General features: G+C 50.6%; 58 protein-coding genes, 1 tRNA gene and 2 pseudogenes (1 of these 61 only partly in view). 27 read left to right on the forward strand and 34 right to left on the reverse strand.

Annotated features, from left to right (window positions below; translation table 11 throughout):
- Positions 1-321 precede the first annotated feature (321 nt).
- Complete coding sequence (locus JUE67_RS04055) at positions 322-867, forward strand: helix-turn-helix domain-containing protein (protein WP_125572179.1); 546 nt, start codon at positions 322-324, stop codon at positions 865-867.
- A 171-nt stretch (positions 868-1,038) separates the two neighbouring features.
- Here the strand turns inward: JUE67_RS04055 and JUE67_RS04060 are convergent, their stop codons facing one another.
- Positions 1,039-1,917 (reverse strand): AraC family transcriptional regulator, encoded by an 879-nt coding sequence (locus JUE67_RS04060; protein WP_125572180.1) that lies wholly within the window; start codon positions 1,915-1,917, stop codon positions 1,039-1,041.
- 136 nt (positions 1,918-2,053) lie between these two features.
- On the opposite strand from JUE67_RS04060, the gene JUE67_RS12890 reads away from it, so the two are divergent.
- Together JUE67_RS12890 and JUE67_RS04070 are read left to right on the forward strand one after the other, a co-directional pair.
- Positions 2,054-2,188 (forward strand): HAD hydrolase family protein, encoded by a 135-nt coding sequence (locus JUE67_RS12890; protein WP_225419261.1) that lies wholly within the window; start codon positions 2,054-2,056, stop codon positions 2,186-2,188.
- A gap of 299 nt (positions 2,189-2,487) precedes the next feature.
- A complete protein-coding gene (locus tag JUE67_RS04070; RefSeq protein ID WP_125572182.1) occupies positions 2,488-3,717 on the forward strand; it encodes an IS110 family RNA-guided transposase in 1,230 nt (409 codons plus the stop codon).
- Positions 3,718-3,913: 196 nt separating this feature from the next.
- On the opposite strand, the gene JUE67_RS04075 is transcribed toward JUE67_RS04070, so the two are convergent.
- On the reverse strand, positions 3,914-4,237 hold the full coding sequence (locus JUE67_RS04075) for an ArsR/SmtB family transcription factor (protein WP_125572183.1): 324 nt from the start codon (positions 4,235-4,237) through the stop codon (positions 3,914-3,916).
- A 296-nt stretch (positions 4,238-4,533) separates the two neighbouring features.
- On the opposite strand from JUE67_RS04075, the gene JUE67_RS04080 reads away from it, so the two are divergent.
- On the forward strand, positions 4,534-5,688 hold the full coding sequence (locus JUE67_RS04080; protein WP_125604775.1) for a cation:proton antiporter: 1,155 nt from the start codon (positions 4,534-4,536) through the stop codon (positions 5,686-5,688).
- Positions 5,689-6,463: 775 nt separating this feature from the next.
- A complete protein-coding gene (locus JUE67_RS04085) occupies positions 6,464-7,021 on the forward strand; it encodes a helix-turn-helix transcriptional regulator (RefSeq protein WP_203626811.1) in 558 nt (185 codons plus the stop codon).
- A gap of 57 nt (positions 7,022-7,078) precedes the next feature.
- Here JUE67_RS04085 and nagB read toward each other — a convergent pair whose 3' ends face one another.
- The 3 genes from nagB to JUE67_RS04100 form a co-directional block, all read right to left on the reverse strand.
- Positions 7,079-7,786 (reverse strand): glucosamine-6-phosphate deaminase, encoded by a 708-nt coding sequence (gene nagB, locus JUE67_RS04090; protein WP_203626819.1) that lies wholly within the window; start codon positions 7,784-7,786, stop codon positions 7,079-7,081.
- A 235-nt stretch (positions 7,787-8,021) separates the two neighbouring features.
- Positions 8,022-8,966: an alpha/beta hydrolase gene (locus tag JUE67_RS04095; RefSeq protein WP_203626810.1), complete on the reverse strand. Its 945-nt coding sequence runs from the start codon at positions 8,964-8,966 to the stop codon at positions 8,022-8,024.
- A complete protein-coding gene (locus JUE67_RS04100; protein WP_203626809.1) occupies positions 8,966-9,751 on the reverse strand; it encodes a tyrosine-protein phosphatase in 786 nt (261 codons plus the stop codon). Before JUE67_RS04100 ends, JUE67_RS04095 begins: the two co-directional genes overlap by 1 nt.
- 405 nt (positions 9,752-10,156) lie before the next feature.
- Between JUE67_RS04100 and JUE67_RS04105 the strand changes: the two genes are divergently transcribed.
- The 5 genes from JUE67_RS04105 to JUE67_RS04125 all read left to right on the forward strand — a co-directional run bounded on the left by JUE67_RS04105 (position 10,157) and on the right by JUE67_RS04125 (position 12,410).
- Positions 10,157-11,089 (forward strand): ribose-phosphate diphosphokinase, encoded by a 933-nt coding sequence (locus JUE67_RS04105; protein ID WP_203626808.1) that lies wholly within the window; start codon positions 10,157-10,159, stop codon positions 11,087-11,089.
- 125 nt (positions 11,090-11,214) lie between these two features.
- Positions 11,215-11,287, forward strand: a tRNA-Lys gene (locus JUE67_RS04110).
- Positions 11,288-11,529: 242 nt separating this feature from the next.
- Positions 11,530-11,898 carry a large-conductance mechanosensitive channel protein MscL gene (mscL, locus tag JUE67_RS04115; RefSeq protein ID WP_125580450.1) on the forward strand — a complete coding sequence of 123 codons (369 nt, stop codon included), beginning with the start codon at positions 11,530-11,532 and terminating at the stop codon, positions 11,896-11,898.
- Positions 11,899-12,006: 108 nt separating this feature from the next.
- On the forward strand, positions 12,007-12,255 hold the full coding sequence (locus JUE67_RS04120; RefSeq protein WP_125580448.1) for a GlsB/YeaQ/YmgE family stress response membrane protein: 249 nt from the start codon (positions 12,007-12,009) through the stop codon (positions 12,253-12,255).
- Between the two features lie 14 nt (positions 12,256-12,269).
- Positions 12,270-12,410: a hypothetical protein gene (locus JUE67_RS04125; RefSeq protein WP_125580446.1), complete on the forward strand. Its 141-nt coding sequence runs from the start codon at positions 12,270-12,272 to the stop codon at positions 12,408-12,410.
- 496 nt (positions 12,411-12,906) lie between these two features.
- On the opposite strand, the gene JUE67_RS04130 is transcribed toward JUE67_RS04125, so the two are convergent.
- From JUE67_RS04130 to JUE67_RS04210, 18 genes are all read right to left on the reverse strand, one after another.
- Positions 12,907-13,200: a head-tail connector protein gene (locus tag JUE67_RS04130; protein WP_054662777.1), complete on the reverse strand. Its 294-nt coding sequence runs from the start codon at positions 13,198-13,200 to the stop codon at positions 12,907-12,909.
- Between the two features lie 58 nt (positions 13,201-13,258).
- Positions 13,259-14,800: a phage major capsid protein gene (locus JUE67_RS04135; protein WP_203626807.1), complete on the reverse strand. Its 1,542-nt coding sequence runs from the start codon at positions 14,798-14,800 to the stop codon at positions 13,259-13,261.
- Positions 14,790-15,968 carry a phage portal protein gene (locus JUE67_RS04140; protein ID WP_203626806.1) on the reverse strand — a complete coding sequence of 393 codons (1,179 nt, stop codon included), beginning with the start codon at positions 15,966-15,968 and terminating at the stop codon, positions 14,790-14,792. The genes JUE67_RS04135 and JUE67_RS04140 overlap by 11 nt, the downstream gene beginning before the upstream one ends.
- Positions 15,969-15,972: 4 nt before the next feature.
- Complete coding sequence (locus JUE67_RS04145; RefSeq protein ID WP_125580438.1) at positions 15,973-16,152, reverse strand: hypothetical protein; 180 nt, start codon at positions 16,150-16,152, stop codon at positions 15,973-15,975.
- A complete protein-coding gene (locus JUE67_RS04150) occupies positions 16,118-17,821 on the reverse strand; it encodes a terminase large subunit (RefSeq protein WP_203626805.1) in 1,704 nt (567 codons plus the stop codon). The genes JUE67_RS04145 and JUE67_RS04150 overlap by 35 nt, the downstream gene beginning before the upstream one ends.
- Positions 17,818-18,288, reverse strand: coding sequence for a phage terminase small subunit P27 family (locus JUE67_RS04155; protein ID WP_054662768.1), 471 nt, complete (start codon positions 18,286-18,288; stop codon positions 17,818-17,820). The genes JUE67_RS04150 and JUE67_RS04155 overlap by 4 nt, the downstream gene beginning before the upstream one ends.
- 101 nt (positions 18,289-18,389) lie before the next feature.
- Positions 18,390-18,827 carry a DUF8602 domain-containing protein gene (locus tag JUE67_RS04160; protein WP_203626804.1) on the reverse strand — a complete coding sequence of 146 codons (438 nt, stop codon included), beginning with the start codon at positions 18,825-18,827 and terminating at the stop codon, positions 18,390-18,392.
- Positions 18,824-19,021 carry a hypothetical protein gene (locus JUE67_RS04165; RefSeq protein ID WP_203626803.1) on the reverse strand — a complete coding sequence of 66 codons (198 nt, stop codon included), beginning with the start codon at positions 19,019-19,021 and terminating at the stop codon, positions 18,824-18,826. Before JUE67_RS04165 ends, JUE67_RS04160 begins: the two co-directional genes overlap by 4 nt.
- 4 nt (positions 19,022-19,025) lie before the next feature.
- Positions 19,026-19,361: a phage head closure protein gene (locus tag JUE67_RS04170; protein ID WP_203626802.1), complete on the reverse strand. Its 336-nt coding sequence runs from the start codon at positions 19,359-19,361 to the stop codon at positions 19,026-19,028.
- Position 19,362: 1 nt separating this feature from the next.
- Positions 19,363-19,527, reverse strand: a complete 165-nt coding sequence (locus JUE67_RS04175; protein WP_203626801.1) for a hypothetical protein — start codon at positions 19,525-19,527, stop codon at positions 19,363-19,365.
- A gap of 313 nt (positions 19,528-19,840) precedes the next feature.
- The gene (locus JUE67_RS04180; RefSeq protein ID WP_203626800.1) at positions 19,841-21,436 is read right to left on the reverse strand and encodes a DNA primase family protein; all 1,596 of its coding nucleotides are present in this window, start codon (positions 21,434-21,436) and stop codon (positions 19,841-19,843) included.
- Between the two features lie 3 nt (positions 21,437-21,439).
- Positions 21,440-22,252, reverse strand: coding sequence for a bifunctional DNA primase/polymerase (locus JUE67_RS04185; RefSeq protein ID WP_203626799.1), 813 nt, complete (start codon positions 22,250-22,252; stop codon positions 21,440-21,442).
- Positions 22,236-22,424 carry a hypothetical protein gene (locus JUE67_RS04190; protein WP_203626798.1) on the reverse strand — a complete coding sequence of 63 codons (189 nt, stop codon included), beginning with the start codon at positions 22,422-22,424 and terminating at the stop codon, positions 22,236-22,238. The genes JUE67_RS04185 and JUE67_RS04190 overlap by 17 nt, the downstream gene beginning before the upstream one ends.
- Positions 22,421-22,714 (reverse strand): hypothetical protein, encoded by a 294-nt coding sequence (locus tag JUE67_RS04195; protein ID WP_203626818.1) that lies wholly within the window; start codon positions 22,712-22,714, stop codon positions 22,421-22,423. The genes JUE67_RS04190 and JUE67_RS04195 overlap by 4 nt, the downstream gene beginning before the upstream one ends.
- A gap of 48 nt (positions 22,715-22,762) precedes the next feature.
- Positions 22,763-22,954 carry a hypothetical protein gene (locus tag JUE67_RS04200; protein WP_203626797.1) on the reverse strand — a complete coding sequence of 64 codons (192 nt, stop codon included), beginning with the start codon at positions 22,952-22,954 and terminating at the stop codon, positions 22,763-22,765.
- Positions 22,938-23,072, reverse strand: coding sequence for a hypothetical protein (locus tag JUE67_RS12810; protein ID WP_255559903.1), 135 nt, complete (start codon positions 23,070-23,072; stop codon positions 22,938-22,940). The genes JUE67_RS04200 and JUE67_RS12810 overlap by 17 nt, the downstream gene beginning before the upstream one ends.
- Positions 23,065-23,286, reverse strand: coding sequence for a hypothetical protein (locus tag JUE67_RS04205; RefSeq protein ID WP_203626796.1), 222 nt, complete (start codon positions 23,284-23,286; stop codon positions 23,065-23,067). The genes JUE67_RS12810 and JUE67_RS04205 overlap by 8 nt, the downstream gene beginning before the upstream one ends.
- Before the next feature lie 65 nt (positions 23,287-23,351).
- Positions 23,352-23,630, reverse strand: a complete 279-nt coding sequence (locus JUE67_RS04210; RefSeq protein WP_203626795.1) for a helix-turn-helix domain-containing protein — start codon at positions 23,628-23,630, stop codon at positions 23,352-23,354.
- Between the two features lie 164 nt (positions 23,631-23,794).
- On the opposite strand from JUE67_RS04210, the gene JUE67_RS04215 reads away from it, so the two are divergent.
- Complete coding sequence (locus JUE67_RS04215; protein WP_203626794.1) at positions 23,795-24,415, forward strand: helix-turn-helix domain-containing protein; 621 nt, start codon at positions 23,795-23,797, stop codon at positions 24,413-24,415.
- A gap of 224 nt (positions 24,416-24,639) precedes the next feature.
- A complete protein-coding gene (locus tag JUE67_RS04220; RefSeq protein WP_203626793.1) occupies positions 24,640-25,797 on the forward strand; it encodes a site-specific integrase in 1,158 nt (385 codons plus the stop codon).
- 273 nt (positions 25,798-26,070) lie between these two features.
- On the opposite strand, the gene JUE67_RS04225 is transcribed toward JUE67_RS04220, so the two are convergent.
- From JUE67_RS04225 to JUE67_RS04240, 4 genes are all read right to left on the reverse strand, one after another.
- Positions 26,071-27,843, reverse strand: a complete 1,773-nt coding sequence (locus JUE67_RS04225) for an ATP-binding protein (protein WP_203626792.1) — start codon at positions 27,841-27,843, stop codon at positions 26,071-26,073.
- Positions 27,833-29,089 carry an SIR2 family protein gene (locus tag JUE67_RS04230; protein ID WP_203626791.1) on the reverse strand — a complete coding sequence of 419 codons (1,257 nt, stop codon included), beginning with the start codon at positions 29,087-29,089 and terminating at the stop codon, positions 27,833-27,835. The genes JUE67_RS04225 and JUE67_RS04230 overlap by 11 nt, the downstream gene beginning before the upstream one ends.
- Before the next feature lie 434 nt (positions 29,090-29,523).
- Positions 29,524-32,289: a DNA methyltransferase gene (locus JUE67_RS04235; RefSeq protein ID WP_179396181.1), complete on the reverse strand. Its 2,766-nt coding sequence runs from the start codon at positions 32,287-32,289 to the stop codon at positions 29,524-29,526.
- A gap of 4 nt (positions 32,290-32,293) precedes the next feature.
- Positions 32,294-32,860, reverse strand: coding sequence for a helix-turn-helix domain-containing protein (locus JUE67_RS04240; RefSeq protein ID WP_203626790.1), 567 nt, complete (start codon positions 32,858-32,860; stop codon positions 32,294-32,296).
- Between the two features lie 233 nt (positions 32,861-33,093).
- Here JUE67_RS04240 and JUE67_RS04245 point away from each other — a divergent pair, with 233 nt between their 5' ends.
- The 3 genes from JUE67_RS04245 to JUE67_RS04255 all read left to right on the forward strand — a co-directional run bounded on the left by JUE67_RS04245 (position 33,094) and on the right by JUE67_RS04255 (position 36,219).
- Positions 33,094-33,351: a DUF3173 family protein gene (locus JUE67_RS04245; RefSeq protein WP_203626789.1), complete on the forward strand. Its 258-nt coding sequence runs from the start codon at positions 33,094-33,096 to the stop codon at positions 33,349-33,351.
- The gene (locus JUE67_RS04250) at positions 33,344-34,462 is read left to right on the forward strand and encodes a site-specific integrase (RefSeq protein ID WP_203626788.1); all 1,119 of its coding nucleotides are present in this window, start codon (positions 33,344-33,346) and stop codon (positions 34,460-34,462) included. Before JUE67_RS04245 ends, JUE67_RS04250 begins: the two co-directional genes overlap by 8 nt.
- 371 nt (positions 34,463-34,833) lie before the next feature.
- Positions 34,834-36,219, forward strand: a complete 1,386-nt coding sequence (locus tag JUE67_RS04255; RefSeq protein ID WP_225877908.1) for a subtype B tannase — start codon at positions 34,834-34,836, stop codon at positions 36,217-36,219.
- 260 nt (positions 36,220-36,479) lie between these two features.
- Here JUE67_RS04255 and JUE67_RS04260 read toward each other — a convergent pair whose 3' ends face one another.
- Positions 36,480-37,205 carry a DUF554 domain-containing protein gene (locus tag JUE67_RS04260; RefSeq protein ID WP_203626787.1) on the reverse strand — a complete coding sequence of 242 codons (726 nt, stop codon included), beginning with the start codon at positions 37,203-37,205 and terminating at the stop codon, positions 36,480-36,482.
- A gap of 111 nt (positions 37,206-37,316) precedes the next feature.
- On the opposite strand from JUE67_RS04260, the gene JUE67_RS04265 reads away from it, so the two are divergent.
- The 11 genes and pseudogenes from JUE67_RS04265 (at position 37,317) to JUE67_RS04315 (ending at position 47,793) form a co-directional block, all read left to right on the forward strand.
- Entirely contained in the window at positions 37,317-38,231 is a 915-nt protein-coding gene (locus JUE67_RS04265) for a LysR family transcriptional regulator (protein ID WP_203626786.1), read from the forward strand.
- A gap of 81 nt (positions 38,232-38,312) precedes the next feature.
- The gene (locus JUE67_RS04270; RefSeq protein ID WP_203626785.1) at positions 38,313-39,788 is read left to right on the forward strand and encodes a UbiD family decarboxylase; all 1,476 of its coding nucleotides are present in this window, start codon (positions 38,313-38,315) and stop codon (positions 39,786-39,788) included.
- A gap of 69 nt (positions 39,789-39,857) precedes the next feature.
- Positions 39,858-40,418: pseudogene (locus tag JUE67_RS04275) on the forward strand (UbiX family flavin prenyltransferase); the annotation flags it as partial.
- Between the two features lie 151 nt (positions 40,419-40,569).
- A complete protein-coding gene (gene lpdD / locus JUE67_RS04280) occupies positions 40,570-41,007 on the forward strand; it encodes a prenylated flavin chaperone LpdD (RefSeq protein ID WP_203626783.1) in 438 nt (145 codons plus the stop codon).
- Between the two features lie 305 nt (positions 41,008-41,312).
- Complete coding sequence (locus tag JUE67_RS04285) at positions 41,313-42,344, forward strand: acyltransferase (RefSeq protein WP_203626782.1); 1,032 nt, start codon at positions 41,313-41,315, stop codon at positions 42,342-42,344.
- Positions 42,345-42,363: 19 nt separating this feature from the next.
- Entirely contained in the window at positions 42,364-43,515 is a 1,152-nt protein-coding gene (locus JUE67_RS04290; protein ID WP_225877907.1) for a VanZ family protein, read from the forward strand.
- A gap of 14 nt (positions 43,516-43,529) precedes the next feature.
- Positions 43,530-44,486, forward strand: coding sequence for a hypothetical protein (locus JUE67_RS04295; RefSeq protein WP_203626781.1), 957 nt, complete (start codon positions 43,530-43,532; stop codon positions 44,484-44,486).
- Positions 44,487-44,581: 95 nt separating this feature from the next.
- Positions 44,582-45,289 (forward strand): signal peptidase I, encoded by a 708-nt coding sequence (lepB, locus tag JUE67_RS04300; protein ID WP_203626780.1) that lies wholly within the window; start codon positions 44,582-44,584, stop codon positions 45,287-45,289.
- A gap of 89 nt (positions 45,290-45,378) precedes the next feature.
- Positions 45,379-46,314 (forward strand): ABC transporter ATP-binding protein, encoded by a 936-nt coding sequence (locus JUE67_RS04305; protein WP_203626779.1) that lies wholly within the window; start codon positions 45,379-45,381, stop codon positions 46,312-46,314.
- Positions 46,311-47,087 carry an ABC transporter permease gene (locus JUE67_RS04310; RefSeq protein ID WP_203626778.1) on the forward strand — a complete coding sequence of 259 codons (777 nt, stop codon included), beginning with the start codon at positions 46,311-46,313 and terminating at the stop codon, positions 47,085-47,087. The genes JUE67_RS04305 and JUE67_RS04310 overlap by 4 nt, the downstream gene beginning before the upstream one ends.
- Positions 47,088-47,445: 358 nt before the next feature.
- Complete coding sequence (locus JUE67_RS04315; protein WP_203626777.1) at positions 47,446-47,793, forward strand: RNA polymerase sigma factor; 348 nt, start codon at positions 47,446-47,448, stop codon at positions 47,791-47,793.
- Between the two features lie 47 nt (positions 47,794-47,840).
- On the opposite strand, the gene JUE67_RS04320 is transcribed toward JUE67_RS04315, so the two are convergent.
- From JUE67_RS04320 to JUE67_RS04345, 6 genes and pseudogenes are all read right to left on the reverse strand, one after another.
- Complete coding sequence (locus tag JUE67_RS04320; RefSeq protein WP_203626776.1) at positions 47,841-48,380, reverse strand: GNAT family N-acetyltransferase; 540 nt, start codon at positions 48,378-48,380, stop codon at positions 47,841-47,843.
- A 47-nt stretch (positions 48,381-48,427) separates the two neighbouring features.
- A complete protein-coding gene (locus JUE67_RS04325; RefSeq protein WP_203626775.1) occupies positions 48,428-49,171 on the reverse strand; it encodes an alpha/beta hydrolase in 744 nt (247 codons plus the stop codon).
- A 33-nt stretch (positions 49,172-49,204) separates the two neighbouring features.
- The gene (locus JUE67_RS04330; RefSeq protein ID WP_203626774.1) at positions 49,205-49,738 is read right to left on the reverse strand and encodes a GNAT family N-acetyltransferase; all 534 of its coding nucleotides are present in this window, start codon (positions 49,736-49,738) and stop codon (positions 49,205-49,207) included.
- Positions 49,735-51,165: pseudogene (locus JUE67_RS04335) on the reverse strand (glycoside hydrolase family 1 protein). Before JUE67_RS04335 ends, JUE67_RS04330 begins: the two are co-directional and overlap by 4 nt.
- Positions 51,166-51,276: 111 nt before the next feature.
- The gene (locus tag JUE67_RS04340) at positions 51,277-51,915 is read right to left on the reverse strand and encodes a potassium channel family protein (RefSeq protein ID WP_203626773.1); all 639 of its coding nucleotides are present in this window, start codon (positions 51,913-51,915) and stop codon (positions 51,277-51,279) included.
- 11 nt (positions 51,916-51,926) lie between these two features.
- The gene (locus JUE67_RS04345) at positions 51,927-53,312 is read right to left on the reverse strand and encodes a TrkH family potassium uptake protein (RefSeq protein ID WP_203626772.1); all 1,386 of its coding nucleotides are present in this window, start codon (positions 53,310-53,312) and stop codon (positions 51,927-51,929) included.
- Positions 53,313-53,635: 323 nt separating this feature from the next.
- Between JUE67_RS04345 and JUE67_RS04350 the strand changes: the two genes are divergently transcribed.
- Positions 53,636-55,950 carry the 5' portion of an HAD-IC family P-type ATPase gene (locus JUE67_RS04350; protein ID WP_203626771.1) on the forward strand. Its footprint extends 391 nt past the window's final position, so the window shows 2,315 of its 2,706 coding nt (coding positions 1-2,315); it begins with the start codon at positions 53,636-53,638; its stop codon lies beyond the right edge, outside the window.

Below are 55,950 nucleotides of genomic sequence, written 5' to 3' on the forward strand. Positions count from 1 at the left end.
CCGTGCCACAGGCGCTTTATGCCTACCGTCGGATTTCTTGTTACTTGTATTTGCCCCCCTATTAGACACTGGGGGCTACAGCGGCCGGCTAACGCCGACCGCCGCCGCTCGCGCTAGCGGCTTTCGCGCTGCACGCCGCGCACGGCGGCGAGGGTTCCTCCTTTCATCACTAATCGTATTGACAAGCTATACGTTAACGCAATGATATCAAGACTTTCAACAGATTTCCTTAGCTTTTTCATAGCTACATAACTTTCAAATATAGTTGTGCAACTTGGTATAGGTATTGCTGTTTGGTAATCTGATAACGAGGTGATTAATATGACAAAAGTGCACTATTTTGGCCCAAATCTAAAACGGCTCCGTATTCAAAGCGGGTTATCCCAAGCAGAACTTGGAGCTGCTTTGGATACTCCGGTTAACGGACAAGCTATTTCTAACTGGGAACGTGAGAATAACCACCCAACCTACGAGAACTTGATCGGCATTGCTAAATTTTTCAATGTTATGCCTTCAGAACTTTTGAGAACAGAAAAAGAGACCGCAGTTGGAGAAACTACGGCCATTCTTGATCGAATTGACGAATATATGCCAAAGGTGACGGAAATACGTCGGGTTATGCATATGATGAAGGATTTCTCACCGCGACAATTAGATGGATTATCGGAACAGCTTGATCAAATCATGCAATACTTTCGCCCGTACACACCTGTTGATGAAGACGGTGAACCGGAAACGGATCAGAATGGTCGAAAAATCACGAAACAATCCAAGTATCGAGATATACCTATTAAGGAAATTCATCAAGTTTACCAGGAGCTTAAGGCCATACAATCATACCGGGATGATCAGCAGAAACGGGATTGACTGATAACAATAAGGGACTAGATACAATTCGATTTTTCCAAGCAAAGTAACAACTGGATTATCACCGCCGGCATCTAAAAAAGCCTGGCATACATGCCCACTGCAATCCACGGGTATGTATGCCAGGCCTTTATGCTTTCCAGAAACCCAACAGAATTCTATTGCCAATTTCTATTTTTTGTTTGAGATACTCTCTCGATATTCCAACGGAGTACAACCAAAAAGTCTTTTGAAAGTTGCGCAATAATAGCTGACCGACTGGAATCCAGAATTAGAACTAATTTCCTTTACTGACATATCTGTCTTTGCAAGTAACTTTAGACTGATGTCGAGGCGGTATCGTGTGAGATATTCGGTTGGGGTCTGTGCCAAATAATTACGAAAAATATTAAAACATCGAGTTCGAGAAACTTTGCCAGCATCGGCAATATTATCGATCTGAACTGTCTCAAAATAATGGCGATGTATATAGTCAACCATTTTCCAAATTTCCTGATTATTTACAGTATGTTCAGTATTTCGCGTTGAGTGACCCATAAATTTGATGCACCTACTCATGGCTTTCATACATTCTACCTGAACATCTATCATATTCGGCTTGGGGGTACTCATTAACCCATGAATTATCCGCGCAGCGGAAGCAAGCTCTTGTGCTGCCTCGCTTTTACAATCAAACAACAGGTAATCTTCTGATGACCGTCCAAATGAATTATCTATCTGCTTTTGAATAGAGCTACAGCTACTATCGAAAAGGCTTGGTTCGACAATCATGTCAATGAACGTGCACTCATCTTTGGTGTCGGAAAATCCGTAGTGCATTCTCTTACTGTTAACAAGGAGAATACTTTTTGGTAAGAGTGTAACAATTTGACCATTTATAAAAAAATCCATAGTTCCATCAAGAATAGAAACAATTTCGACCCCACTATGCCAGTGACACGCGCCCCAATATCCAAACTGGGAAAGTTTATTGATTCGCACATAGAGTGGAAAGTCGTTGATGTTATACTGCATTTCTTCAGAAAAATCTGAGAATACCTTTATTTCCATTTTGTCGCCTCTGTACGATTTTTATATTCATCCGCGCAATATTAACATTCTACCGCTAATTTCGCGCCTTATAATGGAACTATACTGATACTAGGAGTGAAGTTCAATGAGATCCGTAAAACTTATCGCTACAGATATGGACGAAACTTTATTAACATCAGACAAACACGTTCCAGAAGAATTTTATAAACTTGTAAGTCAGTTAGATCATGTCGGCGTTGTCACAGCGATTGCCAGTGGACGGCCACTGTACGGCCACTGTACACACTGAAAGCTCAATTTCCAGATTTGCCTTTGGCTTTCATTGCAGACAACGGTGGCGTTGTTGAATTTCACGGAGAATTGATTCATCAAGCAAGGTTAAAAACAGAAGATTATCAGAAGATGATCAGCTTTACACTTCAACAAACAGCTGGAATTCCAATTCTGTGCGGCCTGAACTCAGCGTATATTCCAAAGATTTTTGAAGCCTCACTTAATCACCTCGAGTATTTTTATTCCCTCGGTTTAAAATCGAAGTGCAACACCTGATAAAGCAGACCAATTTGCAAAGAAAGGAGGTCCAGTCTTATGAACTTGAATGTTGGTATTGATGTTTCAAAAGCTAAGCTTGATTTTTGTGGTATGGATAGTGATCAGAAGGTCATCTTTCAGGACTCTGTCTTGAATCGACCAGCTGGCACAAATGCCATCAAGCAATGCATCTTAGATGCCAATGAGAAGCACGACTATGAACGTACTATCATTGGCCTTGAAGCAACTTCTGTTTACAACGTTCTGCCTTCTCGTGCCTTAGAAGAGGACGATGAGCTTCAGGCTCTCGGTCTTGAAGTCGTTACCTTGAATCCCAAGATGACGCATCGCTTCAGCCAAGTGTACGATCAGGATAAAACGGATAAGGTTGATGCCCGTAACATCGCCGACTTTCTTCGAGTAGGCCGTTATCAAGTGCCAGTGCCTCGCGATGAGCGTCACATCGCGCTTCAACGGCTAACCCGTGAAAGGTTTCATCTGACCAAGGAAATGACTTGGTGTAAGAACCACTTCCTCAATAACTTGTACTTTAAGATGAACACGATCGACGCAGAGCTACCGACTTCAGTCTTTGGCGCCACCATGATGACCGTTTTGACCGATGAGCGGTACTCATTGGACGAGCTTGCGGAGATACCGCTAGAACAGCTCACCGATGATCTCAACAAACTTGGTCGTGGCCGCTTCGGCGATCCCGAAGCAGTCGCCCAGGCGCTCAAGCGTTCAGCACGTGACTCATACCGACTCGATAAGCAAGTGATGGATTCTGTGAATCTTGTCTTGGGCATGTATGCCAACGAGATCCGCATGTTTGCCAAACAGCTTAAAGAGCTGGATAAGAGCATCACCGCCTTATGCGACGCCACACCTGAAGCGAAGTGCCTCCGCAGTATTCCTGGCATTGGACCAGTATACGCGGCGGGTATTGTCGCCGAGGTGGCACAACCAGAGCGTTTCAAGAATGAAGCAAGTTTAGCCAAATACGCCGGCCTAGTCTGGCAAAGAAGTCAGTCAGGCAACACGGAGCGTCAAGCGACGCCACGTGTTCACAGCGGAGATCAGTACCTGCGTTATTACTTAGTTGAAGCTGCCAACAAAGTAAGAACGTACGATCCCACATTTGCCCGCTACTACGACAAGAAATATCGGGAGGTTCCAAAGTATCAACATCGTCGCGCCTGTCTATTGACCGCTCGCAAGCTTGTACGCTTAGTTCTCACTTTGATGAAGAACCATGAATTGTACCAACCTGCGAAAATGGTCTAGCGTGACTGGCGAAGTTTAACGGACGCTTCCCCGCAACCGAAAAATAAGAAAGTTGTGGGCTGGGGGAAGTGTACGCTCAACTTTCAAAAATAGATCTTAGAATCTTGCCTCAACTCCTTGACTCTTTACCACAAGACTATTTTTTAACGTTTAGACATTTAAACGTATAGGCCTTAAAAATGGTCGTCCAAAACGACTATTTTTTGCCTGCGACATCTGCCTCAAGCGCGGTGACCAGTTGTTTGAGTAGTCCGAGTGCGTCTGCCATGTTGGTGCGGTAGTAGCGCTCTGTTCCGACTTGGTTGACCGCTAATATTCCAGCATCACGCATCAACTTGAGATGATGCGAGACTGCTGGGCGTGACAGCGATAATCGATCTGTGATTTCACTGACGGTAAGTTGATCGGTTTGGCAAAGCATCAGCAAAATCCGCTGTCGGTTCTCATCGAGTAAGATAGATAATACCGGAGCGCTTTTTTGAAAAATCGCCAGCGTTTCCTCTGAATTATGTTTAGTCATCGATATCTCCCGTATAATAGTTCTAACGTTTAACATCTTAAACACTAAAACTTATTCTGTAGTCTTTGTCAAGTACAATTTAGAGGACATAAACATAGAGAATCAGCTTTTTTTCAAGAACCGTAACCCAGGCTCGATGTGTGCTTCGCTTGAAAATGACGGCACGGTTTGCTAAAATTTAAAAGATGTTATTAAAACTTAAATAGATCAATCGGTTGACGTAAGCTCAAGGTTTTCTCTTTCAGGGGTGTGAAAGAGGTACTTGGCTTACGTTTTTTGTATGAGGAGGTTTTGGTTTGGAATTTTTAGGCGCACTTGTCATCATTTTGATTGCTACCAGTTTAATCGGCCACTTGGCAGCGCGGATTGGTATTCCGGCAGTGATCGGTCAGTTGCTCGTTGGTATCGTGCTTGGCCCAGCATTGTTGAATTGGGTGCATCCCAATGAGTTTATCCATATTTTTTCAGAAATCGGGGTCATTATCTTGATGTTCATTGCCGGATTAGAGAGTGACCTTACGTTGTTGAAAAAATACTTACGTCCTAGTGTGATTGTTGCATTGTTGGGCGTCTTGGTCCCGATGGCGCTGATTTATCCAGTCGGGCTTTGGTTCGGACTGACCCAGTTTGAAAGCCTATTTTTAAGTGTCATCTTTGCCGCCACATCTGTTTCAATTTCGGTGGCCGTGATGAAGGAGTTGAACTTACTTGATAGCAAAAGTGGTTCGACGGTTCTTGGCGCGGCGGTGGTCGATGATGTGTTGGCGGTCGTTTTACTCAGCATTATGGTCAGTGTAATGGGTACGACGACGGGTTCGACCACGCAAATCCCACTGGCCCTGACTTTTTTGGAGCAGTTGATCTACTTTGTCGCGATTTATTTCGTCGTGCGCTTCATCGCCCCGATTCTCGCCAAGCTCGGGACCAAATTACTGATTCCAGTCGGACCGACGTTGATGGCTATGATCTTATGTTTTGGCATGGCGTATATCGCGGATCTGATCGGGCTGAGTGCAGTTATCGGGGCCTTCTTTGCCGGGATTGCGATTGCCCAGACGCATGTCGCTCATGAAGTCGATCAAAGTATTGAACCGATCGGCTACGCGATTTTCATTCCCGTGTTCTTCGTTTCGATTGGGCTGAACATGTCGTTAGCCGGAATCGAACACGACTTATTATTGATCGTCGTCTTGACCGTTGTCGCTACGCTGACTAAGCTTTTGGGTGCAGGTAGCGGCGCCAAATTTTCCGGGTTTGCTTTAGATGAATCATACTTAGTCGGTGCAGGTATGGTTTCACGCGGAGAAATGGCCTTGATTATTGCGCAGATCGGCTATCAAGCCAAGCTGATCAGCGGGGATTACTATTCAGCAATCATCACCGCAGTCATCTTAACAACGTTATTGGCACCGTTTCTGCTCAAACATGCTGCGCGTCGCATTAACGCCTAGATACAAAGATACGGTCAATCCTTAAATCACGGATTAGCGGTATTTGTTTGCCTACCCTTGCGGATCAGTCACGCGGTATTGTAGCCACAGCGTATCTTCGTCTAATACCGTGGCGGTTTGTAACCTGAAACCGATTTGACGCGTATGCTAATCGTGATTGCGCCAGAACTAAGCCATCGCAACGATCAGAGGCAACGTCGCATTGATCCGCTCCAATCCATTATGAGATCGCCAGCTGGGATTGGTGAGGAATTTACTGATTTCTATGTTCAATGACACGGCGGCCACCACAATACGTTGGCTCAGCACGGCTCATCCAGCAACTCGGCGATCATAAATTTCGCGCTTTCATTTGAGCGTATTCTTAGGAAAGACCTTAGTTTGGACCTATAATGCAAGGAAGAAGTGTTTGTAGCACTTAATCTCAACAAAAAGAGCCTACTGAAAATCAGTAGACTCTATACTTGAGATGGCACATTAGTGGCACATTCCAATAGCGTTTTAAATAATGTTGGGACAACAATACGCTCTAAAAAGCGTGTTATACTGCGATTATTAGATTTAAGCATTCGAGAATATTATTTCCCGGGACATATCGGGTCCGTTCTGAGAAAATAGGCATGACGATCGAGCAAAACGGTCGAATCGGGATAACTTTTCGCCGGATTTTTTCCCCGCCGCACCTGATTTTCCCAGGTGTGGCGGGGATGGAACAGGTTTGTTGCTTGCCGGTGTGGGTGCTGATGGGCATGCTGAGGACATGGAGGTGAGCAAGATGATCAACGAGGTACTGCAAGTCGCGCGCAAGAATGCGGGGATGACGCAAGAGGCCGTTGCCGGCAAATTATATGTGACGCGCCAGACGATCTCGCGCTGGGAACAAGGAAAGACGCTCCCGAATATCTATGCGCTGAAGGACTTGGCCGCCCTTTATCAGGTGTCGCTCGATGATCTGATTGCCGCCACCAAAACTGAAGCAAAGGCGGAAGGCACTATGTCAAAAATCAATTGGGCGTCCTTATTTGGTCTCTTCTGGTTCAATCTAATTGTGACCCTCAGCGTTGTGTTACTGGTCGCGGGACTACTGGTCGGCGCATGGGCGAGTGTGATCGCGTTTATCCTCTCCCCTGTGCTTGCGGCAGGACAGCTGGTCGCAAGTCACTGGTTTGTCATCGATTCGGGTATCTTGCCATTGTGGGGGCAGATCGGTGGCGCATTGTTGCTTTGCGCGGGCGGCCTGCTGCTCTGGCCGCGGCTGTTACAGCTCACCCGGTATCTGTGGCGGCGGTTCAAGCAGTATCTGCGGTACAACGTGCGGGCGGTTTATCATTAAAAAAACGACCCCGGCTTGCCGATTCGGCAGGTTAGGGTCGTTTTGTTGTCTATCAGATTACTTGCTCAGCTTGGAAGCGGCTGCTTCGTCGATGATGATGATCGCATCATCATGGTTCTGCAACACGGAAGCTGGGACGTGGCTCGTGACGGGGCCTTCAACGGTGGCCTTGATGGCATCCGCTTTGTCTTCGCCGTATGCCAGCAAGATGATCTTCTTGCCCTGCATGATCGAGCCAATGCCCATCGAGATCGCGTAACGCGGTACGTCTTCTTCGCGTTCGAAGAAGCGCTTGTTGGCTTCGATGGTGCTTTCGGTCAGTTGAACCTTGTGGGTCCGTCCTTCAAGATCGGAACCCGGTTCGTTGAAGCCGATGTGGCCATTACGACCGATGCCCAAGATCTGCACGTCGATCGGGTTAGCCGCGATGATCTTTTCGTAGTCTTCCGCAGCCTGCTCGATATCCTCAGCCATCCCATCAGGCACATAGGAATGCGCAAATGGCTTCTTATTGAACAGATTGTCTTTCATGAACTGGTGATAGCTCTGTGGGTTGTCGAATGGCATGCCGACATACTCGTCCAGATTGATCGAGGTCATGTTTGAGAAGTCCAGATCGCTTGCGATCATGGCTTGGTAAAGCGTGATCGGGGTGCTCCCAGTCGCGAGGCCCAAGACCTTCGCGCCATTGGTGATGTCTTCCTTGATAATGTCAAACGCGAGCTGGCCGCCTGCAACTTTGTCCTTAACGATTTTTACGTCCATCATGAACCCTCCTTGTTTGGTCTAGTCCAATGTACAACGATGCAGTTGCTTTGTCAACTTTCTGATCCGCTTTTTTGGGGCGTGGCACGCAGCCGATGGATACCCGCAAACACATTGATAGATGGGCATTTGCGGCGGCGTGCGCTGGTCCGTGCTGGCAGCTGAAAAGGTCTGTACCATTTCACGGACAACGACGATGTTAGCCTGTCTTGTAAGCACTTGGGTCAAAACCAATTTAGGCGTTCGCCACCGGAGAAAAATATGGCGCGATGAATTTTTCAATATGAGCACGGTAGGCGGCCGGGTCGATCCAGTAACTTTCGGCGTGTTGCGCATGCGGGACCAACCACAACGCTTTGGGTCCCTGGCTGGCCCGGTAGTTGACCGGCCCCATCCAGGTCGGCACATACACATCTTCGGCGCCGTGAATGACGAGCAATGGCCGCGTATTTTTCCGTAAGGCGGCGGCGACATCGACCTGTTCAATGCGAAAGCCCAACCGACGATAATTGATGAAGCTGGCAAGTGGCACTAATGGTTCGCGCGGCAAGCGAAAAAGCCGGCGCATCAGGTAGGTCAGCTCGCCATCAAGACTGGAATAGCCGCAATCCTCAACGATTGCCCGAACTTGATGCGGCAGGGTGCTTTCCCCGGCCACCAGGCAGACTGTGGCGCCGCCCATGCTGGTGCCAAACAGTAGGAGCTCGCAATCAGGGCCAAGCGCCTCGACCATGCGGTGCAGCCAATCGAGATAATCGCGGCGATCCAGCCACCCGAAGCTGATGTAATCGCCATCGGACACGCCATGGCCGCGATCGTCAGGCATCAGCACGGAAAAGCCCATGTCGTAAAAAAGATGGGCGTAATTGCTCATGGTGATGCCGGTGCCCTTATACCCGTGGCCGATGATAACAGCGCGCTTGCTGCCGGGATGTTCGAGCCACAGCGCAGAGACCCGGTGGCCATCAAAGGTGTCGAGGTGCCAGACGACTGGGCGCTGGTTTTGCACCCAATCCACTTCGCTGTAATAGCGGTCCGCATACTGTGCCATTTCGCCGGTCGCAGCGGGAATATAATTGATACGCTTGAAGGCGTAGCGGTAGATCATTTCCGCGAGGCCCATGGTGCCGGCGGTCATGATCATCGGTAGGGTGAGTCCGATCAAGGTCCGTTTTTTCATTAGAGATCCTCCAGATAAAGTCGATCTAGGTCAGCCAGGTCTTGGCGGGAAAGCCCCACCGCCTTTTCCACATACTCGCGCCAACTTCCGAAACGGCGCTGGACCAAATCATGCACCGCTTGGTAATTGGTGGTCTCTGCCTGGTAGCGATTCATTTCGTTGACAAGGGCGGAGCCGCCGTGGCGCAGTTCGTCGTTCGTCACCGCGTTTTGACGGGCCAGCACCAAGTTCGTCAGTAGGTAGTCCTCGCGCAGAATCGGTTCAGGCACGCCCAATGCGCCTTCGATCATCAGCGCCGCCATGCCGGTGCGGTCTTTTCCGGCCATGCAATGAAAAAGCACGGCCTGATCTGGCTGCGTATTTGCCAGCAGGGCGGCAAAGACGGCGCGGAATGCGGCAATTGCGTGACTATCGGTAAGCATTTTCAAATAGGTCTCGAGCATCAGATCATATGGGGCCACAAATTTGGCCTTGACCCGGCGTGCGAGCTTCGCCCAGGGGCTTGGTTGATCCGTGAATGGGTAAACGGCCGCTTGCTGAAATGCGATCTGGCGAGGGAGGCGGTCCGGCATTGCCGTGGTCTCACTATCAGAGCGCAGATCGATCACTTTGACCACGCCATAATCGACTAGCAGCTGGCCATCCGCTGGGGTCAGATCAAATAAGGTGCCGGAGCGAAGCACCTTGCGCCATCTGATCTGTTGGCCATTTTCGGTGGGATAGCCCCCTAGCTCCCGCAAATTGACGGCATGTGGCACTGCCAGTAAGCGTTCAGATGCGATCATGATGCCCATCTCCTTTTCCTTCTATTATATAACAGTGACGCCGGAAGCGGTCGATCTGGCTTTGACCGGGATGGGGCGCCGTTTTATAGTCGGGCTCCGGTCCGCATGGCGGAAGCATCTAACTGGCTCGTGTGCTCGAGGCGAAGTGCGCCTCAATCACACGAGCCAAATTAGCTGTTCCACCATCCCGCGGACCTTCACACCCTGCAGTTGGGTTCCGCGCGGCAGGGCTAAGGCATCTAGTCGACCCGGTCACGTATGGCCAAGAACGCCATACGCGCCCAGGCCGTCCTAGCCGCTCAGCCCTAAGCGCCGTGCTGCACACCCTTCAGTCGTGGCGTAATAGGAAGAAATCGCGTATAATGAAGCGTGTCGCATCATATGTCAAATGAAGAGGGAGTCACTATGGCTGGACTGAAATTATTCACCTTGAACGGGAACCTGCCACTGGCAAAAAAGGTCGCAGAAGAGGTTGGCTTACCGCTGTCGCCGGCTTCGGTCAAACACTTCGCAGATGGTGAGATTCAGATCGACCTGGATGATAGTGTCCGCGGGGCGGATGTCTTTGTGATCCAGCCGGTCTCTGCCCCGGTCAACGAGAACTTGATGGAGCTGCTCATCATGATCGATGCGCTGCGCCGCGCAAGTGCCCACCGCATCAATGTCGTGGTGCCGTATTATGGCTACGCGCGTGCCGATCGCAAAGCGCGCTCGCGTGAGCCGATCACCGCGAAGCTGATCGCCAACTTGCTGGAAATGGATGGCATCGACCGCTTTGTGGCTGTTGATCTGCATGCCGATCAGCTGCAAGGCTTTTTCGACATTCCCGTCGACCACTTGAAGGCGAAAAATCTGTTTGCGGATTATTTTGCCAGCAAGCATTTTGGCGACAATGTCGTTGTCGTCGCGCCAGATCATTCCGGAACCAAGCGCGCGCGGAGTCTTGCGGAGTTGTTGCACGCGCCGATCGCGATCATCGACAAGCGTGAGGAAGATACGATCGGCGTGATCGGGGATGTCAAAGGCAAGCACGCGATCATCATCGACGACATCATCGATACCGGCAATAGCGTCGTTGAAGCCTATGGTGCTCTGAAAGCGGCCGGCGTTCTGGATATCTATGCGGCCGCCACGCACCCCGTCTTTTCAAAAGGCGCGGCAGCCCGGCTGGCCACACTTGACCTGCAGGAGATCGTGGTCACGGATACTATTGAGGTCGCCCCTGAAAATCATCTGCCAAATCTGGTCACCTTGTCCGTTGGTAAGATGCTGGGGCAGGCGATTCACCTGATTTCCACCAATCAGTCCATCCACTCGCTGTTTGAACGCAAGGACTGAGCAAGGCAAAAATTGCGATCCTACGTTTTGACGCTAGATAAGCCGCAATTTTTTGGCAAAAAGTGCTTGCACCGCCTAGGGCTGCATGATAATATAGTTAAGTCGTTAAGGCGGCAAGCACAAATGGGTGGTTAGCTCAGCTGGCAGAGCAACGGACTCTTAATCCGTGGGTCCAGGGTTCGATCCCCTGACCACCCAGAATAGCGTTATCAACCAGTAGCAAACGTTGTCAAAACAGCGTCGTTACTGGTTTTTATTTTTTCTTGAGTGTCACTGGTTGTTATAGATTATCAATAAAAGAAAACCACGAGAAAACCACGAGATTCATTCTGCTAGGCAGGCGGTGGCCACTTCAATATGAGGTGGCTATTTTTTGCTTTCAGAAAATCGGGCTGTCTGCTATAATATGGTGCGTTTCACACTTTATGGAGGCGAACAAAATGATTAAAGAGTTTCGTGACTTTATTATGCGTGGTAATGTTCTGGATCTGGCTGTTGGTGTCATTATTGGCGGCGCGTTCACCGCTGTTGTTACTTCCCTTACCAAAAACTTAATCAACCCAATTATTTCTATGTTTGTAGGTAAGGCCGACTTAAGTAAGCTATATTTCACAATTTTGAACGCAAAATTTACGTATGGTAGCTTTCTCAACGACGTCATTAACTTCTTGATTACTGCTTTTGTTGTCTTTCTTATCGTCAAGGCGGTAAACAAAATTATGCCACCAAAGAAGTCCGATTTGCCTGTTGTGTCAAAAGAGGAACTTTTGCTCACTCAAATTCGCGACTTGTTACGTGAACAGCATTAGTCCGGGCGGCTGGTCTGATGCGGCTGAGGTTTTTTTCTTTTGTTTTTTTCATTGAACCTGTACACTTATAATTAGTAACATAGTCTATCTTTTATAGGAGGGATTTATATGCACTTCATTTGGTCACTAATTGTTGGCGCAATAATCGGCGCTATTGCAGGTGCGATTACAAGCAAGGGCAAGTCTATGGGCTGGATTGCAAATATTGTTGCTGGCCTTGTCGGTTCCTCTTTAGGGGAAGCACTCCTTGGGCACTGGGGTCCTCAGTTGGCCGGAATGGCCATAATTCCATCGATAGTCGGAGCAGTTATTATTGTCGCTGTTGTATCTTTCTTTGTTGGCAGATCTAAAGACTGACGGGAGGTCGGACTATGGACGCATTAAAATCGGTTTTTAAGTTCATGGTAGCAAGCACTTTTCTTGTTGGTGGTGTCTTGGTAGCTGGTACAATTTGGGCAGCTAAGGGGATCGACAAGGCTGGAGATAAATTGCAAGATTCGATTCACGATTGATAGGTGTTCTGGCCGTCCATCATGGACGGCTATTTTTGTGCCAGTAACTGGTTCTGATATTCGTTGTCTAGTGCAGCCACGACCGTACCTCAAGGAACAGTCGTTGAAATTGTGTCAGAACGCGTCTGTCAGCGCCGTATTCAAAGTGGATTTGAGCCACTTAGGACTTTTCCAGAACTCCATTGTTCCAGGTCAATTAGATTGACCTTAAATCCTGATGGCTCTTGCCCATAACGGATTATCAGCACACAAAAAAAACGGGCATTTCTGCCCGCTAGATGAAAACGGCAAGTCACGTAGTCAGCTTCCAAAGCAGAACGATCTGCCGGTGAAGTTGTCTATTTTTGTGGCTACGGAGTACAAACGCTTCGCGATGATGAGCCACGGTCTGTAAAATGCGCCACCGGTTAGCTATGCCGTGCGTCGGTTAAAACGGATCTACCCGCTTATCGCCTAGGACTGTCTTAATTATATCATAATCTATTGGTTATTGATACTATACGTCTGCTGCGAACAAGCCACGTAGCTGCTGGATCATGCTGACCACTGAATACGGTGGTTCTTGACTCGCCGTGCTGACCTCACCCCGGTTTTGATACCAGAATTCGGTCATCATCGCCACGGCGACGTCGAACTGTGAATATTCTTCCAGCTTGGCAATGTCTGCGGTGCTGTCTACCGCATTGTGGACGTAGTCTTGAGCGGCTGTAATGTAGTTTTGAATGAGTGTGTCATCAGTATCAGTCTGCACACGCAGGCTATTTTTAATGTTATCAGTAGTGACAGTCATGTGCTCATCTCCTATATAAAAATAGGGCGTACCCCAAGGTACACCCCAGACTGTTTCATTAAGCTGCTGGCTTGGTTACCGGTGTGATGTCAACAATTCGAGCAGCGTCTGGATCAACCACTTCATAGTCGTTGCGAATGACCACGGCCAGCCCTTGGCTGTAGCTGTCGAACCGTTCCCACTGGGTGTTGACCTCGTTCTTCTGGGCTAAGAAAATTGCTTGAGAAAAGTCTCCGATGATGATCCGATAGGTGCCCGCCTTATCAGTCGGCAATACTTTGTTAGCAATCACGATCACCGGTGCACCGAACAGCTGCTTGCCAGATGGTGCCGTGATAGAGGGTTGAAGCAGGTAGCGACCTTCGCTGTCCTTGAGGGTGTCAAGGTAGTTGTAGGCGTCCTGATTAACGATCACAGACAGGGACAGCGCCGGGTCCAGTTCGATGTTGAACGTCTGCTTGATGTCGTCTAAGCCGGTACCGGTGATGTGCTTGAAGTTATCGTTGGTGCCCGTCTTGCCAGTCAGAACGCTGATAATGTTGCTATTGTCCGTGTTTTGTACCAGCTTCTTGAGTTGATTCTTAACCTCGGCAACAATATCAACTTCACTGTCTTCTACCAGTTCATTAGACAGATAGATCTTGCCAGCACGGGTCGCGACTTTGTAATCGACACCGCGGAACAGGGTTGCACCGATCTCTGGCACGTCGGCGAGTTCTTCCTTGGTGGCCAGTACGCCGTTGTTGGTGAGGGCAATCGGGTAGGTGCCGACTGGGGTACCAACTTGCTTTACCGTCACGTATTTAGCCAAGTCATAGTCGGATTCCTTGAGGTTCCAGACGTCTTCGATGACTTCTTTAGGAACGACTGTACCAGCAGTGGTTGTCGTTAATCCGTCACGTTGTTCGCCCATGCTACGGATGTAATCTTCATACGCGCGGGACTCGGTGTGTTCTTCATTATCAATAATGGTTTTTTCAGTCATGGTTTTATCTCCTTTTTCTGGTTGTTCAGTATTAGTTTTCAGCCACTCGGTGTAGCTGCGTTTGTCCACTTGGACGTTGGTATCGTCATACGCTGGAATAGCTACCAGTGAGACGTCAAACAGGCTCTTGACTTGCTTGATGGTACGGATCACTTGGCCACTGTCGTCCTTAGTGAACGTGTCACCATCGGGTGCTGCGTTGAAAGTGAAGCTCATGGCTGACAGGTTTCCAGCTTGGACGTTCGTGTACGCATCGTTGGCGGTGGTGGTGTCGGGGAGAGTAGCTTCAAAGTGAAGTCCCTTGTCGTCTACGTCAAGTTGTAGGGTGCCGGCTTTAGTGCTGGCGAGGACCTTGCTAAAATCGTGATCAGATACCAGATAGACGTCTGACAGATCCACGCCATCGAAGGCACTAGGATCGACGACTTCCTTAAAGCCACCTAGATCCTTGCTTGGACTATTGAAGACTACGGCATAGCCGGTGAGCTTCTTGGGTGTATCATTTGGTGCGGTGCTTGGATCCTTTTGGTCTTGGCTGTCGTCTGCTGTGGTAGGATCAGCGGCAGTTAGATCAGCGTCAGGATTCAGGCGCTTTTCTACGTCATCATTGTTCATTTGACGCACTTCCTTTCTGTTTATCTTGATAAGTGACAAGGTTGCTTAGCGGCGTATAGTTCAGGCTGGCCATGATCTCATCACCACCTGGAATTGGGGGTAAGTTTAACTTAGCACGTGCTTCATTGGTGGTCAGCAGTCCGCCTTGCAGCCCCTTAATGGCTAGTTCTTGCATCGTCGTGGGGTCAGCACTGAACAGCTTGTCTGTGTTGAAACTGAATCGATTATCGCCAGTTGAAAGCTTAGCGTCCATCTCACTTGTGAAGCAGGTAAAATACTGAATCAACGTGTTTTGCAGATAGACTAGGTTTGATTGCACGGCGTTAGAGTGCTCGCTCTCAATACCTAATCGATCTAGTGGTAAGCCGAACGCTTTGGCAATCTGTTTCGTTGTCCAATCGCTAGAATTGACTAGATTCAGCACGTCAGTATTAACTTCGAGTTGCTTGTAGTCCATATCATTGTCGAGAATGATGGTCTTGAGGGCATTGTCACCGCTGTTAGCAGCCTCAAACTTCGATCGGATATTCTCCTTGGCCTTGGCATCGAGCTGTGACTTGTTCACCTTGAGTATGCCAGTCCCTTGGACACCGGTATCGAAGAAGCCTTTGAGCAGCTTGTGCCCCGCATGTTGCACCCGAACTTCATCATGCAAGCTGTAAAGAGGCGATAGGCCCTTGTATCCGTCTTGTGTGAAGCACTTGAAGTGCAATACCTCGCTGGCGCTTAAACGCTGTGAGCGGCCATTCTGGGGCGTATACGTGTAGCTGATAATGCCGGTCGTATCGTCTTGCTTGACCACCATTTGGCTGTTTGGAACAAACTCGAAGCCGGTGACTTGTCCGCTTGGGTTCTTAGTAACGCGTGCGAAGCTATTGCCATTCAGTAGCATGTTGGCCACTAGGGCAAACTTGAACGACCATGCTGTCATGTGATCGTTAGGGGCCTTGTTGAGTAACCCGCTGATACGCTTGTCATTGTATTCAATCGGGTTAGTCGCGAGGTCGCTGGCAATCACGCGCACCGCCGTAAATACGTCCGAGTTCCGCAAAGCATGGACGCCCACATAAACGCCGCTGTCGTTGCTCGTCATGCTGACAAGGGCATCTAGGAACGGTTCGCTGTTGTCATCGCGAGGTTGTGTTGTGTCATTCGTGAAAAAGCTCATTGTTTCACCTCCCTTTGTTGAAGTTGATGATGACTGCGATGGAGATCAGGGCTGCGCCGATTGCTACCATGCCAACGCCACACCCGAACAGCCACCAGATACCAGTGACGATACAGATCAGTCCTAGCAGTAATAGCACGGTCTGTGCGTTAAAAGCTGAAGTCATCGCCCGAATAAAAGTCATTGTCCGCTACCTCGCTTTCTTTGTTTTGGTCCATGGCAATGGTGTAAGCATTCATCAAAGCCGCTATGGGATCGATCCGTGTCGCATTGTGCGCCTTGTCGATGATCGGGTTGTTGTTGGCGTCATACTTTAGAATGGCGTTGTTCACCGCATAGGCTAGTAGTTGGTTGCCGGCATGCTTGAGTAGGCCGTTAAAGAGATCATCACGGAACCGCACAGTCGGTATTGACAGTGTGCGCTGGCCTTGGCGTACCTCAACCATTGGTAAGTCTCGTTTCTCAAATTCTGGCAGTAGGTAGCCGAACGACCACGGATCGTAACAGATGGCGCGCACACTCCAGTGGTTCCGCTCGATCATGTCGAGAATGAAGCGTAGCACCTCGTCATAGTCGATCATGCCGCTGTCGAGTTTGGTAATGCTACACTCGCCGCGACTGGCGCCACTGATGTAATCGAACCCGTCACGTTTGATTTTCTCTTCCAGTCCGTACTTCGTCCCCACGAATGAATGGCTGTCAGCATACAGGTAGCCATCTTCTGGAACTAGCCATGAGATGCTGGTCAGGTCGCTAGACTTGGAAAGGTCCAGCCCGATATACACGTCTTTTCCTTTGGTGTCTGGCGGCTCGATAGTAGCTTTCTCCCAGTCGTCCAGACTGATGTAGCTGTCTGCTCTAGCTGATTGCCACATGTTGAAATTCTTGACGAGGATCGGTCGCAATGTTCCTTGCTTGGCTGACAGGTCCACGTCTGCTTGCAGGCTAGGCCGCATTGTCCTTGCTCTTTCAGCATTAGCCAGTAGTGGATTGGACTTCTCCCAAGTCTCTGGTGAAAAGGCTTCGTCTTTGCTATCCTGCTCAAAAATGGCAATAAAATACCGATCAGCTTGTTCGCGACCGGTTAAGATTTTGGAAACGAATTTGTATTCCTTATACATAGGGCCATTCAGGTCTGGCCCCGTGGTCGAGATGACGGCTAGTAAACTGTTATCACTGTTGATCTGGCCAGATTTGAGTGTTCGTAGAATCTCATCGGTACGAGCTAAGGCGAATTCATCAATAATAGCCAAGTCACTTTGATAGCCATCTAGGCTGTGCAGATCAGACGCAAGCGGCACGGCTCGGCTGTTGCTCGGCAAGTCGATGATCTCGTTGCGGTTGATCTTCAAACGTTCTCTCACAGAGGTAGAAACTTTCCAAACTTGACGTAAGCCGCTAGACAACATATCGAATGCTAAGTGTGCTTGGGCGTTGCTGTTGGCCGTATAAACGATTTCTCGGTTCATGGCGGGCTTGTTCTCCATGAGGAGATACAACGCACCTAGATCAGCCATCAGGAAGCTCTTACCATTCTTGCGTGCCATGCTAATGTAGGCTCGATCATACCGGCGGTTGCCAGTTTCCTTATCACGCCAGCCGAACAGCTCTGAAATCAACCACTTCTGAAACAGCTCTAACTTGAGTGGTGACCCATCACGTGCCGGCATCAGTTCGATGAATTCAATGGCTTTGTTGGCAAAGTCCTCATCGAAGTAATACGGCCATGGGTTCTTCTTGCGCTTGCTGGCTTTTAGGTCTCGCCGATAACGTCTTGCAGCTTGCTTGATTTTCTTTCCGGCCACAATGTCGCCGCTTATTACCTTGTCGGTATATTCAGTCGCATAGTTCATTGGGCTATCAACTCCGCGAACGGGTCGTCAGGCTTCTTCTTAGTCTCGCTCTTCACTGCTAACTTAGCCCGGCTGTAGACGGATAGACCCAGCAAGTCATCGATGCGGATCATCTGGTTCGTGGCATCTAGCTTCATCTTCACGGCCGGATTGGCTTTCACGCTATCAGTGGTTTCAACCGTCATGCCTTGCTCTTTTACAAGCTCGGCAGCTTTCTGAATGTCAGAATAGGCTTGGCAGTGACTGGCAATCAGGGCAGCGTCCAGTTCGCTCACTGGAATGTCTTTCTTGAGTAACGGCACAATACGTTGCCACTCGGTCACGGCATAGTCATCAAGCCATGCAGGGGGCTGCTCAACTAATTCTTGATAGGTAAATAATGATTCTTCCATGTCGCGCCGATCGGCGAGCTTCTTCTTGCTCATCGTGCCACGCATTTGGGTAATGGATTTAAGCGGTGCGCCCATTGCTATCGCGTCCTTTCTTTATAATTTGGATCAGACTTATCTAATCTAATTATAACACGAATTTTCTAGTTTACATAATTAATTACGGTAATCACTGATTTTCAATGGTTAATCTGGGATGCTTGGTCCCCGTGATTACATGACCTAGCCCCCATAACTAGATGGGGATAGTGTGCGGCGTCTTCGACTTTCGTCTTCACGCCATGGCAAGTGTTGCACAAGCTTTGTAGGTTGCTCTCGTCGAAGCGTCGGCTCCAGTCTACACGTATCGGTACAATATGATCTACGACGTCAGCTTGCACGTATAAGCCGTTGGCCTTGCATCGTTCACACAGCGGATGTGCTAGGCGATAGGAATACGACAGCTTGCGCCATGACTTGGACTTGTAGAATTGGAAGTAGCGACCACCGATCTCTTTGCGGTGTGCATAGCGTTCGTTGTCGGACGCTCGCGGTTCTGGCTGGTGCTTGTCACAGTACCGTTGATTGAACGGCACCATGGTGTTGCACCCAGCGTGGTTACATAGCTTCATGATCATGCCAATACGCCTGCTTGTTGCTGGTCGACATAGTAGACGCTGACTACTAGCTTGTGGTGTTCCATTTCTAGAAGTTTATTTGCTGGCTCCTGATATACCTGAATGCTTTTGACCTCTACCGAATGAATCGCAAAGAATGCTGTCAGCATGCGGTTGACCTCTTTCTCTGTTCCTGCTGCTTCAAGTTCTTTCATAGTTCTAAGCTCCTTTGGTTGTCTTCTTGAGCGTCACAATATCAAACGCGTTCGGATCATCGTCATAGGCAATAGACTTAATTGTGTACAGTGTGCTGTTCAGCTTTATCATCATGCTGTCGTCTAGCGCGTCAGTGTGACGTACCACGATGGCGATGGTGTCCTCTAAGTCTGTGCCAGTGATCTGGTAGGTCTGTGTCACAGTGCGGTTATATGAGCCATAGAACAGGGTTCCAGTCGGCTCAAATGTAGAGATGTTAATACCTGCACCAGTCCTGCGACTAACTGTCTTACCAATTTCAGCCACCTTATTCAGGCGGGCAATTGAGTAGTTCTTCATGCTAATCCTCCTTGTCGAGTTCGCCCAATACCGTAACCACCCACTCATTATTGAGGTACTGAACACTAACATGTGTTGCGTGATATGGCGTTGGCATGTCCTGATGTGCATCGTCAACTAACTGCTTCAAGCTCTGACCGTGAAATACTTCCCATACTGTGTCCATATTGTTTTCTTCCTTTCGTGTTCCAGATTTTCTGGAACGGTGTTCCAAGTTTGTTCCAGAAAATTATTGCTGTATCCCTTGTGGCTCTAGTGTTGTTCCAGATGTTCCAGAAAATAATCGATTTTCTGAGATTTATTTTCCTAGAGGTCTATTCTTTGATACAAACCTCCAGTGTTTTAAATTAAGAAAAATCGCAAAATTTCTGGAACTTCTGGAACAAGGGCTTCTTATCCGCGCAGCTAAGGCATTTGTGTGTTCCAAAAACGATTTATTTTCTGGAACAGTGTTCCAAAAAAACTGGAACAATGGCCGACTACTCGTTAAATTGGTCATTTATAAGCGAGCCCGTTAGACGCAAGCCAATGAATCGCTGAACATTTCCACCGTCGTTGTTATAGCCTCTTCGACTCCGATCTTTATAAACATTGTAAGTAGCAAGTTTTTTCACGATGGCTTGTGTGCTCGTTTTATCAGTGTAGTTGTTCATTTGACAAAAGCGCTTATATTCAGCTGTTACAACAGTGGTTGCTTCACCGCGATCATCTTTTGTATCGATAGTGGCGTATTCGTCTAGGAACTCTTTGAAGTGGTCGTTTGCGTCCAGCCACTCTTGGCTTGCGTTTACTACCGAATCAGGTTTTGTCAGGCCACCGCTTTTAAGCGCCTTGGCAAACATGTGCATGCACTTCATGGCAAAACGTGGTGTTTCTTCGTTCATTTTGGTGTCGTCGAACTGATCCCACCAGTGTGTGTGCCGGGTGTCGCCGTTGATCATCTTGATAACGATGACACGATCAGCGAACCCGGTGCTGTGGTCGCTGAATGCTGGCATCTCGTTAGCGCTGAATAGTAGCTTGGCATAGTTCATAAACTTAAAGTTCTGAATGCCTTTGAACTCGGCCGGTATATAGTCGCCACCAGTTAGGGACTTGATCGCGGCTGTACTCTTGAGGTAGTCTGTGCCAACGTCGGCCACGATGTTTGCTTCTTTGCCGTATAGATTGGCTGTTTCAAAACGACGGTCACCATTGGCAAGGTCTGCTGGTTTTGATGCTGACACATTGTCACGCCCGATGAGGTTAGTAATTCTGCGAATAAGTGTGCTTTTGCCTTCACCGCCGGTACCATACAACCATAGGAATGCTTGGAATGGACGGTAAGACCGGTAGAACATATAACCGATGAATTCCTCAAAGGTGACGGCGGCATCGCCCATCATAGCTGCAAGCAGTCGTTCAGTCTCTGGACAATCGTCCCTATCTGGATCGACCGCGTACTCATGGGCGTTCAGCATGTAATTGTCAGCACTACTTTCCTGCATCTTATTGGTCAGTATGCTATATGTGCCATTGGCGAACGCAACCAGTTCTGGATGTGGGTTCTCATCAAATGGTGATCGCTTACCATAGTCCTCGTTGTAGCTGATGCGTTGCAAGAATCGTCTGGCGCCTGTAATATCACTCTCACGATACAGCCCCCATTTGAGCATCTCTTTAGTGGTTCTGCTCTCGGTGGTCTTAGTGAACTCACCCTTGCCAAATGTGCGCCACGTCCCTTTGCTAGGCTCATATATCGCACCCTCGCTCAACCCGGGGAAACTCTCTACTCGTGTTTTATCCATGAAGTGGTAGCCGTAGGTGAGAAAGTCCACCTTGATATTCCGATGAATGGTTACGTTTTGGGGATCGTCTTCATCGCGCTGCTCGGCTTGAAACCAAACTCTTAACCAGTTCGGTAACTTGGCAGCAAGCTGTTTGTTATATGCCCGAATACCTTTCTCGGTCTTATCTTGAGGCTCTGGATACTTGTTCACGTCAAATGGTTCTAATGAGCTTTTAGAGATCACCTTGAGCCGGTTAAACTCTGGCGACTTGTTTAGTTCTTCCTTTAAGCTGTCCGTATGCTTCACCCCCTAACTGCGGCGCGCAATTTCGCGCTTACTAATTGACTTGATGATCTTAACTAGCTCGCCATTAGGCAAGGGAGGGCGAACATAGCGCTGGTTGATAGTTTGAACTAGATCCGCGCAGCTATCAGGGTCAGCGCCCGACCGAAAGACTGAACCGGCAATGCTGGCCAACCACTGATTTCGGTTTCCTTCGTCTGAACCATCTACAAGTCGATTGATGAAGTTGCCAAACCATGAATCAGGATCAGTGCGGTATGATCCGACAACGGGTCCTCTATATCGGTTAATCTCGTCTAGCAGCCACTGTGGAGCAGGGGCAACCGTGGTCAGCTTGTGGCCTTTTAGTGGTTTATACATGCCGCTGTCTCGCATGCTGGGATAGACGGGCACGCCCAGCGCCGTGTAATCGAGACCGGTTTTCTCTCCGGACTTGGAGAACAGATCGGCCCGACTGGTTAGCTTCAATTCCTTGGGATAGGTGAAGAACATATGAAGTCCACCGTTTGGGGTAGTTTCAATATAGGTAGACGGTATCTGGCTAGCGCGCCCATCAGCGCTTAGTCTTTTCAGCGATTCATTGCCATCAGCGGCACTCTTGTGTCCCATGTCAATGTCGAATACCAGCATGCCGTCAAGTCTTAGGCCGATATTGTAGTCAGGGTGTTCACCCCACCATGCCTCGGCTTGCTTAGGGTCTTTGGTAGCGTCCTTATACCCGTGTGAGCCTTTGAGCGGCGTTCTGGTGCCTGGTGCTAGAGGATAGACGGCAAAGCCGTGTTGCTGGTACGAGAGGGCCATCTCAAGCATTGTCGGCATCGGGATCACCGCCTTCCATCAAAATGCGCCGGGCATCGATGACTTTATTGGCGGTGGCATCGGTCAATGCTTCTAACGGCTTGTCTTCAAGCTCTCTTCCTAGAATGATGAGTAGATAACTAGCCTCTCTAAGCAAGTCTTGAGCTGCTTCAATGTCTGGTTGCGTCATCATGCGTTCGCCTCCTCATCAGCTTCTGGAGGGTCAATAGCGGTAATCTGGTCGGTAATAATATCTCGAGCACAAAAGATTAGATATTTCCACGTGTCAAAGTCACGCGAAGCAGCACAAGCTACCCATACTGCATTGTCGTGCGAGTGATCGTCATCGAACCGGCAAACCAAGTTGCCGAACTCATCTAGCTCATCGCAAAGGGCGAGCAAGGATCCTTTTGCCTTGCGCAATTCATACAACGTATCGCTCAAATCTAACGGATTCTTAACAGCAGTTGAAACATTCTTCATCATAATTGCCTCCATTTTTCTTGACAAAAGCATCTAACTAGAGGCAAGCTAAAAGTCGATATAGATCTTTTCGCTTGTCTTCTTCTCGCCTTGAGCTGCAACTCTTGGCGATTTTTTTGTGGCTTCAATCAGTGAGCGCTTTTCGGCTTTTTGCGCTTGCCAGTACCGATCACACTCGGCATCGGCTTGCACGTAGTCTCGCCACTGAAATCCGAACCTTGTGCTAACCATTTTTGGCATGACGATCGTCCTCCGAGAATTGAACGTAAGCACCGCAGACGGCCCCGATCAGGAACGCCATGCAGAGTGCTGGGACGGTGAGCGGGTGGCTTAGTAGCCACGCAATGATATTAATCATCAGCGTCCTCCTCGTTTTCATACAGCTTTAGGATCTCCGATACCCGCAGCAGCTCTTTTGCAGCCGTGATTGCCAGCTCACTGTTGAAAATGTCCTTGCCATCAACCGTGACAGTACTGCCTTCTGTAATGGCCAGAATGTTGAGGTTAATGTCGTCCATCAAGTCTCCGAGTTCGCGGTCTAGTGCCATCTCTTCTTTACTGAATAGCTTCATGATGTTGTGCCTTTCTGACGCTATGCGCCTGTCATGAGTTGCTTACATGCCCGCCTGCCCAGCGGTTAAACGGTCTTGCTTTCCATGAACTTCTCCAAGTCCACACGCTTAATGCGCTTGGCTGTGCCAATAAGGTTCACATGAATCATGCCTTCCTTGATATACTTGGCCAGCGTCCCGCGGCTCACGTTCAAATAATTGGCGCTGTCGCCAAGATTTAAATAATCGGGAACTCGCGGGGTAGCTTGTTGGCTTTGGATCATACCGGCAACTTCCTCATGAACCATGTTGCGAAGCTCTGATTTAAGTTCCGGCGTCATGGTCAAATTTGCTTGCACTTGCATTACTGCCACTTCCTTTCACGGTTTAAATGCCCAACGCTTTAAAATATTCAGCTTTCAATGTGCATTTAACAATTAGGATTATACCACGTCTGTTAACAAGCGCAAGGGCTGTTGACGATTTTAGTGTGTAAATGTAAACTGTTGTTAAACACAGGAGGCTCGATATGCTTGCAAACCGGCTTAATATATTACTAGCAGAACGCGACTTAAACGTTAAAACTGTCAGCCATGATACTGGCCTATCAAGAAACACAATTTCAAATCTTATTAATAATCCTGAAGGAAATATTTCCACAGAAACAACTGATATACTATGCAATTACCTATCAGTTACACCAACAGATTTTTTTGATTACGCGCCTGTTCGCTTAGCAATTAATGGCGCTTCACCCGATGACAGCGACGAGGTTGCTGTTGTGATCTCGGCTAAATCAGGCCGCCGCTTGCAAACTTACTCGTATAGTTTATGGATTGAGTCGGCAAGTGAAATTGATAAAAGTGAAGACTATCGTTCTGAGCCGGTTGACTTGTTTGCGTTGTTGCTTACTGCCACCGAATTTAAGACACAAATATTTGACCTACTATCAATTAGTTTTCAAAATCGCATCGTGAATCGAATGAAGGATATAGGCGAATCGCATCTGTTATCTGTGTTACCCTCACATGTTGAAAAATTTTTGAATACGCAACCGGTAGTAATTGCTTTTTCAATTGGTATAGATGATGCAACCAGATATGACTACACTCTTAGGTACGATCCCCAGCGCCAAATTCTCGAAGACTAGTTTTCACTGCCGACTTTTCAGCTACGACAAAAAGAGGTGTACCCAAAATTGGGCATACCCATTCATTACATAGCGTCGCGTTGAACGGCGTCTTATGGGTCTGCGAGGTTTTGCGCGCACCCTGTCTTATGCCCCACGTCAGGGGCGCCAACTACCGCGGAATTTTCCGCTGTACTCTCCAATCTAACACCGCCTGCCCAGCGTGACGGATAGGAGAAAACGATATGGCATCAATTAAAAAGTACGCAACGAAAGACGGCAAAGAGTTCTGGCGCGTTCAGGTCTTTGCTGGTAATGATCCACAGACTGGCCACAAGAAGTACAAGGTGCGGCGAGGGTTCAAGACAAAAAGAGAAGCCACTGTTGCAGCAGCTAGACTTGAACTAGCAATCAGCAACGGTGACTTAGAAGAAGAAAAACCAACACCCGTGTTCTTTCGGGATGTATATGAGGAGTGGTATGGAAACTATATTAATACGGTAAGAGAATCTACGTGGGCCCGAACGGCTGGCATGTTTGACAACCATATTCTACCAGCCTTTGGCGATAAGCGGATCGCCACTATAACCACTAAGGACGTTCAGAAGGCTGTCAAACAGTGGTTCGAGTTCACGTCAGCGAACTACAAGCGTTGGTATAACTATGCTTCATCGGTTATGGACTATGCAGTTCGACAAGGGTACATGGACAAGAATCCAGCCAAGGCCGTTGTTCTACCGCACCATGATGATCTGGCGGGTGATGAGCCTGAGAACTTCTGGACTAAGGAACAGATGAATCATTTCTTTTCTTGCATTGACCAAGCAGCTCACTTCGACATTTTCATCATGTTTAGGGTATTAGCCTATACCGGTGTTCGACGTGGTGAGTTACTAGCGTTGACTTGGCACGATGTCAGTTTCAAAGACAACAGCGTGAAGATCAACAAGACACTGACACAAGGCGATAAGGGACGACAGATCGTTCAGGCGCCAAAGACGCGAGCGGGGCGGCGTACCATTCCGGTAGACAACCAAACGATTGCGTACTTGAAGCGATGGCGCAGAATTCAGCAGAAATCGTTCTTAAGACTGGGCATCAATACTATTGGTCCTGACCAGTTGTTGTTCACCAATACTAAAAACGGTTATCAGTCATTGAACACGCCCTCAAAGCGTCTGCATAAAATTCAAGATGATAATGACCTCACCCCAAGGATCACTATCCACGGGTTTCGGCACAGTTTTATATCAAACTTGTTGATTGCCGGCGTTCCTGTCACTTCGGTACAGAAGTTGGTCGGGCACACTGATCCGACTATTACGCTTGGCGTGTATGCTCATGTCAGCGCGAAACAAGAATCGGAGGCCACTGCTGCACTTGCCAAATATATGCAAAATTGAATTAGAAAACCACAGAGAAAACCACGGGAGTTTTAAGGCTGGTTGGTAACAGCTCTAGGCCGCATGGTTAAGGCGTTTCACGTGAAAACAAGTCCTCATATTGGTTGAGGCAAGAATAGCGAGTTTGCGGCGTTTTAACAGAGCTAAAACCGTCGAAAAACAACGAAAATGCTTTGAAGTGTGCCATCTCTGTGCCACGACTTCATCCAAGAATAGACCTTCTATGTTAAAGAAAATACCCTAAGCGTTTAAATTGGCTTAGGGTATTACTGTTTACCTTAGTTGATCACTGCTGTCATTGAGAGGTGAGATTGAGGATGATGCGATTGCGTAATTACCAGCATCAATAGTTAATTCAAATGGAATTTCAACCGCGTTTCCTGATAAAAGCGCGGTGCCTGCTCTTAGGCTTGGAAGTCTTGACACCAGAGACTGAGTAGCTGAAGGTACGTTATGCAAAATAAAATCCAAGTCTGTTGAATTCTGAATTCGATGAATGAAGAATGCTCCGGTTTGAGATAGGACAACTCTAGAAAGCTCACTTGGAATCTGACTAATAATACCCAAATAAACATTAAACTTCCGACCTTCTCGTGAGATTCGCTCAAAAATGGTTGACGATCCATCAGTAGAAGTCTTTACGTATCGGTGTGCCTCATCTAAGTACAGGTAGAAAAAGGGCATACTGTTTCGATCACTTTGGCCTAGAGTGTAATTCATTTCAAACGCCGAACGCACGACATAATTTGAAATCAGTCGCAACGCATCATCATCGAACTCCGTTAGATTTAATACAACAAATTTTGAATGATTATTAGAACTTGTCCAGTCTGTAACTTGAAGCGGCATACCATGTGCGGCGTTTAATATGCCACCTTCATCTCCGTATCTCGATTTTAAGTTCCTGAAACGACTAATCATCGTTTCTGTATTTGCGCGAACGCGACGATTGCCCTGCACTTCTTCCTCGCCAAACACAATTTCAAATCCCTCTTCAATGTCTTCAAGTGAAATTGTATATTCTTCATCCGTACACTGAAGAACTTCGTCGATAGTCTGAGGCCCATTATCAGGGATTGCACTGGATATTACCGACAATATTTGTGGTTCGCCCTCAATCTTCGAGAAGTTTTGAACCCACGACTTTAGTGCCGCCTGAGAATGTTGTTCATTCCCAAATACTGCTGTATACCACTTTTCGACTGACCGTTTCAGCATCACGAATGAATCTTGTGTAATATCTCGAATGGCTAACCGTGTTAAGATTGCATATATGAGTTTTCGATTTTCCGGGGTTGTCTTCGCAATCTGTAACGCTCTATTGAGGAGGGGCTTTTGCGTCTTCTCACTTGGTAGTAGCGCTGCTTCCCAATCATCGAGCGAGAGCCTCTCTAATGGAAGATGCATGCTGCGCACTGATACCTGATCTGTAAATTCCAACTGCTCATAATCTCCGTGAACATCAAATACGATAAACTTGGTTGACTCTTTAAGTTTGGATTCTACCAAGTGTAATCTATCCATGAAAACTCGCAATGTGGTAGATTTTCCAGAACCAGTGTTGCCCAATATTGCTATATGTGATGTTAGTATTTTTCCAACGTTTAAGGTGGGAGCTACATCCGTATAGTTGCTAACACGGCCCATTGAAACCAGCCCATCACCGATCCCCGAAAAAATACGCTTTAGAAAGGAATTGCTTACTCCGTAAACGGTATCACCTACCATTGGGAAGCTTTGAATACCCGACATGAAATGGCCGTCTACAATCGTTCCAACCGGTTCACATGTAAACAGCAATTTTTCAACTGCCCCAATCGAATTAGCGTCAGAAACCTTGTCATATGCGCTATTCCGAACTTTCACAACTCGATATAGATCTGTTGCGTTCCACTGCACTGTGGTGTATACAAAGTCGTTTACTCCGTGAGCACTCTGCAATTCACCTAAGTGCAACGACGAAGCTAGATCAGATTCTCTTGCAGAAAACTCCAAATAATTGGCAGTAACTAGCTCAATCGCTCCCACGCGCCATTCATTTTCCATTTTCAGCCTCCGAATCGTGATTCTCAAATGGATCTTCAAAAGCTAGCAAGCTTGCCAAAGTAGAAAAGTAATGAGCAGAACTATTCCCTTCGCCATTAGTAATAAATGTTGCCTTTGGATTTCCACTCACTTTATTCATAAACGCTTTTACATTCTCTTCACGATTGTTAACAAAAGCAGTCATCGCAAAGTCATCTCGACTTAAAGCTTGTCGCAGTAACTCGTTAATATGTTCATCTCCAAATCCAAAACCGTTAACAATCAAAGTCGTATTAGGCTTTAACAACTCGACGGATAACTCTCTAAAGAGATCCGAAAAAGGAGAACCCTGAGTGTCAGCATATTTCGATGATGTTGGGGCAATTACCACGGAATTGCCTAAATCCCAGTCAGAACTGCGAACAATTGACTTTCCCGATCTAAGCCAATTTATGGATCCATGTAGTTTGTATACCTTGAAGAAGGGTGAAACGGGTGACCACCTATCTCTAAATCTACGAGCAACATCAACTGGGCGACGGCTATACTCTGCAATATTAAACTCTGGACGTAATTTATGACGAAAGCCATCCGTGTATGAGTAATTAAGCCGATCAAGTGAGTTTTCTACAAACAGATCATAGTTTGTAGTGAATACATTGATTGCATCATCGCTCACCCGGCTACTTTCCCGTAATTTTGCGAGTCGACGCATAAAGGTTTCATACGTTAATTCAGTTTTCCCCGCTTGATTAGTATTGTGTGTATCACTGTTGTCTGGTCTTTTCTCTACTTCGTTATAATCATCCAGAAACCCCTTGGAAATTGAGCTTATCAATCTCTTCTCTACATCGTGGTATATTTGTTTCTCTTTGCGAATCTCACTATTGGATAGACCGTTTATCCGGCTTTCAATCCACGAAAGAAAAGTCTCAATATTATCTGGATCATGTTTAGGATTCTCAGTGTACTTTCTTAGTAGCGGCCTTAGGCCTGCTGGATTTTTTGACTTATATTCTGCGAAGGTAGTTTTCATTTGTGGGATAGCAGGAAGAGATGATCCAGAGCCTAAAAGAACACTTAAATGTGCGGTTTCAGATAACCTAAGTTGGATGTACTTTTTCAACTCGTCAGTTGAAACTTCCCGAAAACTTTCACCATCCCCACCTTCGATTATTCTGAACTTACAATCACTTTGCTTACCGTTCTCAGCGAGAGTGTCAGTTACCACTTCTTCAGAAATGTCACCATCGAAATCCGTTGCCATAATTCAATCCTCCCAGAGTGTTTTTCTCTTCTTAGCATACTTCTTTGTACATGACTTGGATACAACGGACTCGGATGGCACCACGCGCGGCGTGCAACGCGAAAGCCGCAAGCGTGAGTGCCAGCGGTCGGCGATAGCCGACCGCTATACCCCCAGTACTCTAACAGGGGGGTACTAAATAAAACAAAATTGCCCGAACACAGGGTAGAAACATTGATGCACCGGCAATTTTGAGTGAAAAGTGAAAATGTGGATGGCACACCCAATCCATCATTTCGTCAGAATATGAAATCTTGAGGTGTCGCCAAACTCGCATTGTAACAGGGGTTCAGCGGATACTCATCCGGCACACCAGTTCATCATTTATAAAAAAGCGGTGAAACGTGGATAGCAGGATAGTCCTACATTCGACGCTTCACCGTCTTCGTTATCAACTACTTGGCTAGGTGCGCGTACAGCGTAAAGAGCTTCGCCACACTGTCGCCTTCGGTTGTGGTCGCTACGTCCATACCGTATGCGCGCATAACTGCGCGATCGTTGTTCTGGTGCGCCTTACGCAACTCACTCGGCATCGTCCGCTCATCATATAGATCAGCGTAGGAGCTATCTGGGTAAAGCGCACGTGCGTCCAATATCTGTTGAGCAGTTTCAGCAATCTTCGCTTGTTGGTCAGCGGTAACGTGAGGCCACGGGAAGTTATTGTAAACAACCTTAGCTGAATAGCGGTAATCACTCTTGAGCCGCCCCGCAACGGTGCGCATCCATGCCATATGAACATTGGACGTCAGTACACCGAACTCGTACAAGTTGGCATCAGGTACAACGAAGACCAAATCACTTGCTAAGTTATCTGGTGTCATGTAGCCGATCGGAATATAGCGGCGCTTCTCTGAACTAACCTTGGGAATTACGAGAAAGTTGGTTGTCGGCATGTTCTCAAAGTGGAATCGGGTTGGCTTGTCAGCAAGTTTTCGAGTAGCCGCACGAGTACTAGCTAACCTAAATTCCTGCACACGTTCGATGCGTTCCAGCACATGAGGCATTTTGCGCAATTCGCTGGGAGTTGCATCACCCACCCATAAGCAATAGCGCGGTTTTCGATTGATAAACTCCCTCGAGCCATACCACGGTTTGAAGAATCGCTTAGACTCAGGCTCTGCTTTTATGAAGCTCTCCATTTCATCTTTTTCAAATAAATAGTTGCCGCCATCAATGGGTAAATTTCCAATGCTAATTGGCGGTACGCTACATAATGGCTTAGATCTGTTTTTTACAAATGCGTCTTGCGCATCAACCAAGTATGGGTTGATGTGAGTAACAATCTCGGGTTGTCCGCTACTTGAATAGACTACCTTCCTCCCGGTTGCAGTCTTACTGAAACCAATAATTACGCAAAATACTGATGCCTTTTCCTTCGCTTCGCTTGTCCATTTGAACGTACGATACGCAAAATCAATGTGTACACCGTAGCGTTCAAGCATTGGTTTCCAAAGTATCTCTACCTGTTCGCCTTGAGTAATAGAGTTTGTGGAGACAAAGGCAGTGAGAATACTGTGCCCTTGCATGATCTGTGCGGCTTTCAGATACCAACCAGCTACATAATCTAAGCTACCGATACCGTCAATTTGGGAATCCACCTGAAGAAGATCCTCCTTTTGCACTTTGCTCATCAGCCGCGCACCATTGAAAGGCGGATTGCCAATGATGTAGTTGAGTTGGTTCGCTGGCACCAGTTCCGACCAGCTGAACCGTAAGGCATTGCCTTCGGTGATGTTGGTGTAGGTTTTCAGCGGCAAGAAGTCAATATTAGTGTAAACAATGGACTTGGTCTCTTCCATCATCTGCGATTCAGCAATCCACAGCGCCGTCTTCCCGACTGAAACAGCGAAGTCGTTGATCTCGAAGCCGTAGAACTGCTGGATTGAGACCTTGATGATCTGCTTTTCCAACGCCAGCATATTCTGGTCGCCGTAAATCAACCGAATAGCATCGTTTTCCAGCTTGCGTAACGACAAATAGGTTTCAGTCAAGAAGTTCCCCGAACCACAGGCTGGATCGAGGAAGGTCAGCCCCGCGAGTTTATCCTGAAATGCCGCTGCACGTCGCTTGACCGTCGCCGGTTGCTTGAGCTTCTTGATGTCTTCAAGCTCAGTCCGCAACTCATTTAGGAACAGTGGGTCAATCAGCTTGTGGATGTTCTCAATGGACGTGTAATGCATCCCACCTTGGCGCCGGGTCTCAGGATTCAAGGTACTTTCAAACACCGCACCGAAAATAGTAGGACTGATTTGCGACCAGTCAAAATCCGCACTGGCGTGTTCAAGCAAGAGCGTCCGCAACTCGTCAGTAAACTGCGGAATCTCAATGTCTTCATCGGCAAACATGCCACCATTCACATAAGGAAATTCGGCTAGTTTCTCATCAAGGTAGGGATCGCGCTTACCAATCGGTGTATCGAGTACTCGAAACAGGTCAATCACCGCGTTACGCAAAAAACGCGTATCGAAGTCGGCTAAATAATCATGGAACATCCCGTGCCGACCGAAGATGCCGGCATCTTCGGCGTACAAACAGAACACCAGTCGCACCGATAGCTGGTTGATTGCGCGTTGGGTGTCATCAGAGTTCGGATCGCGGTATTGCTTAAGCAACTCGTCATAGATTTGTCCGACCAGTTCGCCTGCCTGCATGGAAACTTGCATTTCTTTTTCAAGATGCGGGTTCGCTTGGTCAACCAAGAAGTCTAAGCGGTAGCATTCTTCTGGCAAGTCGGTCAGAGCGATGACAGCAGGATCGCCACCTGGACGTTCCATATCATAGACATAGAACTCGGTGAAGTTACAGGTAATGATCCAGCGGGGACGCTGTGAGTACGGTAGATTCATCGCATAACGTTGCGCTTGTTGAAATGGCGTGAGGAAGGTGCCGTCGGACTGTTTGATGCCTTTGCGTAAGTCCTTGATGCGACCTTTTTGCTCGATCATCACATTAGTTGCGGTAATATAGCCATCGATAAAACTAGTGTGGTCAAGGTGGACTTGATCTTCAAAACTGATATATTCTCCGGGCTGATCGATGCCATATACGTTCTCCAACAAGTCCAGCCAGAACGTTTGACTATCCTGTCGTTCGTTACCACGATCTTGCCACCGCTCAACAAACGCACTGGCGGCTTTCCGTTGCTCATCTGGTCTTAACATAGCGTTACTCCTCGTTCACTAAGTTAGCGCGCAACTCGGCTTCAATTTTCCGCATACTTTCTGTGGAGTAATTGTCATTGAGCCATTCGGCAACCCGGCGCAAGTCATCAATGCGTGGCGTATACAGATCAATGATACGCTGAATTGTTGCCCGCTCGTCTGCATCGTCACCCGCGTCATGAGCTTTATCAGCTAGTGCAAATAGCTGTTGGATCTTTGTCATGTGCTTGGTTAGTGCCGCAAAAGAATCTGCTTGCTGGTCAATGACCTGCGCATTCACGGCTTGAAGTTTAGTGGTGTCTAGCATGAGATCATTAGGTGTGACCCCAAAGATCGTACAGATTTTCATTAAACTGTCTGTGGAGGGGCTAAACACTCCCCGTTCGATCTTAGAGACAGTTTGTTCAATCGTCTCAAGTTTCTCGGCAAATTGCTTCTGGGTGTATCCATTAGCCTTACGCAGTCGACGAATATTTTGACCGATGATCTGTCCCGTTGTGAGCTTTAGCTGAACGCCAGTGATGGGTTGACGTTTCTTCTTCGTGGCCTTTCTGTCTGGATCGATTGCCATGTTGGCACCTCTTTCGTTGTGGTACGTGGGGTTTGTCGATAATGTAACTCTTTATGGAATATTTAAGCATATTTAATGTTTGATGTAAAGCTAATAAATGTTTACAACTAACAGTGCGGATGGTACACTAAGCTTAAATCTAAAGTGTTTGTTTTACGCTTATGGATGTTAGTTCCTTGAAAATAGAATAGCACCATCAAGATAAGACCACAACACAATTAGGAGGTGAGAGAATGGCCTTACCGGCACAGTCGGCGCTGTTCATCAGTCGCCAAGACTTGGTAAAGCACGGGTTCAGCGATTACGAGGCGGCACAGTTACTGCGAATGGCTAAGGCCAATCTCGTTGAACAAGGACTGAACTATTATGCAATTCGGGGCAGGCGTCGCGTCCCTGCCTATGCAATCGAAGCGATTCTTGGATGTCCATTATTTGAAACACAGAGAGACACGCTCCCAAGCCAAACAAAGGAGCGTACTAAAAATGACTAAAGAAAGCGACCTGATCAAGAAAGCACCGGACGGCACATATGGTTTTCGTGCCAGTCTTGGCTTTGATAAGCGAACTGGGAAGCGCCGCCAGAAGCGTTGTTCTGGTTTCAAAACCAAAACGCTCGCAAAGGAAGCCTATCGAAAGCTGGTTGCCCAATTTGAGGACGAGCAGTTCAATTCACCGATTACGTTCAAGGAGTTCTGTGACAAGTACTTCTTCCCGTGGTACAAATTCACGGTGCAAGAGCAGACCTATGAACATCGTAAAGGCATGGTAGAGCGTTCGTTCAATCAGTTTGATTCAATGAAACTTAGCAAAATCACAGCCTTTGACGTTCAGAAATGGCAACTTGGCTATCTCGAAGACCATGCCAATGGAACAACGCGGGTTGCGCATACCATGTTGGGTAAAATATTCGAGCGCGCCATCTTAATGAGTTTGATGAAGGAGAACCCGGCTAAGATTGTCGGCAACGTCAAGCGTAGCCAAGATGAAGTCGAGTTCTGGACTAAGGACCAATTCCAAAAGGTGATTGAGCAAACCAGCAAGGATACCTACACACACCGATTTGATTTCATCATTCTGTGGTTCTTGTTTATGACCGGCATGCGTTCCGGTGAAGCTAAAGCACTAACTTGGAAAGACGTTGATCTAAAGGCTGGTACAATCGACATCAATAAGTCGTTGCTCTACAAGTCTGTCAATAACTACAAGTTAGGCAAGACCAAGAACCGACAAAGTATGCGGGTCATTAGCATTGACCAGCAAACGATTGACTACTTGGAAGAGTGGTACGAAGATCAGCGACTGATGACCCGCTCGAAGTTCGTTCTATCCCAGGACGGCGCGCCACTAAACAGCACCTACATCAATGATATTGTTCATGACTACGGCAATTTGGCCAAAGTGCCAACCGTAACCGCCCACGCATTGCGGCACTCGCATGCCTCACTGTTAATCAGCCTTGGTGAGAACCCTCTAGTGATTCGAGATCGTCTCGGTCACAAGGATGTGCGAACAACCTTAGAAATTTACGGTCACCTCTACCCCAAGAGTGATATTGAGGCTTCTAAGCGACTGGAAGGATTGGTCACGGTGCCGTCAGAATGAAAATCGTTCAGAGTGTGCCGAGTGTGTGCCATAATAAAACAAAAAGCCGACAAATCAGCGTTTGTCAGCTTAAAAATGTTTCACGTGAAACAGTTACGTTTCCCCTGACCACCCAGAAAAGCATGATCGTGAGACACCGGGGTTTTCAAACCTCGGTGTTTTTTTTACGATTTTTGGTGATTCGAGTGGGTGGTATTCGTACGGCCTCGAGTTTGATTCGGATCAATATACTTGCCAGCAAAGCGGTTCACAATTTTTCGGTATGTTGAGCTGCTGGCCATATTCTGAATTGGCATAATGGGCAGGTGGAGGATGAATGGGTCGGTCGTCCGCCTGATGTTATAATGAGCTCTAAGAAAGAAGGGGCGCGTATGACTATGAAATTTGATGCGAAGACTTGGATCGGGCGCACGTTCGCAGATGGTTTCGGCTATGCCGAGAGTCGTGATAATATCTATGTCCAACATCCGGTGGCTGAAATTCAGAAGCTCAACGTGTTCACCCCGGTAGCGTACCTTGATCATGGATCGGTCAATGGCTATACGGCTGAGACCGCGCCAATACTGATGCCAAATACGGTTGGCGGGTATCTCCCAGGACCCGCGGATCAGCCAGGCGAAGCAGGGTGGCCGAGTCGCGGGAAGACCATCGAAGCGGCGCTACGACAAGGTTACGTCGTCGTGTCGGCAGGAATTCGCGGCCGCACAACATTGAACGCGGTGGGGAACCAGATCGGTGGTGCGCCAGCTTTGCTCATTGACATGAAAGCGGCAGTGCGTTGGGTCAAGGCGAACGCGGCGCTACTGCCGGGCCGGGTCGACCGCATCATCACGAACGGTACCAGTGCGGGTGGTGCGCTATCGGCCTTGACTGGCGCATCTGGCAATGACGTGCGGTATGAGTCAGAACTGCAAAGGCTTGGTGCGGCAGATGAAGATGACAGTGTTTTTGCCGCCTCTGTCTATTGTCCGATTCATAATCTTGAGCATGCGGACATGGCATACGAATGGCAGTTTAATGGTATCAACGACTTCAATTCTTTTCATGAGGTCAGTGAAAATGGAAAGACGACGACCCAGGCTTGGCACGGGACCTTGTCGCCAGCACAACAGGAACTGTCTGCTAAGTTGAAGGCGTCATTCCCGGCATATCTAAATAGTCTCAATCTCCATGCGCCAGATGGCACGCCGCTTTCGTTGCGTGCGGATGGAAATGGCAGTTTCTTGACCTATCTTCAAAGTTTATTGATCGCATCGGCTCAGCACGCTCTGGATATTGGTGCCACAGTGCCAACTGAGGCGGGTTTCACTATGCGAGATGGAAAAATGATGGCAGTCGATTGGCCTGTTTATTTGCGGTACATCGGTCGGATGAAATCGACACCAGCTTTTGATAGTTTGTCGCTGAGCTCGCCGGAAAATAATGAATTTGAGGACCGTCATTTCACGGCGTTCAGCCAACAAATGGATTCAAATCATTCCCCGCTTGCGCCGGCGGATCTGATTGCGGCTATGAATCCGTTAACAGCGATTGGGTCAGCGAAGACCGCGCAACATTGGCGCATCCGGCACGGTGCAGCAGATCGTGACACGAGTTTTGCCATTCCAACGATCTTAGCGCTGACCCTTCAGAATCGGGGATTTTCTGTCGATTTTGCGCTACCATGGGCCACGCCGCATGACGGCGATTATGATCTGCCAGAGCTATTCGCGTGGATCGATAGGCTCTGCAAAAAAGAGACGCTATTCGGCGCCTGAACAAAGCATTGGTAAGACTCATTTGTCTGTATCTAGCCCATGGAAGTAGCCAGCGTGGTTGACCATGTGCGATGTCGTACTTGTGCTGAGCCATTCCATATTGACACGGCCAGGCTCAAGCCAAGTGAGAACACACCTTTATGAGCTGTTTTTCTAAAGTGCTGAAATAGATCACGTCAAAGAAGAGCCCAGCTACCGCGCAACAATAGCTTTGCGCGGTAGCTGGGCTCTTTTTTTATTTTATTGGCTCATTGATCAGCTTAAAGCAGTGGTGCAATCACTGTGACCCATAACCAAGAGAGTGGCATCACAATTATCATCGCTGGGATCATATCCGCAGTAGGGAACATCTTGAGCTGAACCATTCTGAAACCAGTGGCTAACATCAGCATCCCGCCAGCTGCTTTGAAATCTAGAATCATTGTTGGGGTTGTTAAAGGATAGATCAGGCCCGCTGCCACGAAGAGAATAAGGAATATGACAAACTGCGGAATCGCGATCAAGGCGACCACATACCCGAGATTTGCCGCGAAAATTGCCGCCGTGAAGAAATCGAGAATCGATTTCGAAATCAGAATCGTCGCATCTCCGTTCATCCCTTCGACCAAGGCACCATAAATGCCTGTCCCACTTGCGCAGAAAAGCACGATGACGGTTACAAGTGTCGCATCGAACGTTGATTGATCAATATCTGATGGGGTCGGAATAAAACGCGTGATAAAATTCTGCATCGCCTTTGCGCCTCGATTGATCCAATCGCCAAGGTGAATCGCTAGGCCAAGTGCTGTCCCAATGATGACGGCAAAGATCACTGCCGCCATATTTTTCATAGGGGCGATCGAGTAAATGCCCATTGCCATTGAACAGGCGCCGAACACCATATTCAGTCCGTCTTTAAATTTTTGTGAAAGATACTTACCACCGAACGCACCAAAAGCGCCACCGAGCAAAACCGAGGCGGCATTGATGATCACACCAATTGGCATAATTGCCATCTCCCTTTTTTTATTTACGGTCAATATAGAGAAAAAGGACGAACGACCAATTCTGAATGCGTGGTAAGATATGCTCAAATGGAATATTTTGGAGGCGGCATCATGGAACTGCGAAAACTTGAGAGCTTTATCGCGGTAGCTAATACTTTGAACTATACAGAGGCGGCCAATCAGCTTTTCACAACGCAGGCGACGATCTCTAAACATATATTGTCACTCGAAGAGGAACTGGGGGTTGTTCTGATCGACCGCACACATCGCCACGTCAAGCTGACGGCGGCAGGAAGAGCGAGTCTCCCATACGCGCGTCAAATGATCGAGGCCCAGCATCAGCTGAAAACAGCCCTTGCTAGCCAACAACTTCAGGCTGGAATGACGCTGTTGGTCCGCGGTATTCCTACGATCTCCTCGTATCAAGCGTTTAATATCGTGACAACCTTTTCAAATCAGCATTCCGATATTGATCTGAATTTTGCGGAGGCAGAGGCCAATACGCTGGTGCCAGCCCTGAAAAATGGTCATGCAGATATCGTCTTTCTTCGTTTATTTGATAGTCAGCCAATACAGGGGCTCACAGTCTTAGTTGAGTCGAGCGATCGGTTCGTTGTTGTGATGCCAAAAACACATTCGTTAGCGAAACGGAAGAGTTTGCAAATAGCCGCGCTCGCAGACCAGACTTTGCTTCAGCTCAACGAGTCGACTAATCTTTCAGCGCCTGTGTTCGATCTTTTCAAAGAGGCTGGAATCGCGCCTCGAATCCGATATTCCGGTCAGCGTATCGATCTCATTCTTGAGATGATCGAGCGCGGGATGGGCCTTTCAGTGATGATGGGGCACTCTTTTGATCTGCATGCGTATCCAGAATTGACCACGGTGCCGCTAACGCCTGTGAGGTACAGCCACTTAGCTTTTGCGAAACTTCAGAATCATCACACCCCGGCTGCCGACCTTTTCTGGGCCTATGCCACGCAAGCCCTTGCTGCCGTCAATCATTCCAATTCGGCATCTATCGACTAGATAATCTGAATTGTTTGGAGACGTTATGCCCGCCATACTGAACGTGTTAGTTAATCGTATGCAAATAGGAGGTTACTTACTATGGCAGAAGAACAGTATGACTTGCGCAAAGTTTTGGCAGAGATCAAGGATCTACCCGGCCAGTACCACGAGACTGACAAGGAGATCGATCCGGAGGCTGACCTCGCCGGTGTGTACCGGTACATTGGGGCGGGCGGCACCGTTCAGCGGCCGACGCAAGAAGGGCCGGCAATGATGTTCAACAATGTCAAGGGCTTTCCGGGTTCGCGGGTCTTGATCGGCTTACAGGCATCACGGAAACGGGTTGGCACGATCTTGCATCATGACTACAAAACGTTGGGTTGGTTGCTCAACGAAGCGGTCACGCATCCAGTAGAACCGGTTGAAGTTGACCGCTCGCATGCCCCGGCACAGGAAGTAGTGGTCAAAGCAGATGAACCGGATTTTGATATCCGTAAGCTACTGGCCGCACCAACAAATACACCGGTCGATGCTGGCCCATATATTACGATGGGGGTTGTTTACGGCCACAGTGTTGATGGCAAAGAGTCTGATGTGACGATTCACCGGATGGTTTTGGAAGATAAAGATACGATCGGGATGTACATCATGCCTGGTGGTCGGCATATCGGTGCATTTTTGAAAGGTTATCAGGAAATTAACAAGCCAATGCCGATCACGATCAACATTGGGCTCGACCCGGCGATCACGATCGGCGCGACTTTTGAGCCACCGACCACGCCGCTTGGGTATAACGAGCTGCAGGTTGCAGGGGCGCTGCGGAACCAGCCTGTCCAGATCGTGCAAGGCACAACGGTCGATGCCAAAGCAATTGCCCGTTCAGAATGGGTGATCGAGGCGGAGATCTTGCCGAATCAGACAATGCAGGAAGATATCAACACGAACACCGGTTACGCAATGCCAGAGTTCCCCGGCTATAACGGCAAGGCGAACCCGGCGGTGAATGTGGTCAAGATCAAGGCGGTCACGCACCGCAAAGATAATCCAATCGTTCAGACGACGATTGGGCCATCGGAAGAGCACGTCTCGATGGCCGGTATTCCGACTGAAGCTTCAATCTTGAGTCTGACCGAGCGTGCGATTCCGGGCAAGGTGAAAAATGTGTACGATGCGCCAGCTGGCGGCGGCAAGCTGATGACGATCATGCAGATTCATAAGGACAACGAAGCCGACGAAGGGATTCAACGTCAAGCTGCGTTGCTCGCATTTTCCGCCTTCAAGGAACTGAAGACTGTCATTTTGGTCGATGAAGATGTTGATATTTTCGATTGGAACGATGTGATGTGGACGATCAACACGCGTTTCCAGGCGGACCGCGACATCATGGTGCTGGAAGGAATGCGCAATCACCCACTGGATCCAAGCGAATTACCTGAATATGATCCGGCGCGGATTCGGGTACGCGGGATGAGTTCGAAGCTGGTTCTCGACGGTACAGTGCCTTACACCATGAAGGACACCTTCAAACGGGCATCGTTCAAGGATATGCCTAACTGGAAAGAATATCTGGACTAAGGATTCGGTTTGGGGGTCAGGCATTCTTGCCCATCCGACGTCATACTATAGTAGAAAGAAGGCATTCGAATGAAGCGCATTGTTGTTGGTATTACCGGTGCAAGCGGGACGATCTATGGACTGCGGCTGCTTGAATTCTTGCATCAAGATCCTGATGTTGAGGTGCATCTGGTGATAACGCGCTGGGCGAAGGAAAATCTGGCGGTGGAAGCCACCGGGTATACGGAGCGGCAGGTGGATGCGCTGGCGGATGTCGTCTATTCAGAGCAAAATATGGGTGCAGCAATCGCGTCAGGCAGTTTCTTGCACGATGGGATGATCATTGTGCCAAGCAGCATGAAAACGATCGCGGCAATCGCAACCGGGCTGGGTGATAATTTGATCGCACGGGCGGCGGATGTCACCCTGAAGGAGCGGCGGCCGTTGATCATCGTGCCGCGAGAGACGCCGTTTAACCAGATCCATCTGGAAAATATGCTGAAGCTCGCGCGCATGGGCGTGGATATTATTCCTCCGATTCCCGCTTTCTACAATCGGCCGAAGACGGTCGATGATATTGTGAATCACACGGTGATGAAGTTCCTTGATCATCTCGGTATCGAGAGCCACTTGGACCAGCGTTGGGCTGGTTTAGCTGAGGCAAAACAGGCTGCACGCCATGAGTCAGACCTGGCTGATCAAGGTGAGGATGGCAAGCGCTCAGAAACAGCCGATCACATGCCGTCCGGCGACACGCTGGGACGGACATCGGCAGAGCAATCACTGAAAGAAGTGAGTCTGCATGACTGAGTCGATAACATTCGAAGCGACCCAAGCAGGTTATGCGATCCAGATGATCGTCGAACGGCAGAGTCAGGACCTCTTGATACAGTTGATTGGCGGGGATGTACCGCATTATGGTGTGGTCACCACCATCGACAGATTTAAGCAGATTCAGACCACTGCATTGCCAAGTCGACCGGGGCATCACCACCAGGAGGGTGTACTAACGCAGCGGGTAGCTACTTTGATTGCACCGGTCATTCAAAGGAATGCAGTGATCGTTTGTGGCGTGCATGTTAATTCGATCACAACGGTGCAAATGGCGGCGGCTAGCGAAATGACGAAGCAGTTGGCAGAACAATTGCGTGATTGGTTGATTGCCCATCCGGTGAAGAAACCAGTCGAGACTTATGCGGTCGGTCAACAGACAAGTGGTACGACGCGTTCCCATACATGAACAGGTGTCGTTGCCCCTTCTTTCTCATTGCGCTGATCATCCCAAAAACATTAAACGGCGCACGAGGTTCAAAAAGCCTTGCGACGTCGTTTTTTCTTTGATGGGCAACTGCACGATTTGGGGCTCTTCAGAAATTCCTTCCAAGGATGCCAAGCCTCTATCTGATGGAAAAAACAGCCTTGTGCAGGCGTCACTCAATCGAGTGGCGCTATTTTGGTGCAGTCACATAACGAGAACGCCCGCCCATCCCCGCGCCCCAACCCTGAGTGCTATACTGAGACATATTCATGCAGGAGGACAGGACAGTGGGAAAGAAAACGCGTGTTGGGTATTTTGATCTGTTGCGATTGATCGGGTGTTTGTTGGTGGTGGCTACACACGTCACGTCAAAATACATGGATCTGGGCATCGGAACGGCGAACTGGGCTGTGATGAATACGATCAACGGCTTCACCCGGGCAGCGGTGGTCCTGTTTATCATGATCAGTGGGGCCCTGTTTTTGGACCCGGCGCGGACGATCGAGCCACGCAAATTGCTTCGGCATAACGTGCTGCACCTCGCGTTGACCCTTGTGCTGTGGAACGTTTTGTACGCCGCCATGGAGCTGGTGCTGACGCGAAACTGGACCACGGTGCGCGATACGCTGGTGCTCGGCCCATTTCATCTGTGGTTCCTGTACGTCCTGCTCGGCTGCTATCTTCTAGTGCCGGTACTGCGGCCTCTCACAAAGCAACCACATGTTGTGAATTGGCTGCTGGCGCTTGCCTTTATTTTCGTGGTGCTGCCGAGTACGGTGGTCCCTCTCCTTCCGGCAAATAGTTTGCTGCAGCGGTTCTTTGCGGAATTTCATCTCGGTGGCGTCGGGCAACTGTGGTTCTATTTTCTGCTCGGCCATGCGCTGCACCACGCCCATTTCAGTCGGCGTCAAAGTGTGACATTGATCGGGCTTGGCCTGCTTGCGACGATCGGCATCGTGGTCGGCACCGCGGCGTTGTCACTGCCGGCGCATCATCTGGATCAGGCGTTTCAGGCCAACGCGGGGCTGCTGGTGTTGCTTCAAGCTTGCGGGTTGTTCGTGCTTGGCAAGCGGGTGTATGATCGCCAGCCGTCACGGTTTGTGGCGCTTTTCGCCGATCTTGCACTGCCAATCTACCTCGTCCATCCCGTGTTTCTCGGCCTGGTGCTCAAGCTGGGCTGGATCAAGCCGACGCTGTTGAGCTTTGTGGGCTGTTACTTGTTGATCTTCGCGGCCGCCTTTGTCTTCGCGCTCGGTTACCGGGTCTTTGATAATTGGCTGCGGCGGGTGACGCTGCCCGCCAAGCGATCCGTCGCATAAACCTGAAGGAGATGCCACGATGAATGTGAATCTGAATATCTATGCCTTTCCATTAAAAATGGCACTGCTTGTCTTTCCTTTTGTCGCCCTGATCATTGCCTTGCCGCTTTTGATCGTGCAGTATCGCCGGTATGGCAGTTTTTTGGCCTGGCGGGCGGTGGTGCTTTACAGTTTTATCTATTATTTGATCACGGCGTATTTCCTCGTGATCTTACCGTTACCGGATCCGGCAGCCGTCGCCAAACTCGTCAGCCCGCGGTATAACTTGATTCCGTTCAACGCGCTGCGCAATTTTCTGGACTACACTGTTTTTCGCATCGGCGATCCCAGCACGTGGCTTGCGGCGCTTAAGCAGCCTTGGTTTATTCAGCCGGCCTTTAACGTTGTCCTCACGCTGCCATTTGGGGTCTATCTGCGGTATTACTTCAAGCGGCCGTTGTGGCAGATCGCTGGGATGGGATTTTTGCTCAGCCTGTTTTTCGAATTGACCCAGTTGTCGGGGCTGTATGGCATTTACCCGCGGCCTTACCGGATGTTCGACGTCGATGATCTGATCTTGAACACGACCGGCGCGTTTCTCGGCGGGGTGATCGCGCCGGTCTTGATGCGCGCGTTTCCGACTCGCGATGCGATGGATGAAAGAAGTGTGGCGAAGGGGCAACGTGTCACCTGGACACGGCGGCTGGTCGCGTTCATTCTCGATAATGGGCTGGTGTGGCCGTTAGTTGCGGGGGTGCTCGACCTGGCGCTGCGGCTGCTGGGGCTGGCGAATTCCAGCTGGCAGCCGGTGGCGGTGTGGGTGGTCGCCTTGGCGGTCGTGCATGTCCTGATGCCGCTGCTATTGCATGGCGCGACTTTGGGAATGCTGGTCGTCCGGCTGGCAATTGTGACGGTCGACGAGGCGCCGGCCAATGTTTGGCGGCTGGCGCTGCGTGCGGGACTGCTGTATTTGGTCACACTGCAGAGTTGGCGCGGCTTTTTATGGGCGTTCACGGAGATCTACTCCTATGATCATCAAAGCCAGAGCAATTATATTTTATTGGTTGGTTTTGGCGTGGTCGCAGCCTTCACCATATTGAATTTCATCTGGAACCTGGTGATGCGGCACCACCGCTTTTTCTATGACGTATGGGCAGGCACCAAGCTCGTGGCGCGGCCAGCGAAAAAATAGCGAGGAGGGGCGCGATGAAACGCAAAGTCAGATGGGGCCGGGTGGCAGTGGCACTGGCCATTTTGGCACTACTGATCAGTGGCGGCGGCTGGCTGGTCGCGCGCGGCCTCGCACATTCGGCCGGCACGAAGCAGGTGAGTCGCGCCTCTGAATCTGGTCGGCAGAAACAGATCGACGCGCCTTATGCGGTGACGCTGGCCTCAGAGATGACCTTTTTGCGCCCTGATGCGACCAGCGCGCCACTGGAAATTTTCATTCACGCGAAAAACGAGGGGCGGGTCACGCTGACGACAGCCACGCCGCATCACGCCAGCTCGCCGGCCACGTCAAAAGACGCCACCACTTTGCTGGACCTAACGCCGCATGCCGGTACGGTGGCAAATGTGGCCACCAAAACGCTGCAGGTTCAAGTTGATGGCAAGCGCCGGACGATCAAGGTGAATACGCGACTCACGCTGAAAAATGGGGCACACTATTTTCTGACCCGCGATGACAAGGGGACAATCGGGTTGATCAAGCAGGACAAATCGACCCAGGTGGCCTATCTGCAGCAGACCAATGACCGCGCGCTCTTGAAACAGGCGCTGTGGGGCCGGGGCTTTTCGATCGGCCCGACCCGCTACAACGGCGAATCGATCAACACGGCCATGGATCAGGATCGTGCGCCGCAAAACACGGTGGCCGATAATACCCGCCTGGGCGTGTTCAGCGATGGCCAGCATGTCCGCGTGACGGCGCTGGGCGCGGGCTCCCCAGGCTGGGAGGGCACGTACCGGCTGACGAGCAAGACGCTGACAATCAAGTTCTCAACCGGCGCGGTGGCGTCGCAGTTTCGTTTTTCCTATACCTTTGAAAAAGGGCGGTTGCAACTTGCCCCACTTGCGACTCAGGACCGGGCGGGAAATACGCTGACCTGGCGTTTTGCCCTGGATGAGGACGGACTCCTGGCCGCGCAACGACCGCTGGCATGAGTGGGCCACGCCGATCGTTGTGACAAAGAAGACAAGTTAGATGCAAACGGTCTGCATCTTTGGTAGTGTTGCACTGAGAAAGCGAGGCGAGACACTTGGCAAAAAGCAAACTGCGTGGCCTGACCTGGCTGCTCGGCGGACTGATCGCGCTGACGATGCTATTTGACCTTGGGTTTCGCCTGGATTATACCAATGGGACTTCGATGAGCCCGACCCTTCATGATGGCCAGATTCTCGTGGTGGCGCGGCAACGCACCGTCGATGCCCTGCATTTGGGCTATCATCGCAAGGACATCGTGGTGATCAAAAACGAGCGCGCCTTGCCTGGTGCGGCACCCGGCACGCTGTTGGTCAAGCGGCTGATCGGGATGCCGGGAGACCTGGTCGGCATCAGTCGCCGGGTCGTCTACATTAATGCCGAACCGCTGAGCGAACCGTATGTTTATTATCATATGAATAACTTGAAGTACCCATATGATGCGGTGCCAAATGGCGGGGCCCAGTTCAGCAGTGCCCATTTCCTCCACAGCAATTTTTTGACGAAAAACAGTTACTTTGTGCTCGGTGACAATCGGCCGAGCTCCGCGGATTCGCGGTGGTTCGGCCCGATCAAGAAGCGGCAGTTGCAAGGTAAGGTGCTGTGGGCGACGCCGCTGAATTATCATTTCTGGCCGAGCCGGCTGTTGGGGGAGTTGATCGCGTATTTTCCAGTGATGGGAATGCTACTGATCGTCGGACTGAATTGGCTACGCTACCTGCGAGCGCAACGGACAGCACGGGATATGTTTCACGTGAAACCATAAACTGAGGATCCTGCAAATGCGGGATTCTTTTTTCTTCCATTATTGTCACATGATGGCAAAGCTTTGACGGTATGGTATTCTGAGCAAAGATGAAAGAGGAGGTGGGCACGACGGCTATTTTGACAGTTCAAGACTTGAATAAGTCATTTGGCGGACATCAGGTGCTACATGGGGTCGATTTTGCCCTGGGGGAAGGCCATGTTGTGGGCTTGGTCGGGCCAAACGGCGCAGGAAAAAGTACGATCATGAAGGCGGTGTTGGGCCTCATTCCAACAGATGGCGGGACGATCACGATCGGGGATAAGCCGGTCTCGATCACCAGTCACCAGGCACTCAAAGACGTGGGCGCCTTGATCGAATATCCGGGCATCTACCCATTTTTGACCGGTCGACAGCATTTGGAACTTTATGCGGCCAGGCATCACCGCGCGCAAAATATCACCAGCATCGTTGAGGCGTTGGGGATGACCAAATACATCAACGTCAGCGCCAAGAGCTACTCTCTGGGGATGAAACAAAAATTGGGAATCGCCCAAGCGCTGGTCGACCATCCAAAACTTGTGATCTTGGATGAGCCTATGAATGGCCTGGATCCGCAGGCGGTCAAGGACCTGCGTGATATCATTCGCAAGCGGGCGGCTGATGGCACGAGTTTCTTGATCTCCAGTCACATCTTGAGCGAGCTTGAAAAAGTGGCGGATGATGTGCTGGTCCTCAATCACGGGCATATCGTGCAGGAAAGTAGTATGGCGGCGCTGGCTGACGCAGGTGGGGCGGTTTACCGCATTGCGACCGCAGACGATGAAGCGGCCGTGGCGGCGTTGGCCGTGGCTGATGTGACGGTGAGCCGCACGCCAGCGGGGCTGATTCTGCGCGAGACTGGGCCGGATGTGTTAAATACGGCGCTGGCGGCACTGGTTGGGCGTAGTATTCAGATCAGATCGATCGAACACGTCCATCGCGATCTTGAGACCTCGTTTTTGGATATGGTCGCAGGCGACGGAAAAGAGGCAAGCCACAAATGAAAACATTGATCGGTCAAGAGTTATATAAGCTGGCTCACCGCAAAGGCACGTGGGTCGGCTTGGGCGTTGTGGTCTTGTTCCAGATCGCGTGGGCGTTGGTCGTGGCCAAAGCAGCCGAGCTCATGTCGGTCCCTGATTCGATGATCGGCAACTATGGCGGCAACAGTCTATTGATTTTTGTGATGATCGCCAGCACCGCCGGTATTATCTCAAGTGAATTCCAATATGGGACGATCAAACAGTTGTTGTACCGGCAGTATTACCGCAGCCAAGTTTTCGTGTCCAAGGTCTGCGCCTTGTTGATTCAGGCATTGGTGCTCAAGGCGGTGGCGATCGTGGTTGGCTTTGGCATGACGCTGGTCACACCGGCCCTGAACGCGAAGGTCGACTTGATGGGGACGTATGAAAAACAGCCATTCATGAATGCCTATTGGCTGGCGCAGGCGGGGAACCTGCTGACGATGCTGCTGATCTTGAGTTTCGTTCTGTTGGTCTCGACGATCTTGAAAACCAATGCCGCCGCGATCGCCGCGGGCTTCATCGGCTATTTGGTCGCGTATGTGGCCTCGGTGACGCTTTTGGCCGCGATCGCCCAGTGGCACTGGGTCAAATGGAATCCGTTGACGTTCATGTTGACTGAGACCCAGATCCTGTCGCCATCCTATGCGAAAGCGACGCTGTTGAGCACACCGCAGATGCTGACTGGGTCGGTTGTTTACACCTTGCTGTTTGGCGTGCTGGCTTATCTGAGTTTTCGGCGGCGTAGCGTTTAATCTTTTCTTCGTGCATCCCGCGGGCCTCCGCACCCTTTTGCAGTTGGGCTTCGCCGAGCAGGGGTGGGGCATTTAGCTGACCTAGGCACTCGCTGGCAGGGGGCGCCATCAAGCACCCAGGCCGAGCTAACTGCCCACCCCTAAGCGCTCGGCTACGCACCCTTTTCAGTTGGGCTTCGGGCCGCATGGTGGGGACATCTAACTGTCTTGTGCACTCGGTGGCCCAGTGCGCCACCAAGCGCGCAAGCCAAGTTCGCTGCCCCACCATCCCGCGGGCCTCCGCACCCTTTTTCTTTTCCTATCTCTGTTGTGGTGTTGAATGCGCTACAATGGAGGGAGAAGAAAGTGAGGGATGGCCATGGCAGGAGAAGTGAAACGCTACACGGTCCTCAATGAGGCAGGCGAGTTTTTGGAGACAGATAACTTGTTGTTGCTGCCTGCATGGACGACCGATCTGCAGCGCATGTGGCTGACATACAGCCGAGTAGAGGCGACCCGGGTGGCGAAGCAGGCAGACGGCACCGCTTGTGTGCTGACGTTCACGCCGCTAGTCGCAGAGACCGAAGATCCATACGGCCGTGGATTGCCAGTCGCCGTTCAGCGCCAAGCCATCACGCTTCATGAGCAGGGGCTGACGTATCGCCAGATCGCCAAGCTTCTCAGCATCTCGAAGTCGACGGTCGGAAATATTATTCATCGCAAATAAAAATAGGCACTGGCCGCCGCTGACGACCAATGCCTATTTTTATTGCCTTAAAATTCCGACTTGAGGAGGGACCAGACGTGGCCATCATGTGCCCCGTCTGCCAGAAGCTCATTTGCCCGCAGCGTGCCATCCAGGTGAAACCCAGCATGCTCAGCAACCGCATTGCTGGTGTGGTTGTCGACTGCCGCCTCGATGGTGATCTTGTTGAGCGCGTACTCATCAAAGCCCAACCGACAAAGGCCACGGACGGCTTGGGTCATCACACCGCGCCCCCGGAATTGGCGGCCGAGCCAATAGCCGATATCGGCGCTTTGGCTCAGCTCATGAAAGCCATTGAAACTGATCATGCCGGCCGGGGCGTTGCCGACCCAGATCACGGTGTTGAGCGATGTCCCTTGGGCAAAATGGCTGAGCACCGATTGGAGAAAGGCGGTCTCATCTTGTGGTGAGCGTAAGGTGTCCACCCACGGCAACCAGCGCCCCAGTTCGTCGCGATCCGCATCGATCAAAGTGGACAAGGCAGACGCGTCGATCAGTGGCCGAGGCAAAGCCAACTTCAATTGATCGTTGATCGAATATGAAAACAAAATAAGACCTCCCTTTACCAACGTTTATCCCAATTGAAAAACGTGTCTCATAACTCATGCGTAAACGTGTCAAGCGATCGATCCCAGAACCGCCATTCGTGATCGCCTTCGCTGAAGGAACCGGTGATCTCAAGACCAAGCTGGCGGCCGCGTGAGACAAAGTTCTGGCTCATCGGCAACAGGCCATCACTCGTCCCGCAAAAGACATGAATCGTTAAGCTTTGCCCCTGCGCATTTTCGAGCAAAGACAGTGGATTCAATTCTCCAGTCAGGCGGGCGGCGTCACCGTAGAGGAACGGGAACTCGTGTTGTTGTTCTGCGGAAACCTGATTTGCGCGCAGGCTGGTGTCGAGAACGCCTGACAGCAGGTCCACGTGGCTGTAACGCTCTGGATGGGTGAGGGCGATGCGGGCCGCCCCGTAGCCGCCCATGGAGATCCCGGCAATATGATTGAGCGCCTTCTCATTGGAGAGTCCAAGTAGTAGGTGAAGGTAGTGCGGCAACTCCTCACTGACGAGGGTGAAGTAATTTTGCCCGTGAATATCGTCGAGGTAAAAACTCCGCCCGGCACTTGGCATCACAACGACCAGCCCAGTTTCCTGGGCGTAAAGCTCCAGTTTGGATAGGCGCAGTGGCGCACTGCCATCATCTGATAAGCCATGCAGCATCCAGAGCACCGGCGTCTCGCTGAGCGGTTTGCCGGCGATGCGAATCTCGTCGGGCACGATGATGTTGACCAAGGTACTCATTTGTAGCGCGGATGAGTAATAATCGAGTTGCATCAAAGCCATGTCGATTCCTCCTTTAGTTTCACGTGAAACTTATTACAGGCCAAACGCCGGATCGTAGCGTAACTGCCCATGAACATCTGTCAGGCCGCCGCGTCGAATCTCCTTGATCATGAAGTTCGCTGCGGCCACGTCAAACGGCGCCGTGATGCCATAGTCGGCGGCAGGGCCAAAGCCAAAGCGACCGTAATATGCGGGGTCACCCAAAACAGAAAGCGCGCGGCGTTCATCTTCGCCGGCCTGCATTTGCAGATAGCTGATCAAGGCCGCCCCGACACCTTCGTTTTGATGGGCAGGGGCAACGGCCAGCGGGGCCAGCACAAACACAGGCCGTTGCGTGCCAGTGTTCGCGACCACCTGGGCTTGACTCAGCAAGGCGTGGCCCAGCAACGTCCCGTCTTCTCCAGTCGCCACGACATCATAATCGGGATGATAGGTCGGACTTTGACGCAGCGCAGCGACAAGCGCGGCTTCGTTGCCATCTGCGTGTGCGGCGGTCAGAAATGCGGCGGTGATCAACGCCAGGCTTGCCGGTTTTTGAGCATCGGTAATGGGACTGATCTTGATCATGACTGGGCCTCCTCAAATAAACACTCGCCATTGGTCTCAATGATATGTTGATACGTGTCAAAACTATCTTTTTTCGCTCGGGCCAAGGTGCCGTTACCGGCGTCATCCTTGTCGACATAAATAAAGCCATAACGCTTGGACATTTGGCCGTCGCCGGCGGACACGATGTCGATCGGGCCCCACCAGGTGTAGCCGATCACGTTGCAGCCGTCCTTGATCGCCTCGCCCAACGCCTGAAGATGTTTGATCAGATAATCACTGCGCGCGGGATCGTGAATGCGGCCATCCGGGGCCACGGTATCCTTCATGCCCAGCCCATTTTCAACGACCATCATGGGGCAGCCATAGCGGTCCTGGACCAAATTGCACATCCAGCGCAGGCCAAGCGGGTCGATCTGCCAGCCCCAGTCCGTGGCTTCGAGATACGGATTGGGTGCACCCTTGACGCCGCCTGTATCACCATACAGCCCCATGCCGGCTTTGTAGGTCGAGGAGCGGTAATAACTGAAGCCGAGAAATTCGGAGGTGTTTTCCGCGATCAGGGCCAGCTCGTCGTCGGTCACATCCAAGGTCGCGTGATGGTCGCGCAAAATGCGGGTGACAAAGGCGGGGTAATGACCCTTGAGCTGCACGTCAGCGGACACCCAGGTACGCCGCTGCATCTGCATCGCCCCGAAGACATCGGCCGGCGCACAGGTGGCCGGATAGACCGCGGCCTGGCTGAGCGACAACATGATGCCCATATGTGCTTATGGCATGAGCTGCTTGGCGAGCTGGACGGCCTTCGCGTTGGCGACGTACATGTTATGCTCCGCCTGGAAGGTCTGCCGCACGCGTTCGTCCGGGTCATCGGCCAAGTCGATCGCGGCGGCCGCGTACCAGATCGTATGCGTGTTGTTCATTTCGTTGAACGTCATCCAGTAAGGCACCACATGGCCATAGCGGGTGAAAATCGTGCGACAAAACTTTTCATACAGCGGAATCAGTTTCTTGCTGGTCCAACCCCCATACTTATCATGGAGCGCCAGTGGGGTCTCATAATGCGAGATCGTGACGATCGGGGTCATGCCCAACTCATGCATTTTCGCAAAGAGCCGATCATAATACGCCAACCCCGCCTCGTTGGGGGTGTCTTCCTCGCCGGTTGGATAGAGGCGACTCCAGGCGATCGAGGTCCGAAAACAGTTGAACCCCATGCCGGCCATGAGCGTCAGATCCGTCGCATAGCGGTGGTAAAAATCGATCGCCTCGTGATTTGGATAGTAATGGCCCGGCACCACGGCCTTGTCGTGCTCACTTTTGCCGATGCCGTGGGTGGTCACATCGGCGATCGACGGGCCCTTCCCATCAGTTTGCCACGCGCCTTCTGCCTGGTTTGCGGCGATCGCGCCGCCCCAGAGAAAATCTGTTGGAAAAACTGTCATCATTGTCGCTTCTTTCTATCAGTGGTCTCGCGTTTATTGTACGCCGGCGGGGAAAGGGGCAACAGCTTGGATGCAAAAAAGGGACCCGCTGATCAGCGAGTCGCCAATTGCATTTCATTCTGTTTTGCTTGCGGCCAAGGTGATCAGAATATCGCTGGCTTGCAGCGGCTGGTCGACATCGACCGGCACTTGGACTGCGCCGTTGCGCACCACCGCCAGTACATTCAGTCCGGCGCGGTTGCGAAGGTCTGCCTCGATGATATTTTTCCCGACCCAGGCCTCGTCGGGGTGCTGCTCGGAGATCGTGACGCCGGCGCGGTCCAGGACATCGAGGACGTTTGGATCCACCAGTTGCTGGGCGACCTTGGCCCCAATTTCGACTTCAGGCAGGACCACTTGATCGGCCCCAACGCGGCGCAGAATCGCGGCTTGCCGAGGTGCCAGCGCCTTGACGACCACATGCGGGGCCCCGAGTTCCTTGGCGATCATGGTGGCCATCACGCTGCTTTCGAATTCCTCGCCCATGGCAAATACCACGACGTCGAATTGGGCGATATCCAATTTTTTCAGTAAGGCCTCATCGCTGGCATCACCGGTGACGCAGCGGTCCACTTGATCGACGACTGTGTTGACGCGGGCCATTTCGCGGTCGACGGCCAAGATCTCGACATCTGCCTGGGCGAGATGCGACACGAGGCTAGTGCCAAAGCGGCCAAGGCCAAAGACGGCAAAACTATGTGGCATATTTTTCATATGAGACACTCCTAACCTAGAATCAGATCTTCTTCGGGATAATCGAGTTGCGCGGAGGGGCTGGTCTGGCGGGTGGCCAAGGCGACCGCCAACGTGAGCGGCGACAGGCGCCCAATGAACATACACAGGGCAATGATGCCCTTGCCCGCGGCGGACAGATAGGGCGTCATGCCAGTCGTGAGGCCCACTGTCCCGGCGGCGCTGGTCGTTTCAAACAAGAGGTCCAAGGCTTTGGGGTGAAACGCGTTGCCGACCTCGGTGAAGTGCAGCGCGAGCGTGGCGCAGACCACGATCGCCATCATGGTGCAGGTGATCGCCAGCGCCTTGTTCAACGCCGCTTGGGGAATGCGCCGGCCAAACAGCACCAGGCCATTTTGACCGCGCATCGCCGCCCAGGCACTGCCGACAAGCAAGGCAACGCTGATGGTCTTGATCCCGCCGGCGGTCCCGGCTGGCGAACCCCCGATAAACATGAAGGCCGAGGCAGCGAGCTTGCTGAGGTCGCCCAGTTGGTCTTGGGCGGTGGTGGCAAACCCGGCCGTTCGCAGTGTCACGGATTCAAAGGCACTCGCCAGCCATTTTTGCGGTGCGGACAGGCCTGCGAGACTGGGGCGATTCCATTCTAGCGCCGCAAAGAGCACGGCGCCGCCAATGAGCAGGAGGCCGCTTGAAAGCAGGACCAATTTTGCCTGAAGCGACAGACGCCGCAGCGCACGCTTGCGCGGCTTGCGGGTCGTGAGAAAATGGCTGAGCTCATGCAGGACCGTGAAGCCGAGCCCGCCCAGCACGATCAGGCACATGATCGTCCAGTTGAGCAGCGGATCGGTGCGGAAGACCTCCAGGCTGTTGAGGCCAACGATATCAAAGCCGGCGTTGCAAAATGCGGAGACCGCGTGGAAAATGCCGTACCACAGCGCCTCGCCGACGTCATAGCCCCGGTCGGCTTGCAGGAAGCCCGCGGTCATGAAAAGCGCGCCCACGCCTTCGATGGCGGCGGTGTACTTCATCACGGACAGGGTCAATTTGCCCATGCCGGCGAGGTCGTTTTGCGCAAACATGGCCTGCACGACCAGGCGCTGGCGGAGGCCGATGCGGCGCCGAAATAAGGTGACCGCACCGGTGACCACGGTGATGAAGCCGATGCCGCCGAACTGAATCAACAGCAGGATCACTAGCTGGCCAAAAAGCGTCCAGTGCTGCATCGTATTGACCACCACCAGCCCCGTGACACAGCCGGCCGACACTGCAGTGAAAAGCGCATCAAGAAAGCCGATGCTACGGCCGTTTTGGCTGGCCATCGGCAGGGTGAGGAGCAATGCGCCCACCAGAATCATCAAGGCAAAGCTGAGCAGAATCGCCTGAGCCGCACTCAGGTGAAAACGTTGGCTGCGGGACATAGGCCGCCTTCTTTCAGTCAGATCGTTAACTCAACCATACCCAAACCGGCTTGAAAGCGCAACCGCATCAAAAAAGGGTGCGGAGCGGGGCGCATAGGGGCGGGCAGCTAAGTCCATCTGACGTGTGAGGCGTTTCTTGCCTCATGCGGCTGATGGCATAGATGTCCCACTCCTGCCCCGCGAAGCCCGACTATGGAAAAGGGTGCGGAGCCCGACTATGGGGCGCAAGACTGGTTGCGTGCGGCGCTTGGTTACTATAAAATTAGTTATGTTCAACCATATGGCGAGAGCCAAATTCATATTGACAAAAAGGATGATGATTTATGGACGATCCCGGTGAACATAGGTCGCTGACCCATGTAGATGTCCCGACGATCCAACAGGAATTGCACGTGCCCGATCTAGAAGCAGGATTGAGCAGCGAAGACGCAAAGAAGCGCTTGGCAATAAATGGGCCAAACGCGTTGGAGTCGCACGTCACACCTAAATGGGTCACTTTTATCCGCCAGTTCAACAACCTGATCATTTATATTTTGATCGGGGCGGCCATTATGACCAGCATTATGGGGCTCATGACGGATACGATCATTATTGCGTTGGTCATTGTGATCAACGCGTTTATCGGTTATTTTCAAGAGGTCAACGCCAGCAATGCGCTGGAGAAGATCAAACAGATGTTGGCGCACACCGCCACGGTTTATCGCGATGGCCAACGCGTCGATGTCGACACCGCGGACCTTGTGACGGGGGATGTTGTTTTCCTCGAAGCAGGGGACAATGTGCCGGCCGATCTGCGGCTGTTTGATGTCGATAACCTGACGATGATGGAATCGGCGCTGACCGGCGAGTCGAACTCGGTCGAAAAACAGATCGAGCCGCTGGAAGGCGATGTGCCGCTGGCCGAACAGTCGAACATGGCGTTTGCCTCGACGGCGGTCGCGTCTGGTTCCGGCATGGGCATCGTGGTGGCGACCGGGATCCACACCGAGCTTGGGAAGATCTCCCAGGCCGTGGCGGATGTTCGCAAAGGACGTTCGCCATTAATGAAGGAACTCGATGGCATTGGCAAAGGGATCTCCATTGGGATTCTCGTGTTTGCCGTTGCACTCTTTATTTTTGGCTTATTCACCGGTCGCTACACCGTTGGCACCCTGGCCCTGGCCGTGGTGACGATGATCGTCGGTTCGCTGCCTGAAGGGCTTCCGGCAACGACTTCGGTGGTTCTGGCGATGGGCATGCAGAACATGGCCAAGCACAACAACACCATTGTCAAAACGTTGCCTGGCGCCGAGACCTTGGGCTCCGTTGACGTCATTGCCACTGATAAAACAGGGACGCTGACGAAAAACGAAATGACGATGACCGACGTGATCACGCCGGCGCATCATTATGCAGTCACCGGCACCGGTTATGCACCGACCGGCCAGTTCACGCTGGATGGGGCTGCGGTCTCGCCAGCGGATCAGGCGGATCTGCAAGAACTGCTGATCGCAGGCTTTCAGGCGAACGACACCACGCTGGCTGAGGTCGATGGGGTGTATGAGATCAACGGGGAGCCGACTGATGGCGCCTTTATGACGGCCTACCAAAAGGGATTTTCCGCCGACCCAGCCGGCGAAGAGCTCGATTTTTTGCCATTTGATTCGGATTATCGCTACATGGCCAAGTTGGTCGAATTGCCGGATGGCACGCGCAAGATCTACCTGAAGGGGTCCCCCGATAAGGTCTTCCCGATGGCGAAAAACGCGGATCCGCATTTTGACGAACAGGCTTACTTGGCACTGACGTCGAAATTGTCTCGCGGCGGCCAGCGTGTCATCGCGGTGGCGGAAAAAGTCGTCGGCTCCGAGGTGGATGAGATCACCTTGCCACTTTGCGAAGAGGGGATGCAGTTTCTGGGCATCGCCGCGTTGATCGATCCGCCGCGTGACGAGGTGATCGCCTCGATCAAGCAGATGCATAAGGCCGGCGTGCGCGTTGTCATGATCACCGGGGACCACCCGGAAACAGCCAGCGCGATCGCCGCCACTTTGGGCATCGCCAAGCGCCCGCGCGTCGTCACAGGGACCGAACTGGCCCAAATGGACGATGCCGCGCGTTTTCAGGCAATGACCACTGCGGATGTGTTCGCGCGCACGACCCCAGCCGACAAGTTGGCGATCGTGACGGCCTTGCAAGAAGCCGGCAATGTCACCGCGATGGTCGGCGATGGGGTCAATGACGCCCCGGCGCTGAAAAAAGCGGATGTCGGCGTTGCCATGGGCGTGTCTGGGACTGATGTGGCGAAGGATGCCGCCGATATTATTTTGACGGATGACAAATTCACCACGATGGAAAAAGCGATCGCCCAAGGCCGGCGCATTTACGACAACTTGAAAAAGAGTGTGTTGTTCCTGCTTCCGACCAGTTTTGCCGAAGGGCTGATCATCGCCTTCACCGTCCTGACCCAAGATGCCATGCCGCTGAATGCCCCGCAGATGCTGTGGATCAACATGGTGTCGGCGATCACCATTCAGTTTGCGTTCATCTTTGAGCCGGCGGAACCGGGTATCATGGAACGGCCGCCGCGCTCAAACACGGCCGGGATGATGAACAAGCACGATATTTTCCAACTCGTTTATGTGTCGGTGCTGATCTC

Origin of the sequence: Lacticaseibacillus mingshuiensis, from assembly GCF_016861785.1 — a bacterium.
In the GTDB taxonomy this organism is placed as follows: Bacteria; Bacillota; Bacilli; order Lactobacillales; family Lactobacillaceae; genus Lacticaseibacillus; species Lacticaseibacillus mingshuiensis.

Excerpts from the sequence above, each read along its gene's own strand:
- JUE67_RS04130 (WP_054662777.1), bottom strand. The coding sequence starts at position 13,200 with ATGACTGTCACTACTGATAACATTAAAAATAGCCTGCGTGTGCAGACT.
- JUE67_RS04245 (WP_203626789.1), top strand. The coding sequence starts at position 33,094 with ATGGCCTTACCGGCACAGTCGGCGCTGTTCATCAGTCGCCAAGACTTG.
- JUE67_RS04055 (WP_125572179.1), top strand. The coding sequence starts at position 322 with ATGACAAAAGTGCACTATTTTGGCCCAAATCTAAAACGGCTCCGTATT.
- JUE67_RS04070 (WP_125572182.1), top strand. The coding sequence starts at position 2,488 with ATGAACTTGAATGTTGGTATTGATGTTTCAAAAGCTAAGCTTGATTTT.
- JUE67_RS12890 (WP_225419261.1), top strand. The coding sequence starts at position 2,054 with ATGGACGAAACTTTATTAACATCAGACAAACACGTTCCAGAAGAATTT.
- JUE67_RS04260 (WP_203626787.1), bottom strand. The coding sequence starts at position 37,205 with ATGCCAATTGGTGTGATCATCAATGCCGCCTCGGTTTTGCTCGGTGGC.
- JUE67_RS04220 (WP_203626793.1), top strand. The coding sequence starts at position 24,640 with ATGGCATCAATTAAAAAGTACGCAACGAAAGACGGCAAAGAGTTCTGG.
- JUE67_RS04345 (WP_203626772.1), bottom strand. The coding sequence starts at position 53,312 with ATGTCCCGCAGCCAACGTTTTCACCTGAGTGCGGCTCAGGCGATTCTG.
- JUE67_RS04075 (WP_125572183.1), bottom strand. The coding sequence starts at position 4,237 with ATGACTAAACATAATTCAGAGGAAACGCTGGCGATTTTTCAAAAAAGC.
- JUE67_RS04330 (WP_203626774.1), bottom strand. The coding sequence starts at position 49,738 with ATGATCAAGATCAGTCCCATTACCGATGCTCAAAAACCGGCAAGCCTG.
- JUE67_RS04120 (WP_125580448.1), top strand. The coding sequence starts at position 12,007 with ATGCACTTCATTTGGTCACTAATTGTTGGCGCAATAATCGGCGCTATT.
- JUE67_RS04105 (WP_203626808.1), top strand. The coding sequence starts at position 10,157 with ATGGCTGGACTGAAATTATTCACCTTGAACGGGAACCTGCCACTGGCA.
- JUE67_RS04150 (WP_203626805.1), bottom strand. The coding sequence starts at position 17,821 with ATGAACTATGCGACTGAATATACCGACAAGGTAATAAGCGGCGACATT.
- JUE67_RS04155 (WP_054662768.1), bottom strand. The coding sequence starts at position 18,288 with ATGGGCGCACCGCTTAAATCCATTACCCAAATGCGTGGCACGATGAGC.
- JUE67_RS04085 (WP_203626811.1), top strand. The coding sequence starts at position 6,464 with ATGATCAACGAGGTACTGCAAGTCGCGCGCAAGAATGCGGGGATGACG.
- JUE67_RS04315 (WP_203626777.1), top strand. The coding sequence starts at position 47,446 with ATGGCAGGAGAAGTGAAACGCTACACGGTCCTCAATGAGGCAGGCGAG.
- JUE67_RS04250 (WP_203626788.1), top strand. The coding sequence starts at position 33,344 with ATGACTAAAGAAAGCGACCTGATCAAGAAAGCACCGGACGGCACATAT.
- JUE67_RS04140 (WP_203626806.1), bottom strand. The coding sequence starts at position 15,968 with ATGAGCTTTTTCACGAATGACACAACACAACCTCGCGATGACAACAGC.
- JUE67_RS04215 (WP_203626794.1), top strand. The coding sequence starts at position 23,795 with ATGCTTGCAAACCGGCTTAATATATTACTAGCAGAACGCGACTTAAAC.
- JUE67_RS04195 (WP_203626818.1), bottom strand. The coding sequence starts at position 22,714 with ATGAAGAATGTTTCAACTGCTGTTAAGAATCCGTTAGATTTGAGCGAT.
- JUE67_RS04165 (WP_203626803.1), bottom strand. The coding sequence starts at position 19,021 with ATGAAAGAACTTGAAGCAGCAGGAACAGAGAAAGAGGTCAACCGCATG.
- JUE67_RS04305 (WP_203626779.1), top strand. The coding sequence starts at position 45,379 with ATGAAAGAGGAGGTGGGCACGACGGCTATTTTGACAGTTCAAGACTTG.
- JUE67_RS04310 (WP_203626778.1), top strand. The coding sequence starts at position 46,311 with ATGAAAACATTGATCGGTCAAGAGTTATATAAGCTGGCTCACCGCAAA.
- JUE67_RS04185 (WP_203626799.1), bottom strand. The coding sequence starts at position 22,252 with ATGCCGACAATGCTTGAGATGGCCCTCTCGTACCAGCAACACGGCTTT.
- JUE67_RS04170 (WP_203626802.1), bottom strand. The coding sequence starts at position 19,361 with ATGAAGAACTACTCAATTGCCCGCCTGAATAAGGTGGCTGAAATTGGT.
- JUE67_RS04255 (WP_225877908.1), top strand. The coding sequence starts at position 34,834 with ATGACTATGAAATTTGATGCGAAGACTTGGATCGGGCGCACGTTCGCA.
- JUE67_RS04060 (WP_125572180.1), bottom strand. The coding sequence starts at position 1,917 with ATGGAAATAAAGGTATTCTCAGATTTTTCTGAAGAAATGCAGTATAAC.
- JUE67_RS04145 (WP_125580438.1), bottom strand. The coding sequence starts at position 16,152 with ATGACTTTTATTCGGGCGATGACTTCAGCTTTTAACGCACAGACCGTG.
- nagB (WP_203626819.1), bottom strand. The coding sequence starts at position 7,786 with ATGGACGTAAAAATCGTTAAGGACAAAGTTGCAGGCGGCCAGCTCGCG.
- JUE67_RS04270 (WP_203626785.1), top strand. The coding sequence starts at position 38,313 with ATGGCAGAAGAACAGTATGACTTGCGCAAAGTTTTGGCAGAGATCAAG.
- JUE67_RS04295 (WP_203626781.1), top strand. The coding sequence starts at position 43,530 with ATGAAACGCAAAGTCAGATGGGGCCGGGTGGCAGTGGCACTGGCCATT.
- JUE67_RS04135 (WP_203626807.1), bottom strand. The coding sequence starts at position 14,800 with ATGAACAATGATGACGTAGAAAAGCGCCTGAATCCTGACGCTGATCTA.
- JUE67_RS04265 (WP_203626786.1), top strand. The coding sequence starts at position 37,317 with ATGGAACTGCGAAAACTTGAGAGCTTTATCGCGGTAGCTAATACTTTG.
- JUE67_RS04230 (WP_203626791.1), bottom strand. The coding sequence starts at position 29,089 with ATGGCAACGGATTTCGATGGTGACATTTCTGAAGAAGTGGTAACTGAC.
- JUE67_RS04095 (WP_203626810.1), bottom strand. The coding sequence starts at position 8,966 with ATGAAAAAACGGACCTTGATCGGACTCACCCTACCGATGATCATGACC.
- JUE67_RS04290 (WP_225877907.1), top strand. The coding sequence starts at position 42,364 with ATGAATGTGAATCTGAATATCTATGCCTTTCCATTAAAAATGGCACTG.
- JUE67_RS04125 (WP_125580446.1), top strand. The coding sequence starts at position 12,270 with ATGGACGCATTAAAATCGGTTTTTAAGTTCATGGTAGCAAGCACTTTT.
- JUE67_RS04205 (WP_203626796.1), bottom strand. The coding sequence starts at position 23,286 with ATGAAGCTATTCAGTAAAGAAGAGATGGCACTAGACCGCGAACTCGGA.
- JUE67_RS04340 (WP_203626773.1), bottom strand. The coding sequence starts at position 51,915 with ATGAAAAATATGCCACATAGTTTTGCCGTCTTTGGCCTTGGCCGCTTT.
- JUE67_RS04100 (WP_203626809.1), bottom strand. The coding sequence starts at position 9,751 with ATGATCGCATCTGAACGCTTACTGGCAGTGCCACATGCCGTCAATTTG.
- JUE67_RS04175 (WP_203626801.1), bottom strand. The coding sequence starts at position 19,527 with ATGGACACAGTATGGGAAGTATTTCACGGTCAGAGCTTGAAGCAGTTA.
- JUE67_RS04325 (WP_203626775.1), bottom strand. The coding sequence starts at position 49,171 with ATGGCTTTGATGCAACTCGATTATTACTCATCCGCGCTACAAATGAGT.
- JUE67_RS04210 (WP_203626795.1), bottom strand. The coding sequence starts at position 23,630 with ATGCAAGTGCAAGCAAATTTGACCATGACGCCGGAACTTAAATCAGAG.
- JUE67_RS04190 (WP_203626798.1), bottom strand. The coding sequence starts at position 22,424 with ATGATGACGCAACCAGACATTGAAGCAGCTCAAGACTTGCTTAGAGAG.
- JUE67_RS04225 (WP_203626792.1), bottom strand. The coding sequence starts at position 27,843 with ATGGAAAATGAATGGCGCGTGGGAGCGATTGAGCTAGTTACTGCCAAT.
- JUE67_RS04160 (WP_203626804.1), bottom strand. The coding sequence starts at position 18,827 with ATGATCATGAAGCTATGTAACCACGCTGGGTGCAACACCATGGTGCCG.
- JUE67_RS12810 (WP_255559903.1), bottom strand. The coding sequence starts at position 23,072 with ATGATTAATATCATTGCGTGGCTACTAAGCCACCCGCTCACCGTCCCA.
- JUE67_RS04200 (WP_203626797.1), bottom strand. The coding sequence starts at position 22,954 with ATGCCAAAAATGGTTAGCACAAGGTTCGGATTTCAGTGGCGAGACTAC.
- JUE67_RS04235 (WP_179396181.1), bottom strand. The coding sequence starts at position 32,289 with ATGTTAAGACCAGATGAGCAACGGAAAGCCGCCAGTGCGTTTGTTGAG.
- lpdD (WP_203626783.1), top strand. The coding sequence starts at position 40,570 with ATGACTGAGTCGATAACATTCGAAGCGACCCAAGCAGGTTATGCGATC.
- mscL (WP_125580450.1), top strand. The coding sequence starts at position 11,530 with ATGATTAAAGAGTTTCGTGACTTTATTATGCGTGGTAATGTTCTGGAT.
- JUE67_RS04240 (WP_203626790.1), bottom strand. The coding sequence starts at position 32,860 with ATGGCAATCGATCCAGACAGAAAGGCCACGAAGAAGAAACGTCAACCC.